Source organism: Phyllobacterium sp. 22552 (genome assembly GCF_052044585.1).
GTDB classification, from domain to species: domain Bacteria; phylum Pseudomonadota; class Alphaproteobacteria; order Rhizobiales; family Rhizobiaceae; genus Phyllobacterium; species Phyllobacterium ifriqiyense.
The window spans coordinates 227,069-284,739 of record NZ_JBQENG010000008.1 but is presented as its reverse complement, the minus strand read 5'-3'; the positions used below and the strand labels follow the sequence as shown (position 1 = coordinate 284,739).

Sequence of the window (57,671 nt, the reverse complement as noted above, 5' to 3'; positions counted from 1 at the left end):
ACCGTTCAAAAAGACCATCGGCGATCATTGCCTGCGCACCACTCCATCCTCCTGCTTCTTCGGCAGGTTGGAAGATGAGGTTCACTGTTCCGCTGAACCGGCGTGTCCGCGCGAGATATTCGGCCGCTCCCAGCAGTACTGTCGTATGGCCATCGTGACCGCAGGCATGCATCTTTCCCGTAAACTTGCTGGCATATGGCTGATTGGTTTGCTCTTCGATCGGCAAAGCATCCATATCCGCCCGAATGGCAATGCTCTTGGTTCCCGCGCCTACGGTCAGACGGGCGACCACGCCATGACCGCCGACATTGCGGGTGACCTCATATCCCCAAGCCTCAAGCTTTTCTGCAACGAAACGCGCAGTTTCGGCCTCCTCGAACGAAAGCTCAGGGTTGGCGTGGAGGTGATGCCGGATCCGGGTCAGTTCGCTTTTCATCGAGTCAAAATCGGCAAGGCGAGCAAAGTCATTATCAGGTGTCATGATCATTCCGGTGATGTGGGGATAAAACCACCCTGGAACGGGTAGCGCTTTTTCGATGCGGATAGGCTAAATGAAGCGCGAAAGGAAGCTTCTCGTTCTCGGGTGCTGAGGATTACCAAGAACATCTTCCGGCTTTCCGTGCTCAACCACTTTGCCATCATCCATGAACACGACGCGATCAGCCGCTTCGCGGGCAAACCCGATCTCGTGGGTCACAACGATCATTGTCAGCCCTTGGTCTGCCAAATCGCGCATGGTCGCCAGCACTTCACCGACAAGTTCCGGATCGAGTGCAGATGTCGGCTCATCAAAGAGCATCAACTTTGGCTTGATTGCCAGCGCACGGGCGATAGCTACGCGCTGTTGCTGTCCGCCAGACAATTGTCGCGGATAGCTGTCTGCCTTTTCCGAAAGGCCAACCCGCTTCAAAAGTTTTCGCGCGTTTTCAGCCGCTTCTTTGCGGCTCTCGCCATGAATACCAACAGGTGCCTCCATAATATTCTGCAAGGCTGTCATGTGCGGGTAGAGGTTGAACTGCTGGAAAACCATGCCAATCTTGCGCCTTTGCAGGGCGATGGAATAATTTGACAGCCGTTGTAGCCGGTCCTTGCGGAGCTTGTACCCGATCTGCTCGCCATCCACCTCAATCGAACCTTGATTGATTGATTCCAGATGGTTGATGCAGCGCAGGAAAGTGGATTTACCTGAACCCGACGGCCCAAGCACGACCACCACCTCACCTGGCGCAACATCAAGGTCAATACCTTTGAGAACTTCCAGTTGCTCGTAGGATTTGTGCACATTTCGCGCTCTCACAAGAGGAGCCGCACCGACGATTGCGTTCATCGTGCCACCTCCTGCGCCACGTTTCGGGAAGGCACGGCAGTCGCTGCTGGAGCGTCGTCCCGCGCCACCTTACCGGCTCCCGATTGGCGGTCGCCACGGCTGTAATAGCGTTCGATATAACTCTGCCCGATATTCAAGACCGACGTGATGAGAAGATACCAGATGACAGCAACAAGCAGCATCGGAACAACTTCAAAGGTACGGTTGTAAATCGACTGAACGGAATAAAGCAGATCCGCCATCGCAATAACGCTGACAAGCGACGTTGCCTTGATCATGCTGATCAGCTGGTTGCCGGTCGGCGGAACGATTGAACGCATAGCCTGAGGTATGATGATGCGACGGAGCGCGCGGGCACGCGTCATGCCGAAGGACTCTGCAGTTTCAAATTGTCCCCGGTCGACCGATAGAAGGCCGCCGCGAATAATTTCGGCCATATAAGCCGCTTCATTCAGGGCAAGTCCTGCGATCGCAGCGGTCATCGGGCTGATTACCGAATTGGTATCCCAGCTCATGAAGGTGGGTCCGAACGGAATGCCGATCGATATTGTGGGAAATAGTGTGGAGAGATTGTACCAGAAAATCAGCTGCACAAGCAGCGGTGTTCCTCGAAAGAACCAGATGAAAAGCGAGGCCAGTGACTTGGCCAGCCCGTCCTTCGACATCCTTGCAACGGCAAGGAGCAAGCCGACGGCGATGCCGATCACCATTGCGACAACCGTCAGGCCGAGCGAGACGTAAAGCCCGCTTATCACGGTCGGATCGAAAAAATATTCCGCAACGACCGGCCATCCGAAATTATCGTTCTTGGCGACCGACCATGCGCAATAGGCTGCAATTGCCAGGGTCAGGAGCCAGGCGGCAAAGCGCCCTTTTGGAAACGGAATGTGGGCCTCGGCAACGTCCCTTCCGATGCCGCCGCCGGGCGGCATCAATCCTTCATCAACTCTGCTCATTTCGGCAATGACCCGCCAAGATTTATACCAGGCTCCTTGAGCATATTGTTCTCAAGGCCCCATTTTTTCATGATCGCTGCATAGGTGCCGTTGTCCATAAGCACTTTTATAGCATCACGCAAAACTGGCCCGAGCGGCGAGCCTTTCGGCACAACCGCGCCTTGGTAGAGATTCTCAAAACCGTTTTTTTGACCAACCCCGGTCAATTCAAGCTGACCATTGGCTTGGGTAACGAAATAGGTAAGCGGTGCTTGCGACGAGAAGAATGCGTCGGAACGCTTCGAACGCACTGCTAAAATGGAACTTGGTTGGTCGGTAAACGACTGAACCTCAATCGCCTCCTTGCCATCCGTTTTGCATTTCTCAGCCTGAACCTTGATCACCTTTTCAGCCGAGCCACCCGCCATCACAGCAATGCGCTGCCCGCACGCGGAATCTAGCGAAGTTATCGCTTTCGGATTGCCCTTCTGCACGGCGAAAACCACAAACTCCTGAACCCAATCGACAAAATCATTGGCCTCTTCCCGTGACTTGAAATCACCAACCGGGCCGAACGCGAACTGATAACGGCCGGAATTGACGCCCGCCAGAAGAGCAGGCAACCCGCCGACAGTCGCGTGTTCGATCTTGACTCCAAGTATTTGACCCAGCGCATCCGTCAGGTCTGCACTTGCGCCCGTCATTTCCGTTCCTGTTACAATTTCATAGGGTGGGAACGATCCGTTGTTGACGGATATCATTTTTCCAGCCGAGCGAATATTTTCGGGCAGTTTGGCGTGGAGTTCATCATTTACCGGAAGCTTGGTGGCATTTTCTTGCGCCAAAGCAGAGCCGCAGATCATTACACTCGCCAGTGCGAGACAGGCTAAATTTTTATGCAACATGTTCATTCCCCTTTATTTTCATTTTCATTTTTGCAATGGCAATGCTGGTATCACTGCCATCAGTGTCGAGCGGAAAAAGTACCTCCGGCAAAAGCCGCTGCGGGAGAATCCCTTGGGTATAAAGCTCGTCGATGAAGCCCTTTATCATCGCGTAATTTTCGGCAAAGCCGCTCGCATTCCAGCCCGCCGGCAGATCGGAGGAGCACCGGAGAAGCTCATCGAACATCCACGGCGTTGTCTCGGCATATTTACGGCGCTTGTTTAGCCAGACACGTTGGGATTCATCGATCAGATTGCTAAGCTCGGGGATGATCCACGGATGCTCGGCTACAATATCTGCTTTGATGCCGATAAGGTGCATGCCGGGAACATAGCCAACCTCATCAAAATAATGGCGCTCAGCACTCCGAAAATCGGCGAGAACCTGCCGGAAGGAGGAACCTTCTGAAAAAAAGCCATCCGGCATAAAGGGCGTGAAGATCGCATCCAGTTCGCCATCCACCAACATGTCGACCATTGGTTTTTCGCCCGGTGCGCCTTCAATCCTTCCGGGGCGGGCAAAGCCATCGAGACGATCGGTAATTGGATGAGCCGCTGTCAGCCTGCCCGCATACCACATTGCATCTTCAACACCTACGCCTTCCCTGCGAAGCGCTGCCCGCGTCCACGTATTGCCAGAGTCACGCCAGCCAGTGACCCCGATACGTTTACCCGCAAGATCGGCCAGTTTTCGAACTGGACTGTCTTTGGTCGTGATGATGCAGCGGTGCCTGAAACCCCGCATGATGAAATTTGGAATGCCGACTATGCTTTTATCGCCTTCAAAGCACAGCTGGGTGTAACGGCTGAAGGACACTTCCGCAGCGTCATAGGCGGCGCTCTTTCCCACATGCGGAATCAATGTGCCTACGCGATCAACCTCGATATCAAGTTTTGGCGAGGTCACGTCCCCTAGAACGAGAGGGGTCATATAATCCCAATCCCGGAGAGCAAGACGAAGGGTAATCGGCATAGACAGTCACTCACAATTTATTCTTATCCACCTCACGTTAAATGTTCAAATTCAGGTAATCAAATGTTATTACGTTATTGAACATTTAAAAATAGGTGATGAAATGAATGACGCGCGGGACGCCGACTGGTTCGCTCAAAGGCTGAAGGACCGGACAATTCGCGGTATTGCAATAGAAACCAGCGCATTAATCCGTGGGGGCGCATTGCCCGTGGGAACCAAGCTCCCGGCCATCCGCGATCTTGCTTTTGCGCTGGGAATTAGCCCTGCAACCATTTCCCATGCATGGCATGAGTTACGTCGGCAAAAGATTATCAGCGGGCGAGGCCGCAATGGAACATGGGTCAGCGGTGACCGTTTTATGGCGCAGCCGGCGCGTCTGGCGAGTGTTGGCAATTACGGAAAGGGCGCGTTGGATCTCACTGCCGCCGTGCCGGATGTCACGCTGCTGCCCCAACTTGCCCAGGCCATGGCTTATGGTGCTTCGGCTGAAAATCTTAATAGCTATGAGCGCAGCCGCATCCTTCCCGAATTGGAAATCGAAGCTAGAAAGACCTGGCCCTATGAGCCGGAAGCCTTCCTTGCAACAAATGGTGGCTACAATGCGGTTTATACACTGATACACGCTCTGGTCCTTCCGGGCGCCAGCGTAGCGGTAGAAGACCCCACCGGGATGCGCTTGCTGGATATTCTGGAAGATCGCGGTGTGCGTATCATTCCCGTGACGTGCGATAATGAGGGCCCAACACCTTCGTCGCTGGAGGAAGCGCTGAAATTTCGGCCGGTTGCCTTCCTGTTTCAGCCACGTGTTCACTCCGTCACGGGCCAAAGCGTCAGTCCGCAGCGCATGGAGCGCTTGGCCGAGATTTTGCGTGAGACGGATACATTGATTGTTGAAGACGATGGCGTTGCCGATATCAGCGAGGCCCCGAGGCATTCGCTTGGCCGTTTTTATCCCGACCGGGTCATCCACATTTTGTCTTATTCAAAAACGCATGGCCCTGATCTGCGCCTGGCTGTGCTTTCAAGTTCGCGGGCTATCGTTGAACAGATACAGTCTTATCGCAGCTTTAGCGCAGGCTGGACAAGCCGTATCCTGCAGGCAGCCGCGGCTTGGCTGCTGCGCGATGAAGCAACACACGAAACATTGCGCCAGGCGCGGGCAATCTACCAGACAAGACGCGGCAACCTTGTTGCGGCATTGCGGGAAAGAAATGTCGAAGCAGCTTCTGGCGGAGGCTTATGCGCTTGGGTTTGCGTTTCGTCCGAGCCCTTTGCCATGGTGACAATGGCGGCGCGCGGCATAGCTGTTCATCCCGGAGCCAAATTTTCAATTCTCCCCAGCAGCCACCTGCGGGTGGCTACGGCCACTTTGTCAAATCGCTGCAAGGAGGTGGCCGATGCCATTGCTCTGGCGGCAGTGCATCGTTGAATAATTTCACGTTTTCGTTTGCAAGGGGCAGGCCAACGTAGATACGCCGGCCACGAACGCAATGCCCGCAACACGCTCCTTGACGAATCCTTTGGTCGCTGCACTTATCATTTACAGCGAACGGCTGTGTCTTGAGACCCCACCCGAAATACAGCCGAGGCGAAATTGGTTCACACGGTTGTCACTCAACAGTGGCTATCAAGTCATGACTGATCGTATCTGCGGAGTACTTGTCGTGATCCTAATCCCAAATGGACGCGCATGAGCGTCGTCGCATGTTATCTTTATCGTGATGGCAAACGATTGAAAGACGTACCGTTCGATGCAGTGTCCATCCCGGAAACAGATTGTGATTTCATCTGGATCGGGCTGCACAAGCCCACGCCTGAAGAGCTTTCACTGCTGAAAGGCCGGTTTGGTCTTCATGAACTTTCGATAGCAGATGCCCTCAGCTCTTTGCAGATGCCGAAGCTGAGCGCCTATGATGATCAGCTTTTTGTCGTCGCAAAAACCGCGCAGCTTGCGGGTGACCGAATAAGCTATGGCGAAACCGCGATTTTCGTCGGAAAGCGCTACATAATCACGGTGCGCCATGGTTCGGATCGGGGCCATGGCGAATTGCGCGGCAGACTGGAAACCTCACCTCAGACCCTTCGCCATGGAACCGATTATATATTGCATGCCATACTCGATTTCATCATCGACGGCTACCTTCCTATAGTACGAACGATCGAGGACACGGTTCTCGACATGGAACGGAAGATGCTCGACGCGTTCCTTGATCGTGACCAGATCACTCGCATTTTCAGGCTGCGAAGGGAAATTATTCTCTTTCAACGGGTTTTGGACGCGATGCTGGACCTTTGCGGCAAGCTTGTACATCTCGACCTGCCGTGCCTGGACAAGGAGGCAAAGCCCTATTTCCGCGATGCACTTCAACACATGCACCGCGTCGAGACGATGGTAGGGAGCCTGAGGGATGTGATTACCTCTGTTTTCGAGGCGAGCAATTTGCTGGAACAACAGCGGCAGGGAACGATAACCCGGCAATTGGCGGCCTGGGCGGCCATTCTGGCCGTCCCGACAGCAATCGCCGGCATCTACGGTATGAACTTCGATAATATGCCGGAACTGAAAACGACCTACGGTTATTTCGTTGTTCTTGGGATAATCGCCGTCTTGTGCATCGGGCTTTACGTTCGCTTCAAACGCGCCCGCTGGATATAATAGCTTTCATTTCTTCGGATCCGCTAGCGGCTCCTTTGATCGGCGTTGCGGAAGGCATGATTTTATAGATTTCCACATCGGTGAGACCACGTATCCCATAAACGGTATCGCAATCAACCCGACGATAATACCGATAACACCCGCGCCAGCGGCCTCGACGACCCATGCGACAACGGACCCGACAGAAGGCAAGGCATGACTTGCCACCTCGCCCACCCCTTCGATCGCATGAGCAATAGCCCCGGCACCGTAACCCTCAAGTCCGTGCACCAGGATACCGCCGCCCACCCAGATCATCGCGGCGGTTCCGATGATACCGAGCCCTTTCAGAAAATAGGGCATGCCCATAACCAACCCGCGGCCAACTGCCCGCAAAAGCGGGCCGACGGGAGCTGCCGTTTGCGAGCGCGCCAACACCAGGCCAAGGTCGTCAGCCTTAACGATCAGGGCCACACCCCCATAAACAACCAGTGTGATACCTATGCCCACAACTGCAAGTATGAGGGCCTGCGTCAGTACATTCCCCGACGGAAGCGACGCAAGCGTGATGGCCATGATTTCAGCCGACAAAATGAAATCGGTCTTGATCGCGCTGGCAACCTTCTCGTCTTCAAGAGATTTGGAATCGATGCTGGCCGTTTCAAGTGCAGCCTCATGCGAATGGGCGGCATGCGGCAGCAGAAGCGCATAGATTTTCTCCACGCCCTCATAACACAGATATACGCCGCCGATCATAAGGAGAGGCGTAATCGCCTGGGGTGCAAGCAGGCTCAGGATCAGTGCTGCGGGGAGCAAGATCACAAGTTTGTTCTTGAGCGACCCCAGGGCGATCTTGCCGATAATCGGCAGCTCTCGCGCGGCTGAAAATCCGGTGACATAGCGCGGTGTGACTGCTGCATCGTCGATTACGACACCGGCTGCTTTCGCCCCGGCCTTCGCAGCCTGGCCAGCGATGTCGTCGAGAGAGGCCGCTGCAACCTTCGCCAATGCCGCAATGTCGTCGAGGAGGGCGATCAGTCCAATGCTCATTAAGCCTCCACCAGGAAACCGGATCTATAAAGCGGAATAGCATCCGCAGATATCAATGCAACGTGGCATCTTTCAAAAGAAGATGCCACGCGCAAGCTAATACGGCAATGTGCGTTACTCCGCAGGCATTGGGCTCAGTCCGCCTTCGTTCATTGGGCGAACCTTTTCGCGTTTCTGGGCAGCTCTCGAAAGCACGCTCTGGCGATTGACTGACTTCCGTTCACTTTCGATACGCTCAATGAGAATTTCCGCACGTTCAATAGAGCCAAGAAGTGCCAGAATTGTTCCACGCTCGGCAGCACCGGCATTCGGTCCCAGCGCCAAGGTTCTCGCGCGCAATTCCTCCACATCCGGAATGCTTATGTGGCCCGCTGGCATCGGTGGATTGGTAACACCGTAGTCCGGCATAATACCCTGCAACGACGCATCAAGCTTGTCGAGAGCAACATCAACGATGACGCGCGCTGCTGAACTGAATTCTTCACGTTTCACGCGTCGGGCGACCTGATGAAGCGACTCAGTCAATGCAGCGGTGAAATCCGCCTCTTCAATCAGGCTGGCGACAAGATCCAGCTGTTCGTAAGGCAAGTCTTCTTTCATCAGCGAAGCTGTATATTCACGTATATCGCGACTGAGAATATCGGTGGCAAGATAATGTTCACCCGGATCGGACGGTGCGGATTTTGCAGACCGTGCAATATCCAGAAACATGGCGCCAGCCTGAAGATGACGAGCAGTTTCCTGCTGAACTGCCGGGATTGCTTTTGCAAAATCCCCGGCAAGTTTGCGGTCGAGGAATTTGGGTGTCGAATAATCTTCCGCGTCCTCAGCGTCGGTACGACCGATCCGTGCCAATACACTCTCAAACACGCCTACGAAAGGAAAGAGCAACGCCGTATTGAATACGTTGAAGAACGTGGAATAAAGACCAACGGCAACCGGAACAAGCGGGAAAGTTTCCTTGCCCTCCACGACAACAGGAACGCCCGGATCACCCCCAAACCACTGCATCGCCCAAGCAAGAACTTCGATCGAGACGAAAAACAACGGCACGGTGATACACACGCCGATGATATTGAATGACATATGCGCATAAGCGGCGCGCTTGGCATTCTTGGACAAGTTCAGGGATGCTATCCAGGAGGTAATTGTGGTTCCAAGATCCGCGCCAAGAGAAAAGGCGACCGCAGTGGTCCAGTCGAGCACCCCGGCAGCGCCCAACCCCATGACGATACCGATTGTAGCCGAGGATGAGTGGATCATCGCGGTCACACCAGCTGCAATAAGAACGCACTTGATCAGGTTGAAATAAGAGTCTGCCTGGAGGGTGGAAAGAACCGACATCACTTCCGGGATATTTCGGAGCGGTCTTAGACCACCGGTCATCAGGTTCAACCCGTAGAAAATCAGGGCAAAGCCCATGCAGGCAAGCGCGATGTTGCGCACTTTGTCATTCTTCGAAAAACAATAGACCAACGAGAAAAGGCCGGCAAAGATCAGACCGAGCGGCCCAAGAGGGAGCGCAATCAAGCCATTGCCAAGTGTGGTGCCGATATTCGCTCCCATTATGACACTGATGGCAGGCCTCAATCCAACGACCCCGGCGTTCACCAGGCCTACTACCATAACAGTCATCGCTGTTGATGATTGAATAACGCCCGTGATCAGTGTACCGGCCACAACACCTTTTATCGGGGTTCCTGCGGCTTTGGCCAGAAATGCCCGCATCTTGTTGACCGAAAGTGCCTGGATGCCATTCGACATGAATTCCAGACCAAGCATGAATATTCCGAGCCCACCGATCACCGGCACGAGAATATCCTTGAAAATATCTATATCCATTGCGTCTTATCCCCATAGCGCCAAGGCGCGGTCCATTGATCTGCCTGCATCCCCTTGCAGGCATGCTTTAGCTTTCATTGCGTTGAGGAGCCGATCAGCCAATATTGCTTTATCCGGCTCACCAGAGGTTCCGATAAAGGCACATAACGCAGGGCCTGCGCATCGCGGCCGCCGCTCTCAAATGCCAGTCGGAAATAGTCATGGACACGGCGATAGCGACCAGGTGAACGACCCTCTATTGGCACGACGGCATAAGTGGCACCGCATATCGGATAGGTCACGTCTCCGGGCTGGTCAGTCAGGGATAGGGCAAAATCCTCCGCCTTCGTCCAGTCAACGGCCGCTTGCGCTGCGCTAACACCCTCCGGGCCGGGCAGAACGAATTTGCCTGACTTGTTCTCAATGGCAGCAACCGTCAGTTGTGCTCTTTCGACCTGCCCATATTCCGCATAGGCAATGGCGCCCTTTGTGGCTTTCACCGTAAGAATTAAGTCTTGTGTCCCTTCGACACTGGTCCCCCACGGCCAGGCTATCAGCGTGTCCGCCCCATATTTCGCTTTCCACTCATCATTCTGGGAGGAAAGGTAGCTGGAGAACATATAGGTAGTGCCTGATCCATCCTTGCGATGGATGGGACTGATCTTGATGTCGGGGAGATTTAATTCCGGGTTTAACTGTTTTATCGCCGCGTCGGACCATGATTGGATTTTGCCAAGATAAATATCTGCAAGAAGCGGCCCCGACAGATTCAATCGGCCAATGCCTTCCAGATTAATCGCGATGGCAACGCTGCCCAACACAATCGGAAATTGCTGACGCCCATGTTTGGCAAGTTCCGCATGCGATAATGGAACGTCTGTTGCCGCAAAATCCATTTCCGGCTGGCTGAGGCGCATAACACCTGCAAGCGATCCTACCAATTCATAGTCTACCGTCCAGTCCGGCGAAGTGAAATCTCCACCATCTGTGCGGGATGCTTTGTAGTTTTCAGCCCATTTCGCAATGATGGGCGCTGCAAATGTCGAGCCGGCGCCGCGGATTGGCTCAGCCATAACGGGTGAACCTGACAACAGACTTAGGACCAAAAGTGCCGACCCGACAAGGTCAAAAGCTGCCGGTCTTGTCTGGCAGATACGCAATAACAGACGTTCCATCGTCAAGACCTCGATCACTATCGCTGAAAGATCGAAGCGTGTCCCGGCATCCGCCGCCAGGCGATGGATGCAGAGACGTCCGACTGACGCTCCGAAAAAATAATCGTACTTTTTCAGTATCTCTGTTTCTTAAAACATTAATGACAACTCCAGTGTCTTCTCAAGAACCTTCCGGTGGTGCCGGACCACTGCATTGTGTTGGAAACGGCAAGGGTAGTTGGATCAACATCATAGCGGATAACAAGGTGGCCACGGACTCCAGGGATGTGAGCTGGTCCGGAGCAATGCTGGCGCGCTCCTTGTCCGCCGGTGATGCCCAGTCCAACCTCCTCGCCATCTGTAGCGCGGCGCACACAAGCGCATATCCGAGGCGCTGGTCGGGCCAAGCTTCGAGTATTCTCCTTGATCTCGGCAACGACGTATTGTCTGGTCGCTGGGCTGCACATGACACATCCATGCCGTGCCCTGCCGGGTTCCTAGCCGTGAGTAACGTCGTACAGCCCCGTGCTTTGAACTGATCGACAGCATAAGTTTCTGCCGCGTGTTCAATCGCTTCTGTTGGCGGTGTGATTGTTGGCTGGCAACACGACCAGTGGTCGTCCCGCTACGACTTCAACTTCCGGCGAGTCCTACACGCCAGCCTACGCATGTTGGACACGATCCCGCCCTGCCCGTTTTGCAGCGTAGAGGCCTGCATCTGCTCGTGAGATCACTTGGGCAAGGTCTTCACGCGGGCGGACCTCGGCAACGCCGAGGCTCACGGTGACCTTCCAGGAGTGGGGTAGCCCTTTGAATTCGGCCTCCCGTACTTGATTGCGTAACTGTTCGGCGAATGCGAAGGCGCCGGCCGCATCGCAATCGGGCATCAGGACAGCAAATTCCTCGCCTCCCAGTCGACCGCAGACATCGATGTTTCGTACTGCTTTCAAAAGCAGGTTGCCAAAACCACTGAGAACGTGGTCGCCTACCTCATGACCGAAAGTGTCATTGATCGCCTTGAAGTGATCAATGTCGGCGACAAGGAGGCTAACAGGTCTGGCTGCCGAAATATGGAAATGAAGCATAGTCTCCTCATCAAAACCCCGCCGGTTCAGCAGTCCCGTCAGAGGATCCGTGGCCCTTTCTTGAATAAGCACCTCCATCTTATCTCCTATGGCTACTGCCAGTAGAGCGAGAGCTAGTGCGACGCCCAAAACAGCCAAAGAAAACTGTAGAGCCAGCCAGAAGGCACTGAAACCGAAATCCTGCGCGCTCGGAGCCCTGGTTCCAACGGTTAGAACGGTCCGAGGGAAGAAGTGCATGGAAAAAGCGAGCAGTATCCAGAAAAGGATACGCTCGGAGGATCTTCCGAGGCGCAGGTGACGCAACGTCCAGGCTGTAGCCAGTAGGATCAGGCCTAATCCGAAATTCAGGATGTAAATGCGCACCAGCAACTGACGGTCAACGTAGAAGAAATAAGCGATTCCGCCAACGACCACCAGCAAACCGAAATGGTACCCGAGCTTTCCAAGCCGCTTTCCCGAGCGCCGGAGCAGGCCGTCACTGAGTAGCAGCACGCTCAGCGTATAAAGGAACGCTGAAACAACGGCATTCGAACCAATACCTGATGGTATGGCAAAAATCTGAGACGACGTTCCCAGACTGAACACCAGACAAGATGAGCCAAAGAACAAAAGATAGTCCTGTTTTCGCTCTCTGCTCCATGCAAACAGGAAGCACAAGGCGAACACCAGAAGAATAGTAGGCGCTATCATTACAAGAGGATTTGAAGGTGCTCGCATCGGTTTGCGGAACGCTCGTTTTTCAAAGGTCGATGGAGTGAACAGGCGGTTGATGACTAGCATAATAAATTTGCGGGTAATACACTGCTTTGCCATGAACATTGTTTTGGGTAAAAGCCACTTTTATCGTCCAATCGAGGCCATGTTCCTGGGCGACAATGAGGATTGCCCCGGAGCCGGATCACGGGTAACCAGCTTCTTCGGTTAGGTGCTACCTGAGCATGCATTGCGCCACGCCATAGCATCGCAGCAAGTCCTTGCAACAACAGTGCGATCTCGCCTGCTCGGTTTTGCACGTCGAACAAACACAAGGCGCAATCAAACAGGTGATATGAATCCCCTCTGGTCGAGCATAAGTTCCAAGTTTTCCATCCATGCGATATTATTTAGGGAAGATTCGCCACGATGCTAAATCTGACAAGCGCCTATGCGGCAGAGCATGAGTCGGACGTTGACGAACACACAAATTTGCGTCGGGCATCTGAAGGTAGCGAGCTCCGACCTTAGAACCACCTACTGCGGCAATTCCCTGATCTTGCAGCAGCGCGATTGGATAGAGGTAAGATCGACCTCAGGAAGCGCGCTACCGCCTGGAGTCTCTGGAACAGCGCTTTGAATATATCACGCGATATGAAAAGATACTTAGTCGCCCGCAAGCAGGCAAAGTATTGGCGATTCTCCGGCTATATGGCTCAAGCTGCCTTCCGATGCGGCGCAAATACAGTTTAGTTCGGGCGAGCCCGTAATCATCAAAACGGCATGACTGGCTACCGTCCACCATGGGCAGTTTTGAAACAGTCAGCGAACCAGGGTTGGAAAAGGCCGAGGTCTGATAGTCGTCGATTACGAAGATGTGCCCTGGCTATCGTGTGTTTGAAAGACGACTTTGCCCCAAAAACAACGTTCGCATATCGTTTTACTGTCGCGATCCAAACCAGGTGGCGACCCCGTCAATTTCGTTGGTAAGCACGCCGCCATTATATCTCTCCGGCAGGCGGATGAGTTCTTCAGCAGTTCAATCCCAGTCGAGAAATCGACGCCACGATAGGCGGCAGAACACGGGAAGCCGTGCATGTGTCGTTGGTGACGCCGCGCTCATCAAAACGCTGGGCAATTCCACGGTACGCAAGAAGAACTGGCTTGCCTGAAAGCCGCGGCCCAAGCAAGCTCGTATTGTTGAGGAAGACCAGATAGCGAGTTGTTCTGCGCAAACTTCACCCTCCCCCCGACCAGAGTCCAAACAAATCTGAAATCTGCTTGCCATCTCGGGGTGGCACAAATGGGGCCGAGCTGGCGATATCTACAGTCCCGCCAACGGGCTGCTGCGCCGTGCATCCATACCGGCATCGATAACTGCAACATGCCTGATCACAGGTTTCGGCTTACCAATAATATCGATCCTCAGCACATCGTTGAAGTGGGCTACGGTTGGCAATCTATCCTTTGACACCGGACGAGATCATGACAGCCTCGGTTACCTTCTTTTGGAAGATCAGATAGGCTATCGCAACAGGCATTGCTCCGAGAAGCGCGACCGACATCAACCGGGCATAGAACACGCCAAACGCGTCCTTGACCTGAGTGATTCCTACAGGAATCGTCATCATGTCCTCGGTCGTTACTGCAAGAAATGGCCAAAGAAACTGGTTCCATGCCATGATGAAAGTGATGATGGCCAGCGCTGTCGTGATGCCCCAGTTCAGCGGCAAATAAACCTTAAACAAGAGCGTATAGTCGCCGCCGCCATCAAGCACTACAGCCTCCCGTAGTTCCTTTGGCACGGCATCAAAGAACTGTTTGTAGATGATGATGACGACCGGAACGATAAGCTGCGGCAGAATGATGCCGGCCCACGTATTGATGAGGCCCATATCATTGATAAGGATGAACTGTGTCACGACCAGAGCCTGCGAAGGCACCATGAAACTCGCAAGTACGACGCCATAAAGTATGCGCCTTCCGGGAAAACGCATCTGCGAAATGGCATAGGCGCACATCATGCCGGATAGGATCACCACTATAGTGATGATAACGGCAGTACCGATTGAGTTGATGTACCAATGAACGAGGTTGGTATTCCAAAGGATATCAACATACGAGGCCAGATTAAGTTCGTCCGGAACGATGCCGGCCCCGTCGGATACTACGCGTTCCTCTGAGCGAAGCGAGGTTATGAAGGCCCAATAAAGCGGGAATATCCAAAGGGCCGCTGCGAGAAAAGTACAGACGGTTAACACCCATCCCTCAATTTTCTTGACCGATTTCATCGACGCCCTCCTGCACGAAGAAGCTGAAACTGGAGAACCGAGAGCATTGCTATAATAATGAACAGGACAAGCGCTATCGCCGAGGCATAGCCGCCGTGATTGAGCTGAAACGCCTCTCGATATACCATCAAAAGCAACACATAGGACGAATTGAACGGTCCGCCACTGCTGAGCAAATAAACCTGATCAAAAATTTTCAACTGCAGTATCAGCTGAAGGGTTAGTACCAGGGCGGTGACAGGCCATAGAAGAGGCCACGTCACTCTTGTAAACAACTGCCGGCGCGTTGCGCCGTCGAGTTGCGCGGCCTCGTAATAATCCTTCGAGATATTGCGTAAACCAGCGATGAACAGCAGCACATTGAACCCATTGGTCCACCAAATTGTCACGGCAGCGACCGTCGGCATGACCCAATAGGGATTTTTGAAAACTGGAACAGGCTTTCCTGTAAAAAACGCTATCACCGGCTGCAGGACACCGAACTGAAAGTCCAGCATCCATGTCCATATCTGGGTGACAACAGACACTGGCAATATGTATGGCAGAAAGAAAATTGCCAGAGCCAACGCCTGCAAAGAGCCACGCAGCCGGGTAATCATCAATGCGAAGCCCAACGCAAGAGCAGTGGTCGGCACGACGGTCAAAAGCACGAAATATCCGTTGTTTTTCAGTGATGTGAGAAACAGCTTGTCGGACAATAGGCGCGTAAAATTATCAAACCCAATCCATTCTCCGGAGCCGATAAGGGGTGAATTGGTGAAACTCAATTGCACGAGCCGGATTGTGGGATAAAGGAAAACCACAACAAACGTCAGCACGAATGGTGCAACGAGCGAAGCGGCAACAACGACCTCCTTGCGCCGGTTTGTCAGCATAGCCACGTTAGCAACCTCCCCAAATTAATGACCGCGCCCTAACGCGCGGCCACCGGCAATCGTTATTGCAGTTTGTTTTGAAGGTCCTGTTTGATCTGTTCCGCAGCTTGCATGGGCTCAGCATAGCCATGGATGGCAGGGGAGATAATATTGATGGCCGCATCGTAGGCAGGCGATGCCACACCAGCGATTGGTGACCGTGGATCGTAAGAGGCAGTGTTTGCGAGCGCCGCATAGGTCGCATTTGGCTCCAACTTCTTGAACGCCTCGCCATCGGCCACTTCCTTGTATGCAGGAATATGTCCTGCCTCAGCCCAGGCCAGAGAATTTTTCTCCATCCAACCGATTACCGTCATGACGGCCTTGCGTTTTTCAGGCGACATCTTGTTATTGGCCGGTATCGCAAAAGAATGGGAGTCCGCCCAAGTTGTCTGAGTTCCCATCAGATTAGGCACCTGAACGGCGCCCCACTGATAACCAAGCGTTCCCTTTTTCTCCAGATCGATCATGGTGGGGACTTCCCAAACGCCATTCAACGAAAACGCAGACTTTCCGGAAGTGAACAGCGCAACTGAGGCTTCATACTCCGCCTGTTCCGGCTGCCAGCCATTCTTGGCCCAATTGGTCATGACCTCAATTGCTTTGGCAGCCTTTGCAAGATTGTCTCCCGCCAGCACTTCCTTGCCGGTGATCAGTTCACCGCCCTGCTGACGCAACAATGTATAGAATACGCGATAGGTACCGCCATCATCACCGGTTGCATAGGATACCGGCGCCTCTGCACCTTTGTCCTTCGCCAGAGCCAGGGCTTCTTCAAAGTCCTCGAGACTGTTGATCCCTGTCAGCCTGCCATCGGCGTCGAGGAATTTCGACCCTTCCAGATATGACTTGTTATAATAAAGAACGATGGAATGGATATCGAACGGCACAGCGTGAAGTTTGCCATCATCGGAACTCGCAGCCTTTATCGACGCCGGAAAGAAACTATCCTTCGTGACGCCAGCGTTCTTGAGATCGTCATCGGTGATTTCGTCAAGCACGCCCTCTTCTAGTCCTAAAGGCATACGGGAAAGGTGGTAGGTCATAATGTCGGGCCCCTGCCCCACGGCTACAGCGGTGCGAACCTTGGTATAGAAGGGAATACCCCACTCGAGGGTGGTGCCCGTGACCTTGATGTCTGGGTGTTCCTGATTAAAGCGCGTGATCAACGCCTTCATGCGGACACCATCACCGCCACTCAGAAAATCCCACCATGTAACATTTTCCTGAGCCATAGCGGGTATCGCCATAAGAGCCATCGCCGTGGCGGCAAGCAGAGCTTTAAATCGCATAAGAATTCCTCCCTAATCTGATGCCACCCTTCTCCCGTTGGTGGCGGTTGAGTCTCACTCAAAGGCGTTCAGCGCAGCCGGCGCCCGTCTTCTGCAAAAACAAGGACGTCTTCCGCTGACGCTCCAAGGTATATGGTTTGCCCGTCGAGGCTTTTGCGACGTTCGCGGGTCTCGACAACGATGGCCTGCCCTCCGGCTAAACGCGCATGCAAATAGGATACGCCGCCGAGATCTTCTTCCAACTCGACTGTCGCCGGAATACCATTGGTGACCGGCTGTAAATGTTCTGGCCGGACCCCGATGCTGACACTGGTTCCATCGCTCGAATTTGCCGACACCTTTGCCAACAATTCCTTTCCTGTCCCATCGACAGCAACCCGAAGCATTCCCTCTTGCCGTCCGAGAACCCGCCCCGGCAAAAAGTTCATGGCGGGCGAACCGATGAACCCACCGACGAACTGATTGTCGGGATTATCGTAAAGCTCCAGGGGCTTGCCGGCTTGCTGGACGACACCGCCTTTCAACACGAATATGCGATCGGCCAGCGTCATTGCTTCAACCTGATCATGGGTGACATAAATCATGGTAGCGCCGATCTGCTTATGCAGCTTGGCCAACTCGAGACGCATCTGCACGCGCAATTCGGCATCAAGATTGGACAACGGCTCGTCGAAGAGAAACACTTTTGGTTGCCGGACAATGGCGCGGCCAATGGCAACGCGCTGGCGCTGGCCGCCTGACAATTCAGAAGGCCGCTTTTGCAGATGGTCCTCAAGGTGAAGAATGCGCGCAGCCTCATGCACCATTTCATTGATAGGTGATTTTGCGGTCTTTTTCAGCCTCAGCGAAAAGGCCATGTTTTCGAAGACTGTAAGGTGTGGATAGAGCGCGTACGACTGAAAGACCATCGCGACTTCACGCTGCGCTGGCTCGACATTGGTCACATCTCGACCTTCAATAAAGATGGTACCGCTGGTCGTATCCTCCAGTCCGGCAATCATTCGCAAAAGCGTTGACTTGCCGCATCCGGATGGACCGACAAAAACCGCAAAATCTCCGGTTGGAATCTCCATGCTCACATCATGGATAACGCCGACCTGCCCAAAACTTTTCCTGACATTGTGTAAACTGATCCCCATCTCGATGTCTCAATTCGTCGTGAGGCGGAATACATGATAGGAAAGCGGTGCAACAGATCCCTTCAAATTACCATCCTCGACACCCACTCCTGCGCCTAATTTCGGAATGACGTGATCCGGGCGATCTGGACCATTCGTTTCATGAAGTCCGTAGCCTTCCATCGCATGGTGCTCGAAAAGCGCCGCCCTGGCGAAACCAGTGAGGCTGACGTCCAACTCAGCTCTTTCGGTTAAATGCCTGTTCACAACAAACAAGGTCAAAACACCTGCACTTCGGTCGTAAACTGCTGCAACGTCGAGATAAGAAACATCATCGGCGACATGGCAATTATACTTGGGAGCATCCACCGCTACATTGAGCGCTTCACCGCGTCCGTAAACCGACGCAAACCGGTATGGATAATAAATCGTCTGCCTCCAGGCAGGCCCGTTCTTTTCGGCGCGGATCGGTGCAATGACATTCACCAACTGTGCGATGCAAGCAATGCGCACACGGTCAGAGCGGCGGATGAATTCATTCAGCAGGCCCGCAACGAACAAAGCATCTTCGAAGTTGTAGGTTTCTTCGAGCAATGCCGGCGCTTCCGGCCAATCCCAGGTTCTCCAGCGATGGCTGTCTTCCTCACGGATGTGGTACCAAACGTTCCATTCATCAAAGCAGATGTGCACATCGTTTTTGGCGCGCTTTTTAGACTTCACATAGTCAATCGTGCCGGCAATAGTCTGGATATAACGGCCGGTTTCTTCAATCTTGCCAAAATAGTTGAGCGTGTCCCTGCTCTTGTTGCCAAAATACTTATGCAGCGAGATATAATCGACATTCTCGTAGCATTCTTCCAACACCTCCCGTTCCCATTCGGGATAGGTCGCCATGCCGTCATTGGAACTGCCGCAGACGATGGCCTCAATGTCTCGATCAAAGGCTTTGAAGGCTTTGGCCGTTTCATTGGCAAGACGGCCATATTCCGTAGCGACCTTGTGCCCGATCTGCCAAGGACCATCCATCTCGTTGCCAAGGCACCACATTTTGACCTGATAGGGATCGGTCTTGCCATGCGACTGGCGCAAATCGCTCCAGGAAGTTCCGGACGGAAAGTTGGTATATTCCAGAAAGTTGCGCGCCTCCTCGAGTCCACGAGAGCCAAGATTGACTGCCAACATCATTTCAATACCGGCCAACTGCGCCCAATCGGCAAACTCGTTGATTCCGACTTGATTGGTCTCCTTCGAGCGCCAGGCGAGATCCAGCCGAACCGGGCGCTGTTCCTTTGGCCCGATGCCGTCTTCCCAGCGATAGGCGGAAACGAAATTACCGCCCGGATAGCGGATGGCGGGTATCTTCAAATCCTGTACAAACTTGAGCACATCCTTGCGAAAACCTTGCGCATCCGCCTGCGGGTGACCCGGTTCATAGATTCCGCCATAGATTGCGCGACCCATATGCTCAATGAAGGCTGAATATAGCCGCTCATCAATGTTACTGATTTTAAAGTCTACATGGACGGCTGCGCGTGCCTTCATTCCGTCGCTCCCTTATAACCCAATAATACGATACTCATCGTATTTTTAGATATAGTCGGAGGAGTGCACCGGGCTTGTCAATGGCCAGAATGTGCTGCAGCGCAAAAGGTAAAGAGGATTTCGTTGTTAAAACACGGCTATTGCTTTGTTTTCAAACGCATAATGATGTCTTGATCATAATTGCCAAAACCCCGCCCGAAAATGTTAATACCACCCGGATGACGCCCTTCAGCTTTTACCTCGATTCGCAGCCGTATGGATCGGTGGGCGTCCAGAGCCAGATCACCGATATTGACATCCGAGATCTTATGACCATCCACAAATGAACCTCCCGTTCCCACGGACCAAGTCTTCAACATACCGTATTGGGACCCTTTGAGCTTCCACCAGTCGGGAGTAAAAGTTCCCCGGCGATCGCCATAGTCGCCGGGCGAGGTCCATACTCCGATTTCCGTACCGTTTACTGATAGTACGATGTCCGATGGCCAATTGGACAATGTACCGGGAACTTCCGAGCTAACTTCCATAACAATTTCGATGGCATCTATGTTGCTACCGCGAAGTTTTGCATTATTGGGGAACTGGTATTCGACAAAGCCGCTGGTAAACCAGAGCAGGCTCGTCTTCATTCGCTCCGGATCAATAAATGTCTCGGGTACATCCAAAAGACCAATAATTCCGTGTACTGAGCAGATACCACAAGGACCGGTCACCGCATTGTTCGTATAAAGGCCGAGAGGCATCGACACCTCGATAAGATCGGAAGACAGAGCAGGTCTGGCCGGAATAAACGTAACGACGAGCTCATCGTAGACGGCAAAACAAATTTTCTGGTTTCCCTTGCGTGCTTTTTGCATTTCGGTGCGGACCAGTCCCGCTTTTTCAAGCACCTGGAGATGGGCTGATACCGACGACTGCGGCAGCCCGGAAAACCGCGCGAGCTCATTCACATTCATACCGGTCTGTTTTGACAGCTCCTTCAATAGCTTAATCCGAGGTAGCGAAGATAACGCCTTGATGGCGACCAAGTCTTTTTCCGGATCTATAACGAGAAAGTTCGAATTCATGTGCTTTACCGATGAGCCAATATCTGGTTCATATCGGAATTATCGATTTAAATAAACGCAAAATGTGATTTTTCGCATTTCAGGCTATGCGACTAACGCCTCCTTTGCTGACTTTATCAAGCTTTCGAAGGAAGCGGATGAACGACAAACACAGGCTTCCGCTTGGTGATGCGCGTGGTTGGCATCAGATTTCAACGCAGGTCGCAGATGCGCCACGATTGTCGCGCAGATAATCAAGACAGGCCAAAAACTCACCGATGATGCGGTGACCATGTTCATCAAACTGATCGGCAGGCTGTTTTCGCAGGCAACTGCCAAGCAAAAGCAGCGCCACATGGACACGCGAAAGGAAACGGTCAAGGCACTTCGATTGTTCCGCGATACATGCGCGCGTTGGTGGCAGCGAATGAACACAGGTTCCGATGCTGTTGAAATGCTTGATCGCGAGATTGGCTGGAACAAGCTCCTGCAGACACAGTCCGTCATGGAAGCAATGGTAAAAGAGGCCGAACCGGACCGCTCCCTCTTCATGATCGAATGGTATTTGAGGTCTGCTCTCCGCCGACGTTGTCAGGCTGGCCTCAACAAGGGTGAAGCAGCGCACAAGCTCAAACGCGCCGTTTTCTTCCATGAGCGCGGTGAAATCCGCGACCTCTCATTCGACAGCCAGGCGTTCCGTGCCTCTGGTCTCAACCTCGTCGTCAGTGCTATCGTTCATTGGAATACGGTCTATCTTGAAAGGGCCGTCGAGCACTTACGACAACAAGGCCGGCTTATTCCGGATGTAGTGCTCAAACACGTCTCCCCGTTAGGGTGGAAGCATATAAATCTAACCGGGATTTATTCGTGGAATGAACCGCTGACTCTTGTCAATGGCTTCAGACCGCTTCGGTCGTCAAGCAGTTTGGCCCATGCGGCATAGCCGGCGCCAGAGTGTTCTTCGATTGTTCTAGCTTGCCGTATAATTTCGCACAGCTCTTGTCGCCCCCCGGTAGTTCTGCAGGCTGCCAGACCCGGCTGGCGCCAACTTGCCCCCGAGCGACATGCCCCTTTCGTTGACTTGCCAGGTCGCGGAACCTATCTAAGATTGATGCCCAAGGAAGAGAAGAATGACATTGAGCTCATTAGAACGTGGACATTGCCGTCCGCGGTGACGCTCGGGTCATCCGTGCGTGCGAAAGGCATCCTATTGGAGATGCGGGCACGGCTCCCTGCTTCTTCGAAGGGGTCACTGGTTCTCGACGCCGCGACACTCGTGCTGGCGATGCCAGCCAATGCAAGGTCAGAATTTCAGGCCGTTGCTGGCATCGTCTCTTCTGGAATGAGGGATATCGAGAGCCTTCCGGTTATTCCTCGAGAAATTGAGGACATCCTGACCATCAAGTCAAGCGAGAGGCATCGGTGGCTCGCCGATGGCCGACTTCCCAGCGCAGGGACTCGAACAGTACGGCTAGCGGGGCGCGCCAGGAGAATCACGTTTCACATTTTCGACGCTAAGGTTGTCGAAGACCTTCTCGACAGAGGCGTGGTCGATGAATGGCGCGAAGAGGATGCGACAGCGGCGTCAGAGAACCGACGGCGGGCTGCCCACAAAGCGAAGCTAAGGCGGTTATTGAAAAAGCGTTTGGATTCTGCGTCGGCACCACAAGGCGCTTCGGAGCGGGTAACCGTAAATCTGTCTGACTGGGACGAGTTCAGTCGCGACGGGCTTCTGCGGTGATCCGCTAATCTTCGGAGGGCGCCGTGAAGGCTGGCTGCCCAGTCGAGATCAAGATTGGTGATTTTGTCGTTATCTGGTCTCAAACACTCCGTTCCAGCGGTAGTCTCAGAACCAAATAATCCCACTGACGAAGAGCTCTATCGCGAACTTGACATATTCAAGCGAAAGCACGGGGGAGTCACTGTCATTAGGCCTGTTGCGTCGGGCCGAGACATCTAAAATGCGTGCGAAAAACATTCAAAATAAAGAAGGAACCTAATCAGACCTGCACTTGTTTCACCCTGCTATCCAGCAAGGAAATTGCAATGTTCCGTCCAGTAAAGATCTTGTCCCAAACCCGATCCGAAATTCGCATCTTCCACTCACTTGAAGAAGCAACCCAGTATCTTCTAATGAGCTGGCCAGCTTATCAAAGCCCTACGCTCGACCGTGCTAGACAGACCTGTCTTGACGCGATCGAGAACAAAGTCCCTAGACAAAAAGCTCGCGCTGCATTCGTGGCTGCAGCCAAAGAGCCTGGTATCCACGTCGGACGGACGAAAATAAAGAAAGCAATGGATACTTTGGTAGAAGCCGTTAGTACACCACTAATTAACAGCGGAGAGCTGCAAGCAAAAATACTTTATGGTTTGCCCGAGGCACCGCCCACGGGCGAAACTCACGATGGACCAATTGGGAAATTGGCATCTTGAGCCCGGTCCGGAAGTGACCATCTATGGCACCGGGAGATGGCTGTCCCGGTGAGGAAACGGTTTGTCTAGCGTAAAAGCAATGATATCTCGCAAAGATCATTCCTGATTGTGGTCGCCGCCACGCCGGCCTGCCCCATCGCGTGACTGATCTGGTCCAAGCCAATCACCACATCTCCGGCGGCATACAGGCCCGGCACTTTCGTACGCTGGCGACTGTCGACGCGGATGCATCCTTCCTCCGACACTGTCGCGCCGACCTCCAGGGCGAGCTCCGATCTGACATCAGATCCCATTGCTGGATAGACAGAGTCGAACCGATGCAAGCCAGCGCTTGTGCTGATCACAACCGTGTCTTGTTCAACCTCAATTTCAATCGGTCCACGCTGAACCGCAATCCCCAGTTCCTGCAGCCGCGCTTCTTCGCTTGATGTGAGGTAATACTCGCTGGAAGGAGACAGCAAAGTGACGTTCCGGCTATAACTTCTAAGAAACAAGGCTTCATTGAACGCTTTCGAGCCGTGGCCTATAATCGCCACGCGCTTGTCTGTGACTTCGTAACCATCGCAAACAGGACAATAGCGGATGAGCCCTTGCCTTAATGCCTGATCGTGCTTGTCCTGTGGCATTGACGGCATGCGGTTGATGACGCCTGTGGCGATGAGAACGGTTCGGGCAGACAAGGCGCCGCCCTCAAAGGACACAACAAATTCCTCTTTTGGTTTGCGCAATGCCATTACGCGGTGACGAAGAATTTCGGCGCCATACATTGAGGCTTGAGTGCGCATTCGGTTAAGCAGCTCCGCGCCGTTAATGCCGCCGGGAAAGCCGGGGTGATTATGGGAAACTGGAATACTGGCCGCCCTGCTGGTTCCATCGTCAAAAATCGTTACGGACAAATGATAGCGCGCCAGGTAAATCGCAGCCGTCAATCCGGCCGGTCCACCTCCGATAATAATGCAGTCTCTTTTCGCGAGGTTCATATCATATCCCATTATTGGTAAACGCAACTGGCGTTTGGGAACAACAATGGGGCGCCATAGTTTCCCGAGCGAACGATTAAGACGAAATGCGAAATTCACAATACAGTAATGTGTATGCGGAAAACTCTCACTTAACTGTTATTATAGACAGCTTACAACTATTTGAGCCTCGAAGGCAGGATGCCTCCTTAGAAGGTCGCTTTGTTGGGTGTTGGTGGGGGATGCCAAAAGCTGGGTCGTAAACTGTATAGATCTGCTGGAGCTCTCTTCGCAACGACACTACAATTCAGGTTGCTCCAAAACATGCATGGATTCGTTCCACTAGACACGCACCATTCAACAGGTCCAGCCACAACCAACAAATCTGGCAATGAGACATGTGCGCTGTCAAGTGATATGATCTCCAGCACACTCTCAGAAAACCATGCGTAATTGGAAAAGCTCGCAAATCTCCCTTAGTTGGTTTTCATAGGCCAATGTTGCGGGGCGATCTGGGAACGCCAACCAAGCCACCAGATAGATTACCATGAAGGTCCTCCTGAGAAGAGATTACAATTGAGAGATCCGATAGGCAAGGATGCGCGGTCCTTCGTGGTGCCTGCCGACACGTTTGACCCGGGCACTCCGCCATCGTTTCCGCTGGATTTGAAACTTTATTCTTTCGTTTCGGCCTTCATCGCCGTAGAAGTCGATCCTGCATTAACGATAAGAAGACGTCCCTCATGAAAAGCCGAATGATCGAAGGTGAGACTTGCTGGAAACTACAGCGAGCTGATCGCCTTTCAGTGATTGTCGACGCCTCGGACTTTTTTCGCGCCGCCAAACTAACCATGTTAAAGGCGAAACATTCGATCATTTTGATCGGGTGGGATTTCGATACCCGCATAGAAATGGAACCGCAGCTGCCCCGCGCGGATGGTCCAAACAAAATCGGGCAATTCATTGAGTGGTTGTCAGACCGAGAGCCCGATCTCCAGGTTAGGATTTTGAAATGGGACGTCGGGTTGTTCAGCTCCCTGTTGAGGGGAGAGACGCCTTTTTACGTTTTGAAGTGGATATTGGGAAAGCGAGTCAGTTTGAAGCTTGATGGGGCGCATCCGAAACTTTCTGCCCCCCACATGAAAATTCTTGTGATCGATGACAGTGTCGCGTTTTGCGGAGGGATCGATATGACAGTTGGAAGGTGGGACACTCCGAGCCATCTGGAAAACGATCCAGCAAGACATTCACCATGGGGATCCGGCAAGGGCCTAACATATCCTCATCGCGCTGCCCAGAGAGCACCACGCCGAAAGATCGTCTGCATTTGCGGAACAGCAAATTCTTTAGCCTGATGTCCAAGAGCGGAATAGAAAACCTTGCCCTCGCCGTGCTTGCGCTTCCAAGCCACCGGCATCACCACACCGTCAATCCACCAGGCATGGTCACCCGTGAAAGTAGTCGTTGCCAGCACCTCATTGGACGGATCAACATGCATGTAGTATTGCTCCGAGCTGTATGGAAAATCCTCGATGCCCTTCATGATAGGATCGTCAGGCCTTGTGATGTTTACTTTGTAATCGATGATGTTGCCCGGATGGGCTACCCACTGACCGCCAACCATGAACTGGTAATCTACGCTGTCGCGAAAACTATCGCCAGCCCCGCCATGATAGCCAGCAAGCCCCACACCGCTTTCAACCGCCGCCGTGAGGTTTTTCACTTCTTCCTTCTCGATCTTCGACATGGTCATAATTGGAACGATCAGGCTCAGATCATGAATGGACGGGTCCGCAAAGGCTTCGGTGCCATGTTCGACATAGACCTTGAAACCCTCCTGCTCCAGAATGTCCTTGACGATAACCGAACATTCTTCCGGTTCGTGCCCACTCCAGCCACCCCAAACAATCAGTGCTTCACGCATAGTTTTTTCTCCTCGCATTACCTTGCCAACTGGCCATCGACCAGAGATTCCGAAAGCGCTGCCGGACGCGCCGCCCGTGTGGTGATCGCGACAGTCTGACCACTACCGGCTGCAGTCTGGAATGCCTCCATGACTTCTAGAACATGCAACGCCAGATCACCATTTGCGCGGTGGGGACGTTTTGAACGAATGGCATGCGCCAAATCGGCGACGCCTATCGAACGGTAATTGCCATCGGCATAGGGCGATGACAGATCCTGCACTTCAAAAGCACCACCCTTTTTGAGCAGTTGCACCTCACCGCCAAAATGATTGGGGTCCGGCACGATCAACGTGCCTTCAGTACCATAAACCTCAAGTGGCAGGTGTTTATGCCCCGCCACATCGAAACTCATCCCGACCTGCACGACAGCACCGTTTTCAAATGCCATCACACCTGCAACGTGGGTTGCTACATCAACGGGAATAAACTCGCCGTTCCTTGGTTCACTCGTGATCAGACGTTTCTTGCGTGGCGCTATTGCAAAACCCGCAACCTGCGCCACGGGACCAAGGAGATCGACAAGACCAGTGAGGTAATAAGGTCCCATGTCCAGCATCGGCCCACCACCCACCTCATAATAGAAGTCCGGGTTTGGGTGCCAACGTTCATGGCCGGGGCACATGAACGTTGCCGTGCCGCCAACCGGTTGCCCCAGAACACCCTGATCAACCAAGGTGCGCGCCGTTTGATGACCGCCACCCAGGAACGTGTCCGGTGCAGCCCCGATCCTCAAGCCTTTAGCCTTTGCGGCATCGGCAAGCTTTTTTCCCTCGGCGAAGTTGATTCCGAGAGGTTTTTCTGAATAGGCGTGCTTGCCAGCGTCCAGTATGCGAAGGCCAACCTCCACATGAGCCTTGGGGATGGTCAGGTTGACGATAATCTCGATATCTGGATCCGCTAGTAGATCAGTGATGCTGCGTGCAGAAACTCCAAATTCTGACGCCTTGGCCTCGGCAAGTGCATGGTTAAGGTCGGCAATCCCGCGAATATCAAGGATTGGGAAGGATGCCATCGCTTTGAGATAAGCTCCCGAAATATTGCCGCAACCGATGATCCCTATACCGACCTTGTCCATTCTTTCCTCCCTTGGATTGTTCTAACTTTGCATGTCAGAGCGCCGGGCCCGTGGTGCTCCATGGCGACTCGTAAAGCTCGTGAAGTGCTACTGCCGCAGCCCCCTGCGCCCACAGTTCATCACTCGAATTATGAAAAACCAATTCAGCAACGCCCTTGAGCGATGGCGGAACGGCCGTTTCATAAGCGTCCTGAAGTGCATTGATGAAAGGCGCGCCCAACTCCAGACTGGAGCCAACAATGATGACGAGCGGTGGTGCAAACAAAGTAACTATGTTGGCAAGCGTCACGCCAACAGCGCTTCCTGCACGGATGGCAGCGTTGATCAGTTCATTGTCTTCCGCCTTCACCAGCGTCTGCGCATGTTGCATGCCGCGCCCAAGACGGATCGCTTCCGCGAAGCGTCCATCGGCAGATCTCGCCCCGAGAATGGCATTTTCCCCCGCCTGACTTGCCAGCCGCACCGTGCCAGCCGATCCCGCACTCAGCACAAGATCACCCAGATTGTGGCTGAGGCCTCCCGCTCCGCGAAACAACTGGTTGTCGTGCAGCACACCGAGGCCAAGCGTCTGTTCGAGCGAAATCAGAACCATGTCGTTAAGATCACGAGCGCTTCCAAACCAGTGATGCGCCAACGTAACAGCATGGGCATCGCTTTCGATGATCGTCGGAGCGCCAAGGCGGCGGGTCATCTCATCGGCAAAATCGACATTTATCTCGCGAAAAATTGGACTGCTGCGAATCCGCCCGGTGCGGTGTTCGATCACGCCAGGCAAACCGAGGCAGACCATATCAACGTCTTCCAACGAAAGCCCGGCATCCACGACGCAGCGCCTGACGCCATCCTCCACCAGATCGGCAATCACCCCGATTGGCTGGCGGTCCACCCTGATGGGCAATGACAGCGTGGAAAGAACGTCGCCGCAAAAATCGGTGACAACAAACATCATCCGGCTGGCCGCGATCTTTGCACCAACCACCCGCGCCGCTTCCGGGTTGAGTTTGAGCATCACCCGAGGACGACCACGCACACCCTCAGTGCGGATGTCCCCCTCGTGGCGGGTGAGGATGAGTCCATCATCAAGCAGTGAGGCCGTGATGGCGGAGACTGTCGTTGTTGAAAGCTGAGTTCGCCCGCTGATCTCGATCCGTGAGATCGGGCCATGACGACGCACGGTATCGAGCACGCTGAAGCGGTTGATTGCCCGCATGAGTTCTGGGTCGGCGGTTTTCATAAGATCCTGCTGCAATGACACCAATATTGACGTTGAACACGGCGTATTTTTATCGGATAACGGATTAAATAGCAGACGCTGCCTATGGTATGTCAAGTCAATATGCCAATATATCTATTGTTTTAGCTTGACATTGCACCAAGGCTAAGCTGAATTAATCCGTATAGGGGAATAATTTGTGAGGAATTTCCCCCATGGGAGGAATATGATCATGACTTATATGCACGAAGGCGCAAGCCTTCGCGACAAGCTGATTACTTTTGCCGCCACAACAAGCATGACCCTTGTGCTCGGCGCAACCAGCGCATCCGCAGCAACAGTTGTAAAGTGGATGCACGTTGAACTGGACCCGAAAGCCGTGGCCGTCTGGGAGGAGATCGCCACCGCATATGAAGCGCAGCATCCAGATGTGGATATTCAACTGCAGTTCCTCGAAAACGAAGCGTTCAAGGCGAAGCTGCCAACCCTTCTGCAGTCTGATGACGTACCCGATTTATTTTATAGTTGGGGGGGTGGAGTTTTGCAGGAACAATCCAAGACCGGCTCCCTTCAGGATATAACGGCAGCCTTTGACGCGGATGGCGGCAAGCTGCGCAACGCTTATAATCCGGCTGCCATCACCGGCCTGAGCTTTGATGGCAAGCTCTGGGCCGTGCCTTACAGGGTCAGCCTCGTTAGCTTCTTCTACAATAAGGAGCTGTTCGCTAAGGCTGGCGTGAAGGCAGAAGACATCAAAAACTGGTCCGATCTCGGCAGCGCTGTGACAAAGATCAAGAGCGCTGGTGTGGTGCCTATCGCCGGTGGTGGTGGCGAGAAGTGGCCTATCCACTTCTATTGGAGCTATCTTGTAATGCGCAACGGCGGACAGAAAGTGTTCGAGGCCGCACGCACTGGAGAGGGCGAAGGTTTCATGGACCCAGCTATTATCAAGGCTGGCGAACAGCTTGCAGAATTCGGCAAGCTGGAGCCTTTTCAACCGGGTTATCTTGGCGCTTCCTGGCCACAAGCACTTGGTGTATTTGGCGATGGCAAAGCAGCGATGATCCTTGGTTTCGACAATACCGAAGCCAACCAGCGCAAGAATGCCGGTGACGGCAAAGGTCTTGCGCCGGACAATATTGGCCGTTTTGCCTTTCCGGCCGTTGAAGGCGGCGCCGGTGCTGCAACCGATACACTCGGCGGCCTGAACGGCTGGGCCTTGACCAAGAAAGCCTCAAAAGAGGCGATCGACTTCGCCACCTTCCTGACAAATACCGACAACGAGAAGAAAATGGCACAGGCCGGCATGATCCTGCCAGTGGCAGTGGGTGCGGAAGTTGGTGTGACCAATCCTCTGCTGGCAGATTCGGCAAAACAGCTTACGGCCTCCACCTGGCACCAGAACTTTTTCGACCAGACCCTGGGCGCGGCCATCGGTCGTGTGGTCAATGATGTATCGGTGGAAATTGTTTCCGGCCAGATGACTTCGGAGGAAGGCGCCCAACAGATCCAGGACGCTTTCGAGCTGGAACAATAAGCTTGATGAGCAAGTCTCCCGTGCAATGGCTTGTGCGACCGCTGCGGGAGACTTGACCGGCCCGAACCGCAAGGCGGATCACATGACCAATACATCTATAACCACGGCGGCAGCGCCAACCATCACGAAAGCAGCAAAAAGCAGGAGAAAGCAAAGCTCGGTTGCACACGACCGAAAGTTGACCCTCCTGATTTTCCTGCCTCCGGCCCTTCTGCTGTTTACAATGTTCGTCATCCTGCCCATGGGCGAAGCCGCTTGGTACAGCCTTTATAAATGGAACGGTTACGGTACTCCTACAGAATTTGTCGGACTGCGTAATTTCCAGATTCTATTTGGCAACGCTGCCTTTTCACAGGCGCTGATCAACAACGGCTTGATCATTGTTGTATCGATCTGCATCCAAGTTCCATTGGCTATCTGGCTGGCGATGATGCTGGCGCACCGTATCCCGGGCGTCGTGGCCTTCCGCCTGATCTTCTTTCTTCCTTACGTACTGGCGGACGTCGCTGCTGGTCTGATCTGGCGCTTCGTTTATGACGGCGACTACGGCCTGTTCGCCGCTATATCCAATTTCTTCGGCTTTGCCACGCCCTATGTGTTGGCCGACCGAGATTTGGCAATCTATGCCGTGCTGGCAGTCGTCGTGTGGAAATATTTCGGCTTCCATATGATGTTGTTTATTGCTGGCCTGCAGTCGGTCGACAAGAACGTGCTGGAAGCTGCTGAAATCGACGGCGCAACGGGGTGGCAGAAGTTCCGCTACGTCACATTGCCCATGCTGGGCTCGACTTTGCGCTTGTCGATCTTCTTCGCGGTCGTCGGCTCCATCCAGCTATTCGACATGATCATGCCCCTGACCGGTGGCGGGCCTTCAAACTCCACCCAGACGATGGTGACCTTCCTCTATACTTACGGCGTCATGCGCATGCAGGTCGGCCTTGGAAGTGCTGTCGGTGTGGTGCTGTTCGTCATATGCGTCACGCTCGCATTCGGGTATAAAAGGATTTTCATGCGCCATGACTGATGCAAGCACCTCCGTCCGAATATCCATCCAGACGCGCATCTATCTTTATGCGTCGCTGACTCTGATTGCCGCTATCGTGCTGGTCCCATTGCTGACAACGGCGTTGGGCGGCTTCAAGACTCTTGGTGATCTTCGCGTCAATCCTTTCGGCCTGCCGTCGGAATGGCAATGGTCGAACTATACCGGCATTCTGTTCGGCCAGAGATACTGGTTGCAGATCTTCAACTCGCTGGTCATTGCCGCTTTGACCGTATTCCTGACCGTCGTAGCCTCGTCGATGGCGGCCTTTACGTTTGCACATGTAAAGTTTTTCGGCTCATCCTTCCTGTTGAACTACTTCCTGCTCGGATTGATGTTTCCCGCAGCGACGGCAATCCTGCCGCTGTTCATTCGGATCCGGGATCTGGGTCTGCTCGATACCTATTGGGGGGTTGTGCTGCCACAGGTGGCGTTTGGCCTCGGCATGAGCATACTTCTGTTCCGCAATTACTTCCGTAACCTGCCGGAAGAACTGTTCCAGGCCGCCTTTGTTGATGGCTGCGGTTATCTGAAATTTTTTTGGTATATCTCTGTGCCGCTTTGCCGGCCGATCATTGCTACGGTGAGCATTGTGTCTTTTGTCGGCAGTTGGAACAGCTATATCCTGCCATTGATCATGCTCAACTCGGAGTCAAAATATCCCTGGCCGCTCGGCATCATGGTTTATCGGGGTGAATTCGGCACTGAATGGCAGCTTGTGCTGGCATTCATCACGATGACGATACTGCCAACGATTATCGTCTTCTTCCTCGCCCAGAAACACATCATCGCTGGCCTGACGGCTGGTGCGGTCAAATCCTGATAATTGAAGGTCGAAATGGCATCTGTCGAACTGAGAAATTTGCGCAAGACCTATGGTTCACTCGACGTGATCCACAATGTCTCCCTGGCCGTTAACGATGGTGACTTCATAGCCCTCGTTGGCCCTTCGGGCTGTGGCAAATCTACATTGCTGCGTATGATTGCGGGCCTGGAGGAGATCACCGGCGGTGATGTGATGATCGGCGGTAATGTCGTCAACGACATGACGCCACGAGAGCGCAACATCGCCATGGTGTTCCAGTCTTATGCACTTTACCCGCATATGACTGTCGCTGAAAATATGGGTTTCAATCTTAAGCTGGCAGGTGAAACCAAACCGGCCATACAGGCGCGCGTTACCGAAGCAGCCCGGATGCTTGACCTGACGGCATTTCTCGATCGCAAACCCTCGCAGCTCTCCGGCGGTCAGCGTCAGCGCGTTGCCATGGGCCGCGCGGTCGTCCGTAATCCGGCCGTCTTCCTGTTCGACGAGCCTTTGTCGAATCTGGACGCAAAACTGCGCGTGCAAATGCGCTCCGAGATCAAGACGCTACACCAAAATGTTGGCACTACGTCCATCTATGTTACCCATGACCAGATCGAAGCCATGACGCTCGCCGACCGTATTGTCGTTCTCAATCATGGCAAGATCGAGCAGGAGGGCACACCGCTGGAACTGTATAAAACCCCAGCCAATATTTTCGTTGCGGCTTTCATCGGTTCGCCGGCCATGAACCTCGTGGATGGGGTGATCGACAGCGACAATGGGAAACCGGCCGCACGTCTGAGCGATGGAACGGCGGTCGGCTTGTCGCAAGATCGTCGCATCAAGCACGGTCAGCCGGTAACCATAGGCATTCGTCCTGAACATTTCAGCACAACGTTGGCCGGAGAAACGACCTTTGCCGGAAACACGCTGCTGGTGGAACCGACCGGAGCCTACATCCATGTTGTTTTTGATCTCGCAGGCAAGCCGGTCACAGCCATTGTGGATGGAGAGCACTTGGTCAAACAGAACACGGTCTTCTCAACCCGCATCAGTCGCGAGCGCGTGCATGTCTTCGATAAAGCGACAGGCCTGTCGCTATAACGCATTGCCGCTCTAAAATAGTCGTCACATAGACCGAGGCACATCAACATTGACGGGCAGCTAACCAATCGAAAGGCACTCGTTCAATGCGATACCCAACGCAGCTCGCGGAAACGGGGTGCAAAGCGGTAAAACCGATCGCGATCCAATCTAGCAAAACATGAACAATAAAATTGAACGGCATCACGAGTGCATCAAACTAAACAATGTTCCATGGCTTCAAATCGGAATGCGCTATCTGTTTCCGTCCTTTTAGACGAAACCACCATCTGCATGAAACGTTCGGCTTCCAAGTTTTTCCAATCGCAGCAATTGCCAGAAACCCTTGCTTTGAAAATGCCAATAATAGTCAATTTCGAGCAATTTTGATTGTAGCCCAAATTTCCACAATCCCGATTAAAAGCCTGTTTTGTCTCTAGGGCGTATTTCGCCCCCCTGTTTGAACCGAGGCCAAATTGGTCTGACTTGAGTAAATGCAACAATCGATACGCGCAAGGTTGGAAGGGTGCCGATCATTAAAAATTGGGGGACCTGAATGAGCCTTGACGGGAAAGGCAAGGCAGGAGAGTTTTCTCGGCCTTGTGTTTGTCGCCGGTCGTCACCGGCTGCATTGACGGTTAGTCTGCTCACGACCGATCGAAATGGAGTGTAAATGTATTATCTCGATGATCATAGCCTCGGTTACGACCAAATCCGATGGAGTTCTTCTCCTGGAAGCCGCCTTGTGCTCGATTCCATTTATCGCCACGCCCATCTCCCGCTCGTCAATCCGCAACATTCGGATGTCATTCCGTTCTATGAGGATTACCATTTTGGCCGGTATAAGACGAAGCGGTACTCGCTGGCGGTTCCGTTTAGCATTGAGGATCTGCAGATGTCCCACGCTTTCCGCGCCGTTGATGCAGCCATGCGAGAAGCCTCTTTTTCACCCAAAATTGCTTGGGATGTCATGGACGCGAGACAAGCAAGGCTGCACGCAACCATCTGTGGAAGGGTGAACGCGGATGAAGTCAAGGAGCTGCTGCTGCGCACGGAAGATCATCTTTTGCGCACAGGCTCTATCCGCTTCCGCCTGGCTGGGCCCCTGGTGGGGGAGAAAAATACGGGACGGATTTACTTCCCGGTCTATCCTGAAAACCGCGAAGGCAATCCGATCCAGACCTTACAGATGACACTCGGGAAGCAGATTACCGATGTCTATCTGCTAGGCTACTATAATTTCCGCGATCATCTTGCTGCAAGTGAAGCCGCGGAGTTGTCTTCGATCCTTGCCAAATTCCGAGATGTGACGATCCTTGAGGGTGCTATTTCCGGATTGGTCGCTTTCGAAACACAAGACGACCTCGTCCTGTCTGGATGCGAGATTGGAAGATCCACGAATTTCTCGCAGTCCTGATGCGTCCGGAGCGCAATGCTTAATTGCCACGACAGTGCTCTATTGATTGGGCTAACTACAGGCCGCGATGGGATTCGGTTTGGTGCGGTAGGCACGTGAGCAAATGGGTGCCAACTGCCTGTGAAGTTGCGTAGTCTCGCTCGTTCGCGGGATAGTCGGCGATTAGATTGAGATAGCGCTGATTGCGTGTAGCGTCCGGCATAGAGATGCGCCATACGGCAAAGCCTTGAGCGGCAACGAATGCAGCTGCTGATTCATGCCAGGCAAAACGGCCCTATCCGCGAGTTCGCCGAGCAATAGATCAGGAGTGAGGAAGGAAAACTTTTAGGCGGTCGTGCAGTGCTTTGCATTCGAACGAGACAGTAGAGATGTTTATCGAACCTGCGCTTTATCGAAGTAGGAAAGCGAGCGGTTGCAAGGCTGTTGCCTAATTGGATTGACTGCCAGAAGATCACCTGCCGCACCCCTCAGTCACGGCATGACGCACTCGGAGTGGATTCTCCAAATGTCAAAATATAAAATCGCCCTCGTCGAGGCTCGGAGTGATGACGTCATCCACCCAGAGGTTGAAATCCGCCGAACCATCCCCGTTCTCATCGATGATGACACGGGTGATGCCAGGTTCTGCAACAAGACCAACCTCACCAGCTTTGCCAGTGAGGTTATTGTAACCAACAAATGTCAGGTCGAGGGGCTCGTCATTGGCATAGTCCCCGTAAAAGCCGCTGAGATCGATCTTGTCGCCTGCAACCGAATCAAAATCGTGAATTGAGCTAACGTTATTCCAACTGTAAGCAAAGACAAAGGTATCGGCTCCTTCGCCACCGTAAAGGTCGTCGCCGCCATCAGCATCTTCCAGGGTGTCATCGCCGGCAAGCCCAGTCAGCCTATCACGGCCGCTATTGCCGGAGAGATGATTGGCACCCTCTGAGCCTATCAGGACGTCGTCATCATAAGGGCTGCCGATCGCATTCTCGATGCCAATCAATATGTCTCCCGCCGCATCTGCACCTTGTGCGATGCCGCTATTGAGATTGACCCCTACGCCTCGCTCATTATAGGGATCGCCGGAGTATAGGACGGTATCCACACCCGCGCCGCCGTTGATGTAGTCGCCCCCCTCTCCGCCCAAGAACGTATTGTCGCTGGCATTGCCAATCAGCGTATCGGCGTACTCGGTTGCATTGACGTTTTCGACGTTGCTGATCGTTTTCTCGAGGAAATCGCCGCGCAGGACAGTGCCCGCATCAAGGTCGACCGTTACGCCTCCATGTTGAAATGTCTCATCTCCGGGAAAAGTGAAAAATCCCCGAAACGTGATGGTATCGCTACCGCTGCCGCCATCAATCCGGTCGCTTCCGACATCGGGACTGAGATGGTCGTCACCCGCCGCGCCGTCGAGGACATCGTCGCCGTAACCGCCATATAGGCCATCATCGCCGGCTCCACCGCGGATGATATCATTGCCATCCTCACCATCCAGAACGACGCCCTTGTCATTTCCGATCAGTGTGTCAGCGAAATCAGTACCCAGCACCCGTTCAATATTGCGGAGAGTGTCGCCCTCGGCCTCGCCTCCGTGGCCCGTTCCGTTTTTCAGGTTAATCTGTATGCCCGCCAGCGAATTCTCATAGGTAGCTCGATCATTATCGCCCTCGCCGCCATCAATCACATCAGCGCCAGAACCACCTTCCAGGATATCATACCCGGCACCGCCAAGCAGAATGTCATCATCATCCCCGCCGTATAGTTTGTCATCGACTGCCGTTCCGATAAGCAGATCGTTGCCTTCGTCACCGCGTAGAGAGCTGCCCTGCTCGTTGCTTGGCAGATAACCACCGGTCAGAGCCGTTTGTCCACTGATCAGGACGTCGTCTCCAGCGCCGCCGTACAGGCCGCCATAGCCGACGATGAGCGTGTCGTTGCCGGCGCCGCCGACGAGCAAGTCACGCTCGCCCTCATTGTTGCGGCCGCCGGTGAGCCAGTCGTTTCCCTCTCCGCCATAAAGGTCGTCAGATCCTGCGCCGCCATCCAGGAAGTCGTCCCCGCCCAAACCATTGATCGTGTCCTCTTCCGCAGTGCCAATCAGATGGTCTTCTCCTTCGGTACCGTCGATAACAGCGGCCGGAATGACTTCATCTGTAGTCGCCAGAATGGGTGAGTGCCTGAGGTGAGCTTCCCACCAACGAGGATCAGTCGGATCGGAATCCGGCAGATAGAATTCAGTCCGTTGGGAATTTCTCAACAAAGCGGCCATTACGAAGTCTCCTTGGTCAAACCTGAGGGTTACGTCGATGGGGGAGTTGTGATGCGATGTTGTTCAAACCAGCATGTATGTGGTGATTATAAATGGACCAGCTTCCCGCTTTGACTGTTATTTACTGATGGTTTGGCAGTAAGAAACAAAACAATCGTCACAACAAATGCATTTTTTATTTCTACACTCCGGCAATATACTTCTAAAATTGAAGTATATTGCCGGAGTGTAGACTAAGGACGATTTAACGCAGTGGGGAACGTGGTGAATTGCCTTGATCGTCATCTTGTTCTGCTCCGATATCAGCCCCGCTAAAGTTCAAAGGCATCGGAAGTAAGTACGTTCGAAATCCCCTCCAGAGTAATCTGAAAGTCTGCAGTCTGGTCGCCGTCAAGATCGATCTGGACGAGAGTAGAATCCGAAGTCTGGACGAGATTCAGTTGACCTGACTTTCCCGTGAATTCGCGATAGCCTGTGAATGTGAGGTCTTGCGGATCCTGATTGTTCAAGCCGTACGGACCGTAGAAGTCTGTGAGATCGATCTTGTCGCCGTCGAGGGAATTGAAATCCTTGATCAGACCGCTTTCTCCATAATTGAAGACGAAAACATCCGCTCCAGCACCGCCATAAAGGGAATCTCCGCCGTCTGGATCGATGAGAACATCATCGCCACCAGCGCCGAACACATTGTCGATGCCACCGCCCCCGGATATGCGGTTTGCCGCATCGCTTCCGGTAAGGGAATCTTCATAAGTTGAACCGACGACATTCTCAATACTGATAATTGTGTCGCCATTGGCGTCGGCGCCATAGGCTGTGCTATTTGCTAGATCGACCGTGACGCCAATTCCAAAGGAACCACCACCACCAAATACCTCGCCATAGTAAATGACGGTGTCCGAGCCGTCTCCCCCATCAATGTGATCCGCACCGTCATCACCTGTAAACGCGTTATCCTTGGCGTCACCAGTGAGAATATCGTTGAACTGCGTTGCGACTACATTTTCTATACTGGTGAACGTATCGCCCGGATCAAAGGCACCGCCTGAAGCCGTGCCTGCCTCAAGATTGACCGTTAGCGGGCTAAAAACACCGCTATAGGAGCGAAGCAACATCGTATCTGAACCATCGCCCCCGTCGAAATGATCAGCGCCAGCCCCGCCGGTGAAACGGTCGTCACCGGCGTCGCCGCGCAGAACGTCATCACCCGCACCACCATCCAGTTGATCATTGCCACCACCACCGGACAGATTGTCATTGCCGACAAAGCCCAGGAGGAGATTGTTGCCGGCATCGCCAATGAGCGTGTCGGCGAAGTCGCTGCCGCGAACATATTCGATGTTACGGAAAATGTCGCCTTCGGCAACGCCGCCTCGACCGAGGCCTGTTTGCAGATCGATGGTCACACCGGTATCTGCGGTTCGATAGTCCGCATAATCCCATCCATCGCCGCCGTCCATGAAATCAGCACCGGCATCGCCATACAGAATATCCTGTTCATTGCCGCCGAAAAGCACATCATTGCCGACGCCACCATACAGCCTATCACTGAGACCGCTGCCGATCAGCGTATCGTCGCCCGCGTCACCGTAAACGGTGTCGCCATCGGTATTGCCGGAAACACTGCCGCTTATGGGTCCGCCACCGCTTATGAGGATGTCGTCTCCGTCTCCACCGTGAAGCAAATCGTTGCCGTATCCGGATGTAAGAACGTCATTGCCCGAACCCCCGGACAGAGAATCTTGCCACAATCCATCACCAACAGCGGTATTGAGCCAATCATTGCCGTCGCCACCATCAAGGACATCTGACCCACCGCCGCCATTCAGAACGTCGTCGCCATCATGCCCGAACAAGCTGTCGCGGCCACCATATCCGTTGATGCGGTCATCACCATCCGTTCCGTTTAGAACGTCATCTCCTTGCGTTCCGTCGATGACCGCAAGGGGAACCGTATCTTGTCTCGTCGAGACAAAGACCCCGTTCGAAAAAGAAACCCCTGACTTATTCGCCTCAATGGCCATCGCGTCCTCCCGCAGTTTCCCGGTTCAACCCTGGATGACGCATCCAACTGGCTCACAAGTAGTACTGCAAGCATTAAATCAATATAGCGTAAATATTGATCGAAACAGTTTACTAAACCAAGGAAGAAATATACTGCAAACTTGCGTACAATTTAAGGATAGATTCAAAATAATATTGTTTAGTTCTACTGCAAGGATAATCAATATGAAAAACCCAATAAGGGGTTTTGTCGCGCACCGCGCAATCTTTTGACCGCCAGAACGAAGGCTGGCCAGATCACGACAAGGATTATCGGTATACGTACCAGACCCAAACCTCTCGAAAGAAGAAAACTACCGGGAGTCTTCGACGCTGTTTAAACAGTCGCAGATTCCCGGATATTGATACGTCTCATGTTAAAACACTCTAAGATGATAGGAGTTGATCTAAGACACCGGACAAATTGAACATCGTGCGCTCAACCGGTACAGAGTGAAGTTTCCAACGCAAACCCACCATAGTCCGAGGTCCCCATCACACCTGATATGGCCACAAATACACCCCCTGTGCGTGGTCTTCTGGGTCGCTGGTTCGTGTCGAATGCCTTGCTGGCCGCTCCCAGGCTGCCGCCCCGGTTGCTTTTGCTCTCTTGGCGGTACCTCTGACTGGCGACGCTAAAAGCGGGGCAGCCATCATGGCAATGACTGCTGCACAAGTGTTAGGCGCGGTACCCGTCGCTCGACTCGGCCGTACCTATAGCGCTGTTGCACACCTGAAACTCCTGGTCGTCATCCGGGCGCTTGCTTTTTCCACCATTGCTTTTCTGGCCGCCTTGGAAAGCACCCTTCGTCCTGATGATCATCGCGGGGGCTGCCGCGGGTTTCGTCAACGGAGCGGCCAGCGGCTACATGCGCGCTATCCTGAACTACGTCACCCGCCCCGAACGCTTGCTCAAATCTCTGGGCATCGCGGCGACTCTCAACGAGGTGGCGTTTGTAGCAGCACCTGTCGCGGCGTCGCTCCTGGGTTCTATGTCCCCTCCTCTTGCTATCGCCACCATCAATTTCTGGTCACGTATCAAACCGGCGCATGTCACTGACGGACCAAAGAGAAGAGTGCGTCCGAGAGAATGGATTTCGTTGGTGCCGCATAAAACCAGTTATTTACATCCCTGTTGATTGGAAGATCGGCTTTTTGTGTTATCGTTAAAAAAGGATAACGACCAACTCAAGCCAGCACCAGTCGAGTGCACAGCCAGATGCGGGATATCAAAATGATCACTTTCAAGCTGAACGGTCAGGAACGAACTTTCGACGGAGATCCCGATACTCCGTTGCTCTGGGTCCTGCGCGATTTCGAAAAACTCACCGGCACCAAATATGGTTGCGGCATAGCCCAGTGCGGCGCCTGCACCGTTCATCTGGACGGCACGACGCGCCGCAGCTGCATTACGCCGATTGCAACTGTTGAGGGGTCAGAGGTTGTTACCATCGAGGGCATCGAAGGCAAGGAGGCTGAAGCCATTCAGAAAGCCTGGGTCGCGATCGACGTGCCGCAATGCGGCTATTGCCAGTCCGGGCAGATCATGTCTGCCGTGTCGCTGCTGCAGATGACGCCAAAGCCGACTGACGATGATATCGACGGGGCGATGGCGGGCAATATCTGCCGCTGCGCGACCTACCACCGCATCCGGCAGGCGATTCACAATGCTGCCGATACGATGGAGGGTTGAGCCATGACCTTGCACACGATCACAAGCACACGCCGCTCGTTTCTGTCAGGCGCTGGCCTCGTCATAGGTTTCACCCTCGCGCCCAGAATGTTCTCGGCGGGGGCGTCGCAAGGTGTCCAGGCGGGCGGCGACAGCGCATTGTCGCAGATGAATGCCTTCGTCAAGATCGGCGCCGATGACACGGTGACGGTTTTGTCCAAACATATCGAATTTGGTCAGGGCCCGTTCACCGGCCTTGCCACCATCGTGGCGGAAGAGCTTGACGCCGACTGGAGCCAGATGCGGGCCGTTCACTCCCCCGCGGATGACAAGGTCTATGCCAACCTCATGTTTGGCTTGCAGGGCACTGGCGGCTCCACATCGATTGCCAATTCCTACGAGCAGCTTCGCAAGGCCGGCGCCACAGCACGGGCCATGCTGGTCGCTGCCGCCGCAGAGGAGTGGAAGGTCCCGGCCAGCGAGATCACGGTCGAGAAAGGCCGCATCAAACACGCGGCGTCGTCTAAGGAAAGCGGTTTCGGCGCATTCGCCGGCAAAGCCGCGGCCCACACGCCGCCTGCCGAACCCAAGCTGAAGGATCCCAAGGATTTCGTCCTCATCGGACAGGAGCTTCCGAAGCTCGATACGGTCAGCAAGACCAATGGCAAGGCCGTTTTCACGCTCGATGTGAGCGCGGACAATATATTGTATGCAACAGTCGCCCATCCGGAACATTTCGGAGCAACAGTAAAATCCTTTGACGATGCGGAAGCCCGGAAAGTGCGGGGAGTCGTTGACATCAAACAAATCCCTCAGGGTGTCGCCGTCTATGCGGAAAACACCTTTGCAGCACTCAAGGGCCGTGCGGCGCTCACAATCGAATGGGATCTTGCCAAGGCAGAGACCCGCTCAAGCGAGCAGCTTACGGCGGATTACGAAAAACTCTTCGCCGAGAAGGGTCTTCAGGCGACCAATAATGGCGATGTCGACAAGGCCTTCACCGGCCAGGGCGTGCAGAGTCTGGAAGCCGTGCTTGCATTCCCCTTCCTCGCCCATGCCCCGATGGAACCGCTCGATGCCGTTTTCATCAGGGCTGCCGACGGCTCTGTCGATATCTATACCGGCGCGCAATTCCCGGGAATGGACAAAAGCACAGCTGCCAAGGTTCTCGGGCTGGGCCCGGAAAAAGTACGGGTGAACACCCAGATTACCGGCGGCAGTTTCGGTCGGAAAGCCCAGTTCGGCTCGCCCTATATGCAGGAAGCTGCGGCGGTTTTCGCAGCCACCGACGGCAGCCGCCCCCTCAAGCACATGTGGACGCGCGAAGACGACATTCGCGGCGGTTATTACCGGCCGATGTATGTCCACAAGATGCGCGGCGCAATGGATGCTGACGGCAAGATCGTCGGCTGGGATCAGACCATCGTCGGTCAATCCATCATGGCCAAGGCTGATCTCGACGAGACTTCGGTCGAAGGGGCTTCCAACCTGCCCTATGACATACCCAATTTGCGTGTCATGTCGCATAACACCACGCTTGTGGTGCCACCGCTCTGGTGGCGCTCGGTCGGCCATACCCATACGGGATTCGCCGTTGAAACATTCGTTGACGAACTGCTCGAAAAGGTGGGCAAAGACCCCGTCGAAGGGCGATTGGCCCTCCTGACCAAAGAACCCCGGCATATGGCGACATTGAAGAAGGTTGCCGAGATGGCCGCCTGGGGTTCCCCTTCCCCGGAAGGACGCCAGCGCGGTGTTGCCGTCGTCAAGAGCTTCGGCAGCTATGTGGCCCAAATCGTCGAAGTGTCGATCGGCGAAGATGGTTCTCCCCGGGTGCATAAAGTGTGGTGCGCCGTCGATTGCGGTATCGCGATCAATCCCAATGTCATCAAGGCCCAGATGGAGGGCGGCATTGGATACGGCCTTGGCGCTGTCCTGTTCGATGCCATAACGCTTGCTCAGGGCGGAAAGATCATCCAGTCGAACTTTCACGACTATCGCTCGTTGCGCATCAATGAGATGCCGGTTGTCGACGTCGCGATCATCCCATCAGCCGAACCGCCGACCGGTGTCGGCGAGCCCGGTGTTCCCCCCGTGGGTCCGGCGGTCGCCAATGCCTGGCGGCGGTTGACCAACAGCCCGGTACGGCGTTTGCCGATCGTCAATGTTCTTTCCGCTTAAGGGGACGCAGGATGATACGAAACATTACGTTCACCTCGATATCTGTGTGCCTTGTCCTCAATGCGGTCATTGCTGTTTCCAACATTTCGTTCGCGCAGGACAAGGTTGCTCCTGTGTCTGCCGATTTGAAACCGGCATCCACCTTTCAATCGATCTCCAACGAAAAACAGCGCTCGGTTGCGCTTTTCGAAGAGGCCGGCAAGGTCATCCAGCACCCCCGCTGCGTCAATTGCCACCCGGCAGCCGACAGGCCGCTGCAGAACATCTCCATGCATCCGCATCAGCCTCCGGTTACCCGCGGTGAAGGAGGTATGGGTGTTCCGGGAATGATGTGCACCACCTGCCATAGCTCGGAGAATGTTACGGTCATCGGGCAAGCGGAAACACTTAAAAGCATCCCCGGCAATCCAAACTGGCATCTGGCGCCGATCGAAATGGCCTGGGAAGGCAAGTCTTTGGGCGCCATCTGCACGCAGATAAAAGATCCGCAGCGCAATGGCGGCAAATCGCTCGACGAAATCGTCGAACATATGGCCCATGACGATCTGGTCGGCTGGGGCTGGAAGCCTGGCGAAGGCCGTGAACCGGTCCCGGGAACTCAGGAAGCATTCGGAGAATTGATTAAGGCATGGGTCCAGACCGGCGCAGCGTGTCCGCTGTAGTATCCAATTGCGAGGAGGGATTTGCGTTTTGCAGCCGATTCATCAGACAGTGGCTTAAAGTTCTGGCGAAGCAGCACCGTCGCAAGGTGCTTAAACGGCCGTCCGTAATGCTATTTTTGTGGCTAGTTTCAGCGGTTATACGAAACTGAAATTGCTGCTGAAGCGGTCGCAGCCATTGCTAATGGTTTTGATCGCTATTTGCGCCCAGGGGAAAGTCTCCATTTTTCGACATCGGCTTCCTTGCGGAGGTAGGGAGCTGGTCTCAATTTATCAGATGCTGACGAGCAATCATCTGGAACATACCACTTATGGCCCAGTTTGGCTGGCCTCTCCATCAAGCAACCCGCCCGCTGCAATGATTGCTTCCGGTGTGTCTACGTCGTGGATGGCTGCATTTCCGATCTCCACCTCAATTACATCAGGCTCGAAGGCATCCAATATTTGTCGGGCGCCGAAATCGCCTTTCAATGTGGTCAGCCTTTCGTAGAACGTTGAGGGCAGGATGATCGGGTGACCTGGCACCCTTCCCGATACAGCCCGAACAATGAAGTTGCCCTTGTTCTTTCGAAATATCGTGATCAGTCTATTCAAATGTTCAGTTTCCACTTTCGGCATATCGGCAAGCAAGACTATTGCGCCGGCGGCGGAACTTACGTGTTCTTCGGAAATTCCAGCCGCAATAGAGCTGGCTATACCTACCGAAAAGTCCGGGTTATGGACAACATGGGCGCCCATGCCATCAATGCAACTCTCTATATCTTCCCGCTTATAGCCTGTGACAATCGTAACGGACGACGACATGCTTGCCATTGCGATTGCAACCGTTCGTTTAATTAGCGGGGTGCCATCAAACTTTGCCAGCAATTTATGACTATGATTGCGCATTCTGGTTGCCTGACCGGCTGCCAGTATAACTGCCGCGATGGTAATCTCGGGTAACTCCATAGCTCAGTGTACCTGAAAAAATCTCCGCATTGAATGGAATTGAACGCACGACCTACGACTGTGTGTAAACGGGGAAGTTGTCAGCAATCCTTTCTTGAAAATGCCGATAACATGCGATTTTCGACCGTTTTTGATCGGTTCCTCAAAGTCTACAATGGCCTTAAAGTTCGCATGCGGCCAAGTATCTTACGCCAGCGATGCCTGGCAGCGCCGCACGTGCAATCTTCTTGATCCAGCTTTTACGGAGCAGTTTGGCGGGGCATTTGAGTTTTTATCTTTGATTGTTCATCGCTGTGACGGATCTTGATTGGACCACCCGTCAGGTACCGTTAACCCTGTGCTATGGTTTGCCGCACCTTGGGAGGGGATGATGAATGCAAATAGAACGCCACAATCTATGATCTTAAAGAGCTCAAGAGTTCGTTCGTCAGATATCAGAGCGAATTCTAGCAAGGGTACCTTCGCTGAGGTCAAAATTCGTATGGAAAGCACGGGCCACAACTGTCTATATGGCAACGCAACGAAACAATGATGCCCGGCCATTTTGCTAGTATAAGGAATTTGCTTCCCCATCAGGACCAACAGGAATGGGCATCCAATGGGTAATTTTACCATGCCCTTTCGAGCCCATAAGGAGCTCCTCACCCAACTTTTGATTGTCGTACATAGGTATCACCCATATATCGCAAAATATTGAATCTGTTGCGCGGAATCCTGTGCCATCATCACGCATGATCCAGAGATCGACGGCAGTTCCATCAGTCGGCGCCGTCTCGATGGGTCTCCATTCGGTCATATCTCCATCCTTCGCTCCTGTGCAGTGCCCTAAAATTTCCGACGGAACAGAATCTCGCCTTTGCCCAAGACCGCATTGTCGCCGCCATATCTGCCCGGTCTATCCCCCAGCAATGGCCGGTTCATAATTTTCTCACGCATGAGAAACCGGTCAAATAGGCTGGAGAAGGCGATATCCGGTTCTCCGCATGGCACGAAGGTTGGCGAAAGTTCGGTGGGGTGGCGGTCAAACAGAATCGAACCACGTTTCATCAAATAGCCGGGAACAGCCCCAACACGTCCGGCAATGGCAATTGTTCCGGCAATCATGCGGTATCCAGCATAGCCACCGCAGCCTTTACCTATTGCGATGATACCGCGCCGCAGACGGTCACCCGCATAATCCGACGCCTTGCCGCGTACGATCAGCAATCCGCCACTCATTCCGACCATTTCGCCTGCAAGTGGCCCACCCAGATAGCTTCCCGTATTGCCCTTGATCTCTATGCGACCATCAATCATGCCTGAACCTGCATGATCGTCGGCACTACCTTGGATAGTCAGGGAGCCTCCCGACATTTTCCTGCCTGCCTCCCTGCCGACATCGCCATCCACACGAATCGATCCTGCTGTCAGCCCGGCACCAACTCTATCGAAACGTTTGGTACTCCCTTCAAAAACGATCGAATGTAAATCGGTGCCTGAAACATTGAATACATCGCCGACCATAACCGGGTGACAACTGGTTCCAATTCGCAGCTTCGCAATTTGAACCTGAGAGAGTCCGGCAAGCCTCGAAGGTGTCAGCGGTGAAAGGTCAAGGCGCTCTTCCGGCTCGGAGAGAATTGCGAAGGTAAGCGCTTTCATGGGAGCAAATCCTTCAGATGATAATGAAATTTCCCAAGCTTGCCGCCGTAATTTCCCGCACTGATCCGCAGAGCGCCCTTTTTCGGGCCAAGCGAAATGGCGGCTTTTATGCCGGCCCGCATGGCGGCCGCAACAGTCTCCTCTGTTTCACCATCGATAACGACTTCCAGAACCGAATTGATCTCAGGCGTAAGTGCACTGTCGACTACACCGCGCAATGTCGGGGCGAAGGCTTCGTTGGTCGAGGCCATCACGCCCTTATATTTAGCGCCGATCTTGGAGCCCGATCGGACAACGCCGCCTGGAAATGGCATGATCGCCCCGGGGATTCTCGCGATGGCTGCCACGGCATGCTCGGCCGCATTCAGCGCCTTTTCGCTGTCGGCAGCGAGAAACAGCAAATTGCCGCCCCCGACTGCAAGCTTACTGAGACCTGTGGTGGCTTCGCAAAGAAATTCTCCATCCATGACGGGAACACGCCAATAGTGTTTTCCGCCGAATTTCTTCGATATCTGCCAACCGTCGCCGAAATACCGCAACGCACTGCCGAGATTGAGGGACGCCGTGCCTTCAAGATCGGCGAAACAGGCGCTGCCAGGCGAGGTCAGCACGCATTGGCCGAGACGGTTTTTCAACTGTTTTTGCAATTCATCCGTACCCATGGCGAAGATCATCACCCGGCAGCCGGGGCGGCCATCAGGCGTTTGCGACGCTGGCAACTCCACATCGATCCCTGCCTCGCAACCGCACCCGATTACCGAAGTTGCAAAGCCGGTCATGGTGATGGCCGCCTGCCGTGCCCATTTCAGCGAGGGCGCGGTAATTATGATGGCGGTCGCACGCATGCCAAAGGCTTCGGCAAATGTATCGTCTATCAGAACACCATTGCGGATCAGCTGTTGCATGGAACCTCTCCGAATGGTTCGTCCCTCTGGATGGAGGAGTCAGGGAAAGTGAACCAATCAAGCGGCAGGCCATAGCGCTCCTCGAGGTATGCCTTCATGCGTTTCACGATTGCCTTATCGGCCGGGGGATTGAGCCGCAGAGTCTTGCCCCAACGATAATTGGTTACTTTTCCGTTCTTGACCACAAGGTCGCCGTTCTTGAACACCAGTGCTGCTTCCCGGAACATTTTGGCCACGTCCCTGCCCTTGCGGTAGACGGCGATATCTGCAATCGCGCCGGCGCCGAGATGACCTCGATCTTTCAGGCCCAGCAGTTTGGCTGGTGCAGCGCGTGTCATTATGGCAATCTCATCAAATGTGTATTCCCGCCGGATTGATGCGAGTGTTGTTAATTCCAGCGCGCTTGCATTCAGCTTGGCGGATTGCTCATCACGGGCTGCACTGCTCATCAGTAGCTCGAACAATTCCGGATAGGCTGTGAAGGGAGCACCGTTTGGATGGTCCGTGGTAAAGAATACCCGCCAAGGGTCATTGATCAGCAGAAAAAGTTCAAGACCGATGGCCCATTGCAACGAGCCATAATAATCCTGCTTATAGCGATAGGGAACAATTCCACCACCGCCATTGCCATCCCCATCGAAAATGACGAACTTCTTCGGGCTCGCATTGTCTATGGCTGAAAACTGCCGCATGACATCGGACGATATGGTGACGGTCTGCCCGAACATGACCTGACCAATGTCAATTGTCACGTCGCGATTGCCATTGACGGCCGCGGCCAGGCGTGACGCTTCCGATGAAAATTTCCGCTTCCCTTCGGTCCCGTAGCTGTAGAACTGCAAATGGGCCAGATGAAGCGGTACGCCTTCACTGGCTTCGATGGTCGCCGCAGCCGTATCGGCACTCCCCGCAATGCCCAAATTATTGGCGTGCACATGCAGTGGATGGGGAATGCCCAGGCGCGTTACCGAAGCTTGAAGCGATTTGACGATCTTGCGTGAAGTCACACCATATTCGGGGACCTCATCGTCCAGGGAAAACGATCTGACATTCTCCTTGAAGGCCGCTGCTGCTCCAGCATTTATGACCTTTACCCCTAGAGCGCGGCTGGAGCCGACAATCCATGCCACATAATCATCCAGCATTGCTGACGATGTGTTGTCCCGGAGCAGTGAAAGACTGAAATCATCATTTCCGAGTATTGCCAGTGTTGCCTTGTCTATGATGGGAATATCGGCGAGCTCAAGATGCGTATGCAGCGCTGAAGAAGGTGCCATTGCAGGCTCAACGACCGTCGTAAATCCCATCTGCGCATAAAGGCATCCAGTTCGAAACGTCGACCATCCGGCATTGGAAAGCGGCGTAGCTGCCGGCCGCCTCTGGTGTGCGGCGTGATGCTCTGGCAAAAGCAGCCGGGCAGTATTCACATTGCCGCCACCGATATGCGAATGAATGTCTATGGCTCCCGCCATGACAATGCACTGCGAGACATCATGCGTTTGATCTGCAGTTTCACCCGGTGGCGCATTGATCAACAGCCCGTCCCTGATCCAGATATCCCGAGTGCGGGTTTTTCCGTTTACGGGATCGATAACTTCCCCACCTGCCAGTTTAATCAGCATACAAGAGCCTTTCGTCCTGGCAGAGCCACAGCCAATTGTCTGACAACACTAGACAGGCTGGGCAATTGCGACGGCTCAGCGGCTTGCACCGCGCGGAACGTGCCGGTCCTGCTGGAATAACAAACTCCGTCATGATCGAGCCCGGCCTGGCCGACAGCGATTGTCACCGCTGTCCCCTGCACCGGGACCGCCGTTCTCTCCAGTGCAATCAAAGACAATCGCGTGCCCTTGGAAGGCGGCTGGCCGCCTCTCGTGGACATCCAGACATGAAGATCGGGCTCCTTGTCCCGGATCATGCGCTGAATGTCCCATCTTACTGGGTCATAGCTTGGGAGGCTATCGGTGAATCCTGTTCTGGGTGGAAATCCCGTCATCCATAATGATGTCAACGCCATTCCCCAGGCAGCTTCATCAGCGGGCAGAAACACACTGCTGGCACGGCCCTTCTTGTTCAGGTCCGCAACCATTTCCTGTAGCATGATCAGGTCAGGCATCTGCCCGGATGCACCAGAGAAAACGAAAACCGGGAACCGGGCCGCCGAAAGGCTTTTCAGCAGCCGATCAATGTTCGTCAAGGAGGAGAGTGTCTGCCGTCCCTGCAGGGTCGCGCGCACAACAGCAAGGACATTACCCAGAGAAAGGTCGTCTCCGCCGACCTGCACTGCGCTCACCGCCAGTTTCGGGGCGCCGGAATATTCACTGCCGCGAATGTGAAACCAGCTGCGTTTTTTGAGTTTATCCGAACGGGGTTGCGTACTTGCCCAGTCCAGCAAAAGTCCGCCATGGTGCGGAGGAATATCGCCCACGAGCACGATAACGTCCGAACGGTTACGTGCTTCACCCGCCGTGGTAAACATGCCACCATGATCGGTGAACAGAGCAACTTCCCTTGACAGGGTCTGACCCAGAGGATGGTCATAAGGAGCGCCGACACGCTCGGCCAGCGCAATGGCGCTGCGTGTGCCGTGTACATCAGCATCAATGGTAAAAACCGGACAGCGGCTGGCTTTCAGGAGGCCGCTAGCCTTCCGAACAGCATCCATCAATGATACCGGCTGGCTGCCAATCCATGCAACCGACATGTTCCGCTACTTTCTGGTGCCTGGCTAAAACCTTATCTGGTTTTTTGCGAATGTGAACCCTGCCTGTACAGAAAATCTGCGAATTAGTCGTACTTGACATAGGCAAAGCGCTGATCGGCAGGAGGCGTGCCTTCAAGGGCTCCCCCTTCTTTGCCTGGTTGCCATTGCACAACCGCCTCGATCTTCATCGCAAGTTCAAAATCCTTGTCGGTGATGCCCTTGGCCTCGTGATTTTGCAAAAGTACTTCAACCCAGGCATAGGATGCCTTCAGATCGGGGTGATGCCAGGCGGCTTCTGCAAGATGACCAACTGTATTGATCACCATGAGCGTGGATTTCCAGCTATGAGTCTTATACTTTCTGCGTATCCAACCATTCTCGTAACGCCAACGCGGCAGATCCCTTGCAAGACGCGCCATAATCTCGCTTTCGGAATAAACTGTTTCCTTGGGGCCTAAACTGTCTGTTTCTTTCGTCATCGTCGATCCTCCCGATTGTTCGTTCAACACACTTGCACCTTGTTGGAAAGACGATATCATATATTGCAGGGCCCGATTTTGAGATTGTGTAAATTAAGCAAATGTCGGAATCCGTCACGATCAAAGTCCCTGCCCGTCTTCATCTCGGCTTCCTCGATATTCCGCGCGCGAGCGGTGACCGCTTTGGCAGTGTTGGCTTGCCTATAGAGGATATCGCCACCGTTGTGACCATTGCGCGGGCGTCAAAGCCGGAAATTCACGGTGCCGAGGCGATCCGGGTGGCACAGCACATGACAACATTTTGCAATCATCTTGGCATAGCGGCTCATCATCATGTAATAGTCCATCGTACCATCCCCAGTCATATCGGATTGGGGTCTGGCACCCAAATTGCGCTTGCCATTTCGGCTGCACTGCGCACGTTGCACCATTTCGAACCCGATATCGTGAACGATGCAATACTGCTCGGGCGCGGTTCACGTTCGGGAATAGGAATTGCAGCTTTCAATGAAGGGGGCGTCATCATCGACGCAGGCAGGGGACATGGAAGCGCAGCGCCAACAGTCATCTCCCGCATTGCCTTCCCCGAAACATGGCGGGTCATTCTCGTATTCGACACCTCGACGCAGGGTATTCACGGCCAGGAGGAAATCGAAGCATTCAAGGCGCTCCCTCCGTTTCCCGTGGAGATATCAGCTTTGATCTGTCGCCATGTCGTCATGAGTTTAATGCCCGCGCTGATGGAAAGGAACCTTCCACTTTTCGGACAGGCCGTTCAGGCCATTCAGGATGAAATCGGAAGATATTTCGCTCCTGCGCAGGGTGGCATCTTTACCAGCAGAAGTGTTGAAGCCACAATTCACCGGCTGGCACAGGCTGGTGCAACCGGGATTGGTCAAAGCTCGTGGGGGCCGACAGGTTTTGCCTTTGCCGCTTCGCAGAAGCAAGCAGAGCATATCGTAAACAGCATCACTCCCGACGCCGGGGCAAAAATCCAGATCGTGGCGGGCAGAAATGCGGGCGCCGAGATAACCCATACGCTCTTGAACCTCGCCAGAGCCTAAGATGTAAACTGACCCTGAACCATGGGCACCACCATTGTTAAGGAACGGAAAATTGAGCCGCAAAACCATCCTCCACATGCTGACACCTCTCCGGCAAATGAGCCCATTTGACGTCAATATGGCGCTCGACGCAGGTTATGACTCAGTGATGGCCTATACCGATGTTACTCTTGCTGATGTCGGAAATCTTGTTCAGGACGCTATCTTCTCCCGTCCTCCCGATGCCGGCGTCGCGACAGGCATATTTTTAGCCGGCAAAGATGCGCCGGTGGCGCTCGACATGCTCAACGCGGCAAGAAAAGCAATGGTTCCGCCCTTTGCCATCTCGGTGTTTGCCGATCCAGCTGGGTCCTTTACCACCGCAGCAGCTATGGTTGCCAAGGTTGAAAAAGCGCTGGCGAAATATCATGACCGCAAATTGAAAGACACAAGAATTGCGATCTTTGGTGCAACTGGTGTTGTCGGATACTGTACAGCCGTTATCGCGGCGGAACACGGTGCAAAGGTCACGATCGTTGGGCACGATGGAATGGAACGCGTGAAGACGCTTGCCGCCTCCATGAAAGCCAGGTTCAATGTCACAGTGGACCCAGTCGACGGTTCGACGGAGCCTCGTAAGAAATCAATCCTGCAGGAGGCGCAAGTCGTCTTGGCGGCGGCAAAGGCTGGTGTGCAAGTCCTATCAATGACGCAGTTGAAGGCAGCAACTGCGCTTCTTGTGGCGGCAGATGTAAATGCTGTCCCTCCGGCAGGCATTGAAGGCCTGAAGGTCAACGCAAATGGCGAGCCACTCAATGCGACCAATGCCGTCGGCATTGGTGCACTCTCGATCGGCAACATCAAATACAAGACTCAAGCTGGTTTGTTCGAACAGATGATCAAGGCGAAGAAACCTGTCATCTATGATTTCCGGGATGCGTTCACCCTTGCTCGCGATCTTGCCAAATAGCGCGGTTCTGATTGCCGCTGTTTCGGGACGTGCTCTGGCTGCAGCAGCGCGGCGAGCGGGGCTGCGCCCTTTGGTAGCCGATCTCTTCAACGACAGCGATACTCTGGCTCTTGCCGAGCGGGCGATCAAGCTTTCTGGAAGCCTGCAGGATGGAATCGGGGAAGTGGCGCTTCTTGAAGCGTTGAAAGAACTGGCGGGCGACGAAATGCCGGTTGCACTCATCTACGGTTCCGGATTCGAGGCCAACCCGGGCGTGATCGATGCGATATCGCGCAGATTTGCCGTTGCCGGAAACAGTGCGCAGACCATCCGAGCGGTAAAAGATCCGGTCAATCTGCAACGGTTATGCCGCCAAATCGGCATTCCGCATCCGGCAATTGCTTTTGAAGCTCCCAACGATCTGAAAAATTGGCTGGTAAAGCGCTCAGGCGCCGCAGGCGGCTCTCATGTCAGGCAGGCGTGCGACAGCTCCATCGGTCGGCAGCATTACTATCAGCGATTTATATCCGGCAGAAACCTTTCGGCATTGTTTCTGGCTGATCGCAAACGAGCCAACATGATCGGGTTCAGCCGCCAATGGGTCTCTCCAACCAGTCAAACTCCCTTTCGGTATGGTGGGGCGGTCCGGCTCGGCCGTTACGACAGAAAAAAAGCGGCTCTGATTGAAACCTGGCTCAATGCCCTGGTTGAGATAACCGGTCTCGTTGGATTGTGCAGCGCCGACTTCATCGATGATCGGGATTTGCATCTCATTGAAATCAATCCGCGCCCGGGAGCAACGCTTGATATTTTCGACTGTGAAGAGACGCCGCTCCTTTTGGAGCATATGCGCGCGACGATTGGATCGGATATTCAGATTCCGTCCTATGCAGGTTCCAGTGCATCGGGGATCGCCTATGCCGACAAGGCGTTAGGATCGTTTCCCGATGTCAACTGGCCAGTTTTCACGGCCGATCATCAGATATCGGGGACCGCACTGCAGGCGGGCGATCCCATTTGTACAGTCTTTGCCACGGCTCCCTCCGCTTCTGCAGCGATGAAAGCCGTGAAGGACCGCATCAAACAGATTGCGGTTAACTGGAGGGAGGAATATCGATGAAAAATGGCCATGCCTATTTGAATCACAGCGCGCAACAGCTGACCATCAGGATGATTGAGGACGCTTCTAGGCTGGGTATTTTACATAGCCGCGGCAGTCTCGGCGAGCAGCTGATAGATGCGGGGGCAAACTGCCAAGGTGGCATTGAGGCCGGGTTGCGTATTATCGAAATCTGTTTGGGCGGGCTCGGCACGGTATCAACGGTGATGAACAATGACCCGTGGCCCTACGCCCTGACAGTGCGCTCGTCACAACCCGTCCTTGCATGCCTTGCAAGCCAGTATGCGGGGTGGAATCTCTCGCATGAAGAATATTTCGCCATGGGTTCTGGTCCGGCGCGTGCACTGGCACGTGTCGAGCCACTATTCCAGGAAATCGATTATCGCGAACCCGATGCAAAAGCTTCGGTTGTCATCCTGGAGACGGCAAAACCCCCACCCCCTGCTGTTGTCGACAAGGTTTCCAAGGCAACGGGCATTGCCCCCGATGGGCTGACGTTCATCTATGCTCCAACGCAAAGCCTTACGGGGGCCGTGCAGATCGTTGGCCGTGTGCTCGAAGTTGCCATGCACAAAGCGCATGATCTGGGGTTTGCCTTGAATGATATTGTCGACGGTATTGGTACAGCCCCCATTCCTGCCCCGCATCCGGATTTCCTGACGGCCATGGGTAGGACGAATGATGCGATCATCTATGGCGGAACCGTGCAATTGTTCGTGAAAGGTGATGCGAACGCTGCCCGTCAACTGGCCGAACAGCTGCCCAGCCATACCTCGCACGATCACGGCGAGCCATTCGCCGATACATTCAAGAAGTTCAAAGGAGACTTTTATGCCATAGACCCGCGTCTTTTCAGTCCTGCCCGGGTCATTGTCACGGCGATTGAAACGGGCGATACCTTCCGTAACGGCAGCATCCACCAAAAAATGCTCGAGCGGTCACTGGGTTAGGGCAGAAGATCATGGCAGAAACGATACTCATTCTTTCCGACCGGATCGACCGGCAAGTCAGGGAACTCCGGACGGCACTGCGTAAGCGTGGCATAACCGTTTTGACCTATCCGCTTTCGGATATCGGCTTTGACAGCCGCTACCCCTCCGGCATTGCGATCCCTGGCATGAATGGCGTTCTGCCGGATGCTTCTATTGTGCGTTCGATTTCTTCAGGAACATTTGAAGCAATCACCCGCAGGCTTGGCGTTTTGCATGCGCTCGCTCATCTCGGCGTGCCCGTGTGGAATTCGGCAAAAGCCGTCGAGCGATGCGTCGACAAATCCACGACCACATTCTTTCTCACACAGGCTGGCTTGCCAACTCCCGAAACCTTTGCCGTGGAAAGCCTCGCCAATGCCAGGGCCGTGGCAGTGCGCGAGCTGACCAAGGGACCACTGGTGCTCAAACCGCTTTTCGGCTCGCAGGGGCGCGGAATCCGGCTTATTCAAAACATTGACGATCTGCCCGATCCGGAAGAAATTGACGATGTCTATTATCTGCAGCGTTTCGTGGCACGATCGGGTGCACCTTACTGCGATTACCGGGTTTTCACTTGTGCCGGCAAGGTGCTCGGCATGATGGAACGCCGCGCCGAAGGCTGGATAACCAATATCGCCAAGGGTGGGAAAGGACAGACTGTCGTCGGGCCATTGCGGGCGGAGTTGGAAAAGCTGGCTCTTGCCGCCTCTGCCGCCATCGGGACCGACTTTGCCGGAGTTGACATTATTCCGGCATCGGATGGCAGGCTTCTCATTCTCGAGGTGAACAGCATGCCCGCCTGGACCGGATTGCAGTCTGTCGTTCCTATACGGATCGCGGAAAGCATTGCGGATGCCCTTGTCTCCATGATTGCGCCAGGTTTATCCGAAAGACCTGCGGCGTGACTTTGACGAGGCAACAGGTCAGGCGAGCCTACATCTATGCGTGCTATCAGGAAATCGAGGCTCTGAAGCCAGGCAATGTGCATCGTTTTGCCGATGGCCACCGTATGACTGCTCAGCAATTCCTGGCCAGTGCACAAGTGTCTGCAGCCCCGATATCCAATCGCGCCCTTTCCGTTGGAAAGCGGATTCTGGATGCCGTCAAGGCGACGTCGCTCAAGGTCGGTACGAACACCAATCTTGGAATTCTTCTCCTTTGTGCGCCTTTGGCGAAAACTGCTGAAATGTCGGCAGGCGACCTTGAAACCGGGATAAAGGCGACCCTGCAAAGCCTGGGTACAGAGGACGCCCGCAATATATTTGCCGCCATTGTGCATGCGCGCCCGGGCGGGCTTGGTTCAGCGCCCGAGCACGATGTCAACGATGCGCCCGACGTATCACTGCTGGAAGCAATGGGAGCTGCTGCGGACCGCGACATGATCGCTCGGCAATATGTGACCGATTTTTCCGACATTCTTGATGGAGGGCTTCGGGCACATATGGCTGCAATGGACTGTGGTGAGCAGCACATGTGGCCGACCGTTTTTGTCTACCTTCATTTCCTTTCAAACTTTGTGGACAGTCACATCGTTCGCAAGCACAGTGTCGCAATCGCTGAACAGACGAGAAATGAAGCGCGGCAAATCCTGGATAAAGTACGGGGCATTCGAGATGGCAGGGAGCGTGAAAAACTGCTCCTTTCCTTTGATGCCAGGCTAAAGGCTGCAAACGTCAATCCTGGAACATCGGCAGACCTGACCGTGGCATGCCTTTTTGCATTCAAACTCAACTGGCTCTTGCATAATGGCCATGTTAATGCTTGAATTTAAGCAGCGGATTTCATCCGCTGCTATCTGGCCAACCGACCCCATCCAAGGGTGCTGTGAACAAGGATAGCTGTCCATCGAGAGTCGTGTCTCGAGTGTACGGCGTCTGTGGACATACCTTTTGGAAACGGTTTAGGGAGGAATTTGGCCGTGGCAAAAATCAATAAAGTTATGGTTGGCGAATCGCTGATTGGCGATGGGAATGAAGTTGCGCATATCGATCTGTTGATCGGGCCGCGTGGCAGCGCAGTTGAAACAGCATTCTGCAATGCTCTGACCAACAACAAGGACGGGTTTACGTCTCTTCTTGCGGTCATAGCGCCCAATATGGCCTGCAAACCGAACACGATCCTGTTCAACAAGGTGACCATTAAAGGAGCAAAGCAGGCTGTCCAGATGTTCGGTCCCGCACAGCATGCTGTGGCGAAGGCTGTTCAGGACAGTGTTGCCGATGGCACAATCCCGGCTGACGAAGCCGATGATGTCTTTATCTGCGTTGGCGTCTTCATTCACTGGGAAGCAGAGGATGATGCCAAAATCCAGGACTTTAACTATCGCGCGACCAAGGAAGCCATCGAAAGGGCGGTGACCGGCAAGCCTACAGCGGCGGAAGCAACTGCAGCCCGCGATTCAGTCAAGCATCCATTCAGCGCTTAGACACGAGACAACCCCGCACAGAGTTCGCCCTCTGTCGAAACCGATGGCCTGTTGCGCCGGTTGGCAAAACGTCTGGGTTTTTGAACTGAAGATTGGGGGGAAATGGCAATTTCTTCCCAATCCTTGTCTGACTATAATCACTGGAGGAGACTGGCAATCGCCTGCCGGTTCAATGTTCCATCGTGCAGTGATGTCGCTACGAGCGCGCCGGAAATGCCGATCTCCTCCAGGCGCTCGAGATCGTGGATATTTCGGATACCACCTGCAGCCATGACAATGCGCCCGTCGGCTCGTTGTTTGATTGCTTTTAGCCGGTCGAAATCCGGCCCGATACCGGCTCCAATGCGCCGAAGGGTCATAACGATAATGCGCTCGGGCCAGTCTAAATTGCTTTCAAGAATAGATGAAGGTCCGATAAACTCATCACCGCGAAAATCCAGCGACAGAACCAATTGTGCGTGGTTGCGCAAAGCTCGAAGCACGGATGCATCTTGCTGAGATTCAGACCCAAGAACGGGGCAGATACCCCTCTTGGCCAAAATTGTCTCAAACTGATGCAACTGCGAAAAACCGGCATCGAGCCATATTTTGTAGCTGTCGAGGAGAGGCTCAATCCTGGCCAAGACGGTCTCTGTTGAGTCACGGTGCAAAATTGCGTCGAGGTCGGCAATATAAAATGCTTCGAATGGATGGACTGTCCGCAAGCCGTTGGCGACATCCGGCAGCCGGGCCGTTTGACTCAAGGGTGTCTCAATCGGGCGATAGCATTCGCGCTCACCCATGCGAGCACGAACAACAAACCCATCTTTAATGTCGAGTACTGGAATGATATGCACGTTAAGAATCCAAGGAACAGTCTGTCCATGAAATCCCGATTTGCCAACGAAAGAAAGCCCCTGATCAATGGTTGGGATATTGGCGGTGCGCATCTCAAGATGGCGCGGTGCGAAAACGGCATGATCGTTTCGGCTGAAATTTTCAAAACACCTCTGTGGCTGGGATTGGATCAAACGCGCAATGCCCTGCGTGCAATCCAACCTGTACCGCAAAAAGATGTGTTCAACATCTTTACTATGACTGGTGAACTTTCCGATACGTTCGCTTCGCGGGATGCGGGCATCGCAGCCTTGCTTGATTTTATCGAAGAAGAGTTTGGTAGCAACAACACACTGATTTACGCTGGCCGCGCGAACTTCTGCTCAATCAGCGCCGCGCGCAAACTGGGCGGCGACATTGCTTCAGCCAACTGGCACGCCACATCCTCGCTCACCGCAAAGTTGGCCGGTAATGGCCTGTTTGTTGATATGGGCTCAACGA

52 protein-coding genes (2 of these 52 running past the window's edge) are annotated in these 57,671 nt (G+C 53.9%); 22 read left to right on the top strand and 30 right to left on the bottom strand.

Translation table 11 applies throughout. From position 1 onward, the window contains the following. From ACTJI9_RS19375 to ACTJI9_RS19355, 5 genes are all read right to left on the bottom strand, one after another. Positions 1-481 carry the 5' portion of a M20 aminoacylase family protein gene (locus ACTJI9_RS19375; RefSeq protein ID WP_440810338.1) on the bottom strand. The gene continues 698 nt to the left of window position 1, outside the view, so only the first 481 of its 1,179 coding nucleotides appear in the window; its start codon is at positions 479-481; the stop codon falls past the left edge of the window. 66 nt (positions 482-547) lie between these two features. Beyond that, positions 548-1,327 carry an amino acid ABC transporter ATP-binding protein gene (locus tag ACTJI9_RS19370; protein WP_440810336.1) on the bottom strand — a complete coding sequence of 260 codons (780 nt, stop codon included), beginning with the start codon at positions 1,325-1,327 and terminating at the stop codon, positions 548-550. After that, a complete protein-coding gene (locus ACTJI9_RS19365) occupies positions 1,324-2,283 on the bottom strand; it encodes an amino acid ABC transporter permease (RefSeq protein ID WP_440810334.1) in 960 nt (319 codons plus the stop codon). Before ACTJI9_RS19365 ends, ACTJI9_RS19370 begins: the two co-directional genes overlap by 4 nt. Continuing rightward, the gene (locus tag ACTJI9_RS19360; RefSeq protein WP_440810333.1) at positions 2,280-3,167 is read right to left on the bottom strand and encodes an ABC transporter substrate-binding protein; all 888 of its coding nucleotides are present in this window, start codon (positions 3,165-3,167) and stop codon (positions 2,280-2,282) included. The genes ACTJI9_RS19365 and ACTJI9_RS19360 overlap by 4 nt, the downstream gene beginning before the upstream one ends. Continuing rightward, the gene (locus ACTJI9_RS19355) at positions 3,157-4,179 is read right to left on the bottom strand and encodes an ABC transporter substrate-binding protein (protein ID WP_440810331.1); all 1,023 of its coding nucleotides are present in this window, start codon (positions 4,177-4,179) and stop codon (positions 3,157-3,159) included. Before ACTJI9_RS19355 ends, ACTJI9_RS19360 begins: the two co-directional genes overlap by 11 nt. Before the next feature lie 103 nt (positions 4,180-4,282). On the opposite strand from ACTJI9_RS19355, the gene ACTJI9_RS19350 reads away from it, so the two are divergent. Further along, positions 4,283-5,611, top strand: coding sequence for a PLP-dependent aminotransferase family protein (locus ACTJI9_RS19350; RefSeq protein WP_440810329.1), 1,329 nt, complete (start codon positions 4,283-4,285; stop codon positions 5,609-5,611). Positions 5,612-5,872: 261 nt separating this feature from the next. Beyond that, positions 5,873-6,838, top strand: a complete 966-nt coding sequence (locus tag ACTJI9_RS19345) for a magnesium and cobalt transport protein CorA (RefSeq protein WP_440810327.1) — start codon at positions 5,873-5,875, stop codon at positions 6,836-6,838. A 6-nt stretch (positions 6,839-6,844) separates the two neighbouring features. Here ACTJI9_RS19345 and ACTJI9_RS19340 read toward each other — a convergent pair whose 3' ends face one another. The 11 genes from ACTJI9_RS19340 to ACTJI9_RS19290 form a co-directional block, all read right to left on the bottom strand. Continuing rightward, the gene (locus ACTJI9_RS19340) at positions 6,845-7,867 is read right to left on the bottom strand and encodes a DUF808 domain-containing protein (RefSeq protein ID WP_440810325.1); all 1,023 of its coding nucleotides are present in this window, start codon (positions 7,865-7,867) and stop codon (positions 6,845-6,847) included. Positions 7,868-7,981: 114 nt separating this feature from the next. Then, positions 7,982-9,709, bottom strand: a complete 1,728-nt coding sequence (locus ACTJI9_RS19335; protein ID WP_440810324.1) for a Na/Pi cotransporter family protein — start codon at positions 9,707-9,709, stop codon at positions 7,982-7,984. 74 nt (positions 9,710-9,783) lie between these two features. Further along, positions 9,784-10,863 carry a phosphate ABC transporter substrate-binding protein PstS gene (gene pstS, locus ACTJI9_RS19330; protein WP_440810322.1) on the bottom strand — a complete coding sequence of 360 codons (1,080 nt, stop codon included), beginning with the start codon at positions 10,861-10,863 and terminating at the stop codon, positions 9,784-9,786. 641 nt (positions 10,864-11,504) lie between these two features. Then, positions 11,505-12,740 carry a diguanylate cyclase gene (locus ACTJI9_RS19325; protein ID WP_440810320.1) on the bottom strand — a complete coding sequence of 412 codons (1,236 nt, stop codon included), beginning with the start codon at positions 12,738-12,740 and terminating at the stop codon, positions 11,505-11,507. 911 nt (positions 12,741-13,651) lie between these two features. Further along, positions 13,652-13,855, bottom strand: coding sequence for a hypothetical protein (locus tag ACTJI9_RS19320; RefSeq protein ID WP_440810428.1), 204 nt, complete (start codon positions 13,853-13,855; stop codon positions 13,652-13,654). Between the two features lie 225 nt (positions 13,856-14,080). Further along, positions 14,081-14,911: a carbohydrate ABC transporter permease gene (locus ACTJI9_RS19315; RefSeq protein WP_440810318.1), complete on the bottom strand. Its 831-nt coding sequence runs from the start codon at positions 14,909-14,911 to the stop codon at positions 14,081-14,083. Then, positions 14,908-15,786, bottom strand: coding sequence for a carbohydrate ABC transporter permease (locus tag ACTJI9_RS19310; protein WP_440810424.1), 879 nt, complete (start codon positions 15,784-15,786; stop codon positions 14,908-14,910). The genes ACTJI9_RS19315 and ACTJI9_RS19310 overlap by 4 nt, the downstream gene beginning before the upstream one ends. Before the next feature lie 62 nt (positions 15,787-15,848). Then, a complete protein-coding gene (locus tag ACTJI9_RS19305; RefSeq protein ID WP_440810316.1) occupies positions 15,849-17,117 on the bottom strand; it encodes an extracellular solute-binding protein in 1,269 nt (422 codons plus the stop codon). 68 nt (positions 17,118-17,185) lie between these two features. Further along, positions 17,186-18,256, bottom strand: a complete 1,071-nt coding sequence (locus ACTJI9_RS19300) for an ABC transporter ATP-binding protein (protein ID WP_440810314.1) — start codon at positions 18,254-18,256, stop codon at positions 17,186-17,188. 9 nt (positions 18,257-18,265) lie between these two features. Then, positions 18,266-19,777, bottom strand: coding sequence for an arabinosylfuranosidase ArfA (gene arfA, locus ACTJI9_RS19295; RefSeq protein WP_440810312.1), 1,512 nt, complete (start codon positions 19,775-19,777; stop codon positions 18,266-18,268). 137 nt (positions 19,778-19,914) lie between these two features. Continuing rightward, a complete protein-coding gene (locus ACTJI9_RS19290) occupies positions 19,915-20,844 on the bottom strand; it encodes an ArsR/SmtB family transcription factor (protein WP_440810310.1) in 930 nt (309 codons plus the stop codon). A gap of 271 nt (positions 20,845-21,115) precedes the next feature. On the opposite strand from ACTJI9_RS19290, the gene ACTJI9_RS19285 reads away from it, so the two are divergent. The 3 genes from ACTJI9_RS19285 to ACTJI9_RS19275 all read left to right on the top strand — a co-directional run bounded on the left by ACTJI9_RS19285 (position 21,116) and on the right by ACTJI9_RS19275 (position 23,256). Further along, positions 21,116-21,766 (top strand): Tn3 family transposase, encoded by a 651-nt coding sequence (locus ACTJI9_RS19285; RefSeq protein WP_440810422.1) that lies wholly within the window; start codon positions 21,116-21,118, stop codon positions 21,764-21,766. 168 nt (positions 21,767-21,934) lie between these two features. Next, complete coding sequence (locus ACTJI9_RS19280) at positions 21,935-22,564, top strand: hypothetical protein (RefSeq protein WP_440810420.1); 630 nt, start codon at positions 21,935-21,937, stop codon at positions 22,562-22,564. 305 nt (positions 22,565-22,869) lie between these two features. Beyond that, positions 22,870-23,256 carry a DUF982 domain-containing protein gene (locus ACTJI9_RS19275; protein ID WP_440810308.1) on the top strand — a complete coding sequence of 129 codons (387 nt, stop codon included), beginning with the start codon at positions 22,870-22,872 and terminating at the stop codon, positions 23,254-23,256. 65 nt (positions 23,257-23,321) lie between these two features. On the opposite strand, the gene ACTJI9_RS19270 is transcribed toward ACTJI9_RS19275, so the two are convergent. The 4 genes from ACTJI9_RS19270 to ACTJI9_RS19255 all read right to left on the bottom strand — a co-directional run bounded on the left by ACTJI9_RS19270 (position 23,322) and on the right by ACTJI9_RS19255 (position 28,491). Further along, a complete protein-coding gene (locus tag ACTJI9_RS19270; RefSeq protein WP_440810307.1) occupies positions 23,322-24,236 on the bottom strand; it encodes an NAD(P)/FAD-dependent oxidoreductase in 915 nt (304 codons plus the stop codon). 1,261 nt (positions 24,237-25,497) lie between these two features. Continuing rightward, on the bottom strand, positions 25,498-26,139 hold the full coding sequence (locus tag ACTJI9_RS19265; RefSeq protein WP_336441675.1) for a ThuA domain-containing protein: 642 nt from the start codon (positions 26,137-26,139) through the stop codon (positions 25,498-25,500). A 17-nt stretch (positions 26,140-26,156) separates the two neighbouring features. Then, the gene (locus tag ACTJI9_RS19260) at positions 26,157-27,257 is read right to left on the bottom strand and encodes a Gfo/Idh/MocA family protein (protein WP_440810304.1); all 1,101 of its coding nucleotides are present in this window, start codon (positions 27,255-27,257) and stop codon (positions 26,157-26,159) included. A 34-nt stretch (positions 27,258-27,291) separates the two neighbouring features. Beyond that, positions 27,292-28,491 carry an ROK family transcriptional regulator gene (locus ACTJI9_RS19255; protein WP_336441673.1) on the bottom strand — a complete coding sequence of 400 codons (1,200 nt, stop codon included), beginning with the start codon at positions 28,489-28,491 and terminating at the stop codon, positions 27,292-27,294. Positions 28,492-28,702: 211 nt separating this feature from the next. Here ACTJI9_RS19255 and ACTJI9_RS19250 point away from each other — a divergent pair, with 211 nt between their 5' ends. The 5 genes from ACTJI9_RS19250 to ACTJI9_RS19230 all read left to right on the top strand — a co-directional run bounded on the left by ACTJI9_RS19250 (position 28,703) and on the right by ACTJI9_RS19230 (position 34,357). Next, positions 28,703-30,007: an ABC transporter substrate-binding protein gene (locus ACTJI9_RS19250; RefSeq protein WP_440810302.1), complete on the top strand. Its 1,305-nt coding sequence runs from the start codon at positions 28,703-28,705 to the stop codon at positions 30,005-30,007. Between the two features lie 82 nt (positions 30,008-30,089). After that, on the top strand, positions 30,090-31,031 hold the full coding sequence (locus ACTJI9_RS19245; RefSeq protein WP_440810300.1) for a carbohydrate ABC transporter permease: 942 nt from the start codon (positions 30,090-30,092) through the stop codon (positions 31,029-31,031). Then, positions 31,024-31,872 (top strand): carbohydrate ABC transporter permease, encoded by an 849-nt coding sequence (locus ACTJI9_RS19240; protein WP_440810298.1) that lies wholly within the window; start codon positions 31,024-31,026, stop codon positions 31,870-31,872. The genes ACTJI9_RS19245 and ACTJI9_RS19240 overlap by 8 nt, the downstream gene beginning before the upstream one ends. Positions 31,873-31,887: 15 nt before the next feature. After that, entirely contained in the window at positions 31,888-32,961 is a 1,074-nt protein-coding gene (locus ACTJI9_RS19235; RefSeq protein ID WP_440810296.1) for an ABC transporter ATP-binding protein, read from the top strand. A gap of 652 nt (positions 32,962-33,613) precedes the next feature. After that, positions 33,614-34,357 (top strand): hypothetical protein, encoded by a 744-nt coding sequence (locus ACTJI9_RS19230; RefSeq protein WP_336441669.1) that lies wholly within the window; start codon positions 33,614-33,616, stop codon positions 34,355-34,357. Positions 34,358-34,865: 508 nt separating this feature from the next. Here the strand turns inward: ACTJI9_RS19230 and ACTJI9_RS19225 are convergent. Together ACTJI9_RS19225 and ACTJI9_RS19220 are read right to left on the bottom strand one after the other, a co-directional pair. Next, positions 34,866-36,614: a calcium-binding protein gene (locus tag ACTJI9_RS19225; RefSeq protein WP_440810292.1), complete on the bottom strand. Its 1,749-nt coding sequence runs from the start codon at positions 36,612-36,614 to the stop codon at positions 34,866-34,868. 311 nt (positions 36,615-36,925) lie between these two features. Next, complete coding sequence (locus ACTJI9_RS19220; RefSeq protein WP_440810290.1) at positions 36,926-38,638, bottom strand: calcium-binding protein; 1,713 nt, start codon at positions 38,636-38,638, stop codon at positions 36,926-36,928. An 834-nt stretch (positions 38,639-39,472) separates the two neighbouring features. On the opposite strand from ACTJI9_RS19220, the gene ACTJI9_RS19215 reads away from it, so the two are divergent. The 4 genes from ACTJI9_RS19215 to ACTJI9_RS19200 all read left to right on the top strand — a co-directional run bounded on the left by ACTJI9_RS19215 (position 39,473) and on the right by ACTJI9_RS19200 (position 43,172). Further along, a complete protein-coding gene (locus tag ACTJI9_RS19215) occupies positions 39,473-39,796 on the top strand; it encodes a hypothetical protein (RefSeq protein WP_440810288.1) in 324 nt (107 codons plus the stop codon). 95 nt (positions 39,797-39,891) lie between these two features. Then, positions 39,892-40,350 (top strand): (2Fe-2S)-binding protein, encoded by a 459-nt coding sequence (locus tag ACTJI9_RS19210; protein ID WP_307276386.1) that lies wholly within the window; start codon positions 39,892-39,894, stop codon positions 40,348-40,350. Between the two features lie 3 nt (positions 40,351-40,353). After that, positions 40,354-42,510, top strand: coding sequence for a molybdopterin cofactor-binding domain-containing protein (locus ACTJI9_RS19205; RefSeq protein ID WP_440810284.1), 2,157 nt, complete (start codon positions 40,354-40,356; stop codon positions 42,508-42,510). An 11-nt stretch (positions 42,511-42,521) separates the two neighbouring features. Further along, complete coding sequence (locus ACTJI9_RS19200; protein ID WP_440810282.1) at positions 42,522-43,172, top strand: Isoquinoline 1-oxidoreductase subunit; 651 nt, start codon at positions 42,522-42,524, stop codon at positions 43,170-43,172. A 306-nt stretch (positions 43,173-43,478) separates the two neighbouring features. Here the strand turns inward: ACTJI9_RS19200 and ACTJI9_RS19195 are convergent, their stop codons facing one another. From ACTJI9_RS19195 to ACTJI9_RS19165, 7 genes are all read right to left on the bottom strand, one after another. Continuing rightward, a complete protein-coding gene (locus ACTJI9_RS19195; protein WP_440810279.1) occupies positions 43,479-44,117 on the bottom strand; it encodes a nucleotidyltransferase family protein in 639 nt (212 codons plus the stop codon). Between the two features lie 547 nt (positions 44,118-44,664). Further along, complete coding sequence (locus tag ACTJI9_RS19190) at positions 44,665-44,913, bottom strand: hypothetical protein (RefSeq protein WP_115053883.1); 249 nt, start codon at positions 44,911-44,913, stop codon at positions 44,665-44,667. A gap of 29 nt (positions 44,914-44,942) precedes the next feature. Continuing rightward, positions 44,943-45,758 carry a formylmethanofuran dehydrogenase subunit C gene (locus tag ACTJI9_RS19185; RefSeq protein WP_440810276.1) on the bottom strand — a complete coding sequence of 272 codons (816 nt, stop codon included), beginning with the start codon at positions 45,756-45,758 and terminating at the stop codon, positions 44,943-44,945. Further along, entirely contained in the window at positions 45,755-46,663 is a 909-nt protein-coding gene (fhcD, locus tag ACTJI9_RS19180; protein ID WP_440810274.1) for a formylmethanofuran--tetrahydromethanopterin N-formyltransferase, read from the bottom strand. Before fhcD ends, ACTJI9_RS19185 begins: the two co-directional genes overlap by 4 nt. Beyond that, the gene (locus ACTJI9_RS19175; protein ID WP_440810272.1) at positions 46,651-48,285 is read right to left on the bottom strand and encodes a formylmethanofuran dehydrogenase subunit A; all 1,635 of its coding nucleotides are present in this window, start codon (positions 48,283-48,285) and stop codon (positions 46,651-46,653) included. Before ACTJI9_RS19175 ends, fhcD begins: the two co-directional genes overlap by 13 nt. After that, positions 48,279-49,367 carry a tungsten formylmethanofuran dehydrogenase gene (locus tag ACTJI9_RS19170; RefSeq protein WP_440810270.1) on the bottom strand — a complete coding sequence of 363 codons (1,089 nt, stop codon included), beginning with the start codon at positions 49,365-49,367 and terminating at the stop codon, positions 48,279-48,281. Before ACTJI9_RS19170 ends, ACTJI9_RS19175 begins: the two co-directional genes overlap by 7 nt. An 83-nt stretch (positions 49,368-49,450) precedes the next feature. Continuing rightward, positions 49,451-49,846, bottom strand: a complete 396-nt coding sequence (locus tag ACTJI9_RS19165) for a 4a-hydroxytetrahydrobiopterin dehydratase (RefSeq protein ID WP_115053888.1) — start codon at positions 49,844-49,846, stop codon at positions 49,451-49,453. 101 nt (positions 49,847-49,947) lie between these two features. On the opposite strand from ACTJI9_RS19165, the gene ACTJI9_RS19160 reads away from it, so the two are divergent. The 7 genes from ACTJI9_RS19160 to fae all read left to right on the top strand — a co-directional run bounded on the left by ACTJI9_RS19160 (position 49,948) and on the right by fae (position 56,354). Then, positions 49,948-50,910 (top strand): beta-ribofuranosylaminobenzene 5'-phosphate synthase family protein, encoded by a 963-nt coding sequence (locus ACTJI9_RS19160; protein ID WP_440810267.1) that lies wholly within the window; start codon positions 49,948-49,950, stop codon positions 50,908-50,910. A 52-nt stretch (positions 50,911-50,962) separates the two neighbouring features. Beyond that, positions 50,963-51,859, top strand: a complete 897-nt coding sequence (locus ACTJI9_RS19155) for an NAD(P)-dependent methylenetetrahydromethanopterin dehydrogenase (protein ID WP_440810264.1) — start codon at positions 50,963-50,965, stop codon at positions 51,857-51,859. Further along, positions 51,825-52,958, top strand: coding sequence for an ATP-grasp domain-containing protein (locus ACTJI9_RS19150; RefSeq protein ID WP_440810262.1), 1,134 nt, complete (start codon positions 51,825-51,827; stop codon positions 52,956-52,958). Before ACTJI9_RS19155 ends, ACTJI9_RS19150 begins: the two co-directional genes overlap by 35 nt. Then, on the top strand, positions 52,955-53,908 hold the full coding sequence (gene mch, locus ACTJI9_RS19145) for a methenyltetrahydromethanopterin cyclohydrolase (protein WP_440810259.1): 954 nt from the start codon (positions 52,955-52,957) through the stop codon (positions 53,906-53,908). The genes ACTJI9_RS19150 and mch overlap by 4 nt, the downstream gene beginning before the upstream one ends. Before the next feature lie 11 nt (positions 53,909-53,919). Next, positions 53,920-54,834: an ATP-grasp domain-containing protein gene (locus ACTJI9_RS19140; protein WP_336441655.1), complete on the top strand. Its 915-nt coding sequence runs from the start codon at positions 53,920-53,922 to the stop codon at positions 54,832-54,834. Further along, positions 54,831-55,694: a triphosphoribosyl-dephospho-CoA synthase gene (locus ACTJI9_RS19135; RefSeq protein WP_336441654.1), complete on the top strand. Its 864-nt coding sequence runs from the start codon at positions 54,831-54,833 to the stop codon at positions 55,692-55,694. The genes ACTJI9_RS19140 and ACTJI9_RS19135 overlap by 4 nt, the downstream gene beginning before the upstream one ends. 153 nt (positions 55,695-55,847) lie before the next feature. Continuing rightward, positions 55,848-56,354 carry a formaldehyde-activating enzyme gene (fae, locus tag ACTJI9_RS19130; protein WP_115054086.1) on the top strand — a complete coding sequence of 169 codons (507 nt, stop codon included), beginning with the start codon at positions 55,848-55,850 and terminating at the stop codon, positions 56,352-56,354. Positions 56,355-56,491: 137 nt separating this feature from the next. On the opposite strand, the gene ACTJI9_RS19125 is transcribed toward fae, so the two are convergent. Next, positions 56,492-57,190, bottom strand: coding sequence for a HisA/HisF-related TIM barrel protein (locus ACTJI9_RS19125; RefSeq protein ID WP_336441653.1), 699 nt, complete (start codon positions 57,188-57,190; stop codon positions 56,492-56,494). A gap of 27 nt (positions 57,191-57,217) precedes the next feature. Here ACTJI9_RS19125 and ACTJI9_RS19120 point away from each other — a divergent pair, with 27 nt between their 5' ends. Beyond that, positions 57,218-57,671: the 5' end (the start) of a hydantoinase/oxoprolinase family protein gene (locus ACTJI9_RS19120; RefSeq protein WP_336441652.1), read on the top strand. 611 nt of this gene lie beyond the right edge of the window; the window shows 454 of its 1,065 coding nt (coding positions 1-454); its start codon is at positions 57,218-57,220; its stop codon lies beyond the right edge, outside the window.

What these genes read in the sequence shown, in the direction of transcription:
- ACTJI9_RS19370 (WP_440810336.1), bottom strand. Translation starts at nt 1,327, where the DNA reads ATGAACGCAATCGTCGGTGCGGCTCCTCTTGTGAGAGCGCGAAATGTG.
- ACTJI9_RS19365 (WP_440810334.1), bottom strand. Translation starts at nt 2,283, where the DNA reads ATGAGCAGAGTTGATGAAGGATTGATGCCGCCCGGCGGCGGCATCGGA.
- ACTJI9_RS19360 (WP_440810333.1), bottom strand. Translation starts at nt 3,167, where the DNA reads ATGTTGCATAAAAATTTAGCCTGTCTCGCACTGGCGAGTGTAATGATC.
- ACTJI9_RS19355 (WP_440810331.1), bottom strand. Translation starts at nt 4,179, where the DNA reads ATGCCGATTACCCTTCGTCTTGCTCTCCGGGATTGGGATTATATGACC.
- ACTJI9_RS19350 (WP_440810329.1), top strand. Translation starts at nt 4,283, where the DNA reads ATGAATGACGCGCGGGACGCCGACTGGTTCGCTCAAAGGCTGAAGGAC.
- ACTJI9_RS19345 (WP_440810327.1), top strand. Translation starts at nt 5,873, where the DNA reads ATGAGCGTCGTCGCATGTTATCTTTATCGTGATGGCAAACGATTGAAA.
- ACTJI9_RS19340 (WP_440810325.1), bottom strand. Translation starts at nt 7,867, where the DNA reads ATGAGCATTGGACTGATCGCCCTCCTCGACGACATTGCGGCATTGGCG.
- ACTJI9_RS19335 (WP_440810324.1), bottom strand. Translation starts at nt 9,709, where the DNA reads ATGGATATAGATATTTTCAAGGATATTCTCGTGCCGGTGATCGGTGGG.
- pstS (WP_440810322.1), bottom strand. Translation starts at nt 10,863, where the DNA reads ATGGAACGTCTGTTATTGCGTATCTGCCAGACAAGACCGGCAGCTTTT.
- ACTJI9_RS19325 (WP_440810320.1), bottom strand. Translation starts at nt 12,740, where the DNA reads ATGGCAAAGCAGTGTATTACCCGCAAATTTATTATGCTAGTCATCAAC.
- ACTJI9_RS19315 (WP_440810318.1), bottom strand. Translation starts at nt 14,911, where the DNA reads ATGAAATCGGTCAAGAAAATTGAGGGATGGGTGTTAACCGTCTGTACT.
- ACTJI9_RS19310 (WP_440810424.1), bottom strand. Translation starts at nt 15,786, where the DNA reads ATGCTGACAAACCGGCGCAAGGAGGTCGTTGTTGCCGCTTCGCTCGTT.
- ACTJI9_RS19305 (WP_440810316.1), bottom strand. Translation starts at nt 17,117, where the DNA reads ATGCGATTTAAAGCTCTGCTTGCCGCCACGGCGATGGCTCTTATGGCG.
- ACTJI9_RS19300 (WP_440810314.1), bottom strand. Translation starts at nt 18,256, where the DNA reads ATGGGGATCAGTTTACACAATGTCAGGAAAAGTTTTGGGCAGGTCGGC.
- arfA (WP_440810312.1), bottom strand. Translation starts at nt 19,777, where the DNA reads ATGAAGGCACGCGCAGCCGTCCATGTAGACTTTAAAATCAGTAACATT.
- ACTJI9_RS19290 (WP_440810310.1), bottom strand. Translation starts at nt 20,844, where the DNA reads ATGAATTCGAACTTTCTCGTTATAGATCCGGAAAAAGACTTGGTCGCC.
- ACTJI9_RS19285 (WP_440810422.1), top strand. Translation starts at nt 21,116, where the DNA reads ATGTTCATCAAACTGATCGGCAGGCTGTTTTCGCAGGCAACTGCCAAG.
- ACTJI9_RS19280 (WP_440810420.1), top strand. Translation starts at nt 21,935, where the DNA reads ATGCCCAAGGAAGAGAAGAATGACATTGAGCTCATTAGAACGTGGACA.
- ACTJI9_RS19275 (WP_440810308.1), top strand. Translation starts at nt 22,870, where the DNA reads ATGTTCCGTCCAGTAAAGATCTTGTCCCAAACCCGATCCGAAATTCGC.
- ACTJI9_RS19270 (WP_440810307.1), bottom strand. Translation starts at nt 24,236, where the DNA reads ATGAACCTCGCGAAAAGAGACTGCATTATTATCGGAGGTGGACCGGCC.
- ACTJI9_RS19265 (WP_336441675.1), bottom strand. Translation starts at nt 26,139, where the DNA reads ATGCGTGAAGCACTGATTGTTTGGGGTGGCTGGAGTGGGCACGAACCG.
- ACTJI9_RS19260 (WP_440810304.1), bottom strand. Translation starts at nt 27,257, where the DNA reads ATGGACAAGGTCGGTATAGGGATCATCGGTTGCGGCAATATTTCGGGA.
- ACTJI9_RS19255 (WP_336441673.1), bottom strand. Translation starts at nt 28,491, where the DNA reads ATGAAAACCGCCGACCCAGAACTCATGCGGGCAATCAACCGCTTCAGC.
- ACTJI9_RS19250 (WP_440810302.1), top strand. Translation starts at nt 28,703, where the DNA reads ATGACTTATATGCACGAAGGCGCAAGCCTTCGCGACAAGCTGATTACT.
- ACTJI9_RS19245 (WP_440810300.1), top strand. Translation starts at nt 30,090, where the DNA reads ATGACCAATACATCTATAACCACGGCGGCAGCGCCAACCATCACGAAA.
- ACTJI9_RS19240 (WP_440810298.1), top strand. Translation starts at nt 31,024, where the DNA reads ATGACTGATGCAAGCACCTCCGTCCGAATATCCATCCAGACGCGCATC.
- ACTJI9_RS19235 (WP_440810296.1), top strand. Translation starts at nt 31,888, where the DNA reads ATGGCATCTGTCGAACTGAGAAATTTGCGCAAGACCTATGGTTCACTC.
- ACTJI9_RS19230 (WP_336441669.1), top strand. Translation starts at nt 33,614, where the DNA reads ATGTATTATCTCGATGATCATAGCCTCGGTTACGACCAAATCCGATGG.
- ACTJI9_RS19225 (WP_440810292.1), bottom strand. Translation starts at nt 36,614, where the DNA reads ATGGCCGCTTTGTTGAGAAATTCCCAACGGACTGAATTCTATCTGCCG.
- ACTJI9_RS19220 (WP_440810290.1), bottom strand. Translation starts at nt 38,638, where the DNA reads ATGGCCATTGAGGCGAATAAGTCAGGGGTTTCTTTTTCGAACGGGGTC.
- ACTJI9_RS19215 (WP_440810288.1), top strand. Translation starts at nt 39,473, where the DNA reads ATGATCATCGCGGGGGCTGCCGCGGGTTTCGTCAACGGAGCGGCCAGC.
- ACTJI9_RS19210 (WP_307276386.1), top strand. Translation starts at nt 39,892, where the DNA reads ATGATCACTTTCAAGCTGAACGGTCAGGAACGAACTTTCGACGGAGAT.
- ACTJI9_RS19205 (WP_440810284.1), top strand. Translation starts at nt 40,354, where the DNA reads ATGACCTTGCACACGATCACAAGCACACGCCGCTCGTTTCTGTCAGGC.
- ACTJI9_RS19200 (WP_440810282.1), top strand. Translation starts at nt 42,522, where the DNA reads ATGATACGAAACATTACGTTCACCTCGATATCTGTGTGCCTTGTCCTC.
- ACTJI9_RS19195 (WP_440810279.1), bottom strand. Translation starts at nt 44,117, where the DNA reads ATGGAGTTACCCGAGATTACCATCGCGGCAGTTATACTGGCAGCCGGT.
- ACTJI9_RS19190 (WP_115053883.1), bottom strand. Translation starts at nt 44,913, where the DNA reads ATGACCGAATGGAGACCCATCGAGACGGCGCCGACTGATGGAACTGCC.
- ACTJI9_RS19185 (WP_440810276.1), bottom strand. Translation starts at nt 45,758, where the DNA reads ATGAAAGCGCTTACCTTCGCAATTCTCTCCGAGCCGGAAGAGCGCCTT.
- fhcD (WP_440810274.1), bottom strand. Translation starts at nt 46,663, where the DNA reads ATGCAACAGCTGATCCGCAATGGTGTTCTGATAGACGATACATTTGCC.
- ACTJI9_RS19175 (WP_440810272.1), bottom strand. Translation starts at nt 48,285, where the DNA reads ATGCTGATTAAACTGGCAGGTGGGGAAGTTATCGATCCCGTAAACGGA.
- ACTJI9_RS19170 (WP_440810270.1), bottom strand. Translation starts at nt 49,367, where the DNA reads ATGTCGGTTGCATGGATTGGCAGCCAGCCGGTATCATTGATGGATGCT.
- ACTJI9_RS19165 (WP_115053888.1), bottom strand. Translation starts at nt 49,846, where the DNA reads ATGACGAAAGAAACAGACAGTTTAGGCCCCAAGGAAACAGTTTATTCC.
- ACTJI9_RS19160 (WP_440810267.1), top strand. Translation starts at nt 49,948, where the DNA reads ATGTCGGAATCCGTCACGATCAAAGTCCCTGCCCGTCTTCATCTCGGC.
- ACTJI9_RS19150 (WP_440810262.1), top strand. Translation starts at nt 51,825, where the DNA reads ATGCGTTCACCCTTGCTCGCGATCTTGCCAAATAGCGCGGTTCTGATT.
- mch (WP_440810259.1), top strand. Translation starts at nt 52,955, where the DNA reads ATGAAAAATGGCCATGCCTATTTGAATCACAGCGCGCAACAGCTGACC.
- ACTJI9_RS19140 (WP_336441655.1), top strand. Translation starts at nt 53,920, where the DNA reads ATGGCAGAAACGATACTCATTCTTTCCGACCGGATCGACCGGCAAGTC.